Genomic DNA, 57671 nt, shown 5'->3' on the forward strand with positions numbered 1-57671 from the left:
TTTCACTTTTATTTTAACTGATATAATATCTTTTATTGAAGGCATACACTTAGAAATACTTAAAAGATTACTCACCTCAAGTTGTTTAAATAAATCTTTTCTTATTTGAGTTGAAACTACATTGCTTTCCTTTTCTACTCTTTCAGGCTTTTCCTCAATATTATATATATAATCATATATTGCCTTTGAAGAATTGTTTATAATATGCTCCTCATTTTCTTCATTCACTAAAACCTTAAAAGAAATACTTATTGAATCACCAGGCAAAATAGTACCTATATAAAATCCTTTTATGGGATTTACACATCTTATATTTACCTTATTAACAAAAACGCTATTAGAAATGAATCTTAACCCCTTTGGAATTGAATCCTGAAAAAATACATTAGTAACATCAATATCACTTATATTTTTTATGACTATATCATAAGTTAGTACTTCAAACTTTGATATAGTATCCTTATTAACCTTCTTTGTAACAGAAATCAATTCATTAATAACATCAGTTGATACTACATTACTAAATACAGTATTAACTATACTTGGAGATACGGTATCTGGTTTATATCGAAAAGTTACTCTACATTCATTAGAAATTCTCATTTTTTATTCTTCCTTAATCAACTTTTTATCATCATACTCAATAAATATAGTAGTACTTATTAGAACCTTATTCTCACTTATTTTAGCTAAACTCCCATCCTCTATAATATATCTTAGATTTATAATATTCTCGTCACAAACTGGATTAGGAATCACTATAAATGTACTAAAAGACATACTCTTCTCTAATACATACGCATTACTAAATTCATTGCCACATCCTTTTTTCTTCTTAGGTTTAAAATATATGCTAACATCAACATAACCCATTAAAACAAGTTTTTTACCTGTTAAATATTGTCCCTCTATTGAAAGTCCATTTATTGTGTTTATTATCTTTGCAGATATTATCTTTAGATTTCCAACCTTTAAATCTAAAGTATATTCTGAATCTACACCACAAGGTACAACTAAATTTTCATATATATTGAATTGTTTAAAATACCTAGGCAACTCAACTTCTTCACATGCAGTAAACCCATGCTTCATTTCCTTTAAATTCAAAGTACTCATTTTCTCCTCCAAACATACTTACTTTAATAAATTACTATATAAGATTTATATTTTAAAAGGTGATAATTTAAAACGTTATTTATCAAATATATATTTGATAAATAACAACAAAAACTTATATACCAGCTAATAACCAGTATATGATTCATATGACTTTAAGTTACTTTTTAATACAAATTACTACAAATTGAAGTTTTATATATTAATATAAGGTTTTATACTTACAATTACTAAATGCTCATAAAAATTATTAATACTATTTATCTATATCCCTTTTTAAACCCTATAAATTTACTCTTCATAACAAAATAAAAAATTACATAGTCCCACTAATTTATCTTTACATATATTAAGAACTACTCTTCATAAAAAACAAAAGATTACATAATCCTTATAATAAGAATCCTGTAATCTTAATTAAGTACTACCTTTTAAATGTTTTATTTCCTTCTTTAAACTCTCAACTTCACACACTAAAGCATTTACACATTGAGTAAGTTCTCTTATCTGATTTTCATAATCTACGTTACTAGGGTTACTGCTCGTATTGGATGCTCCCGAGGCAGTTCCCCCAGTTGATGATGTTGAACTTGATGAACTTCCACTCCCCTGTGTATTGCTAGTACAATATGGATTTACTATATTTCTATTTTTTCTATTATAATATCTCCCTGGCCCTGTTTGAAAATATTGCTGTTGTGAGTTATAAGTTAAAATAACTTGCCCTATTAGTTCAAACCAGTTTCCTATAGCATTCTGTACATTAAAGGGTAAATTACCCGCCATAACATCTCCTATAACTTCTCCCATTATAATAAATAACTCAGGATTTAAATCTTGAAATCCAAAGGGTATATCCTCACACCCCTCTGTACTATTTGTGTTACCTCCTTGAGTTCCACCTTGCCCACTACTTTGCCCGGCACCTTGGTTATTGGGATTGCTTCCGTTGCCTACATTAAATATACAATTTTTTATAAACTCATTAAAACCATCTAATCCCTTAAAATCCATTAGCACCTCTTTAAATAAATTAGTTTACTTATTATATTATTCACTAAAGCTACTTTATGATAACAATATTAATAAGATACGTTTTAGATACGTTTTAAATAACCCTTTATTTTTAAAATTATTATATATTAATCATAACTATCCTTACACAAAAATAGCAGACTCTTAAGTTATCTATTTTTGCTTATAACTTAAAATCTGCTATTTAAATCTATTTCTTTATGAATTTAAAACTTAAATCTATTTTCTTTTTCTCATCATTCCTAAACCTAAACTACTTAAAGATATAAGGCCTAATGCCAAATACTGCGCGGCTCCAAAATCCCCTGTTTTAGGACTATCTTTTTGCTTCACAAAGCTATTCTCTTTCTTCTTAGATTCCTTCTTAGGAGTTACTTTGGCTACCCCTTCTTCTTTTTTTATTGCCGGATCTACTGTAACAATTATTTTCTTAATAGCTTTACCACCATTACTATCTACTACCTCATAGGTTATTTCATATTTACCTACTTTATTGGTATCTACACTTCCTAATACTTTTATATTTTCCTTAGGAATTATTCCGTCTTCCTTATCCTCTGCCGTCACTAATTCTAAAGCTTCGAACTTGTCCCCTTCTTTTATAGTTACATCCTCTGCTTTAATAATTGGTATACTATTGATTAACTGCATTTTCGGAACTACTGTAACAGTGATTCTCTTTATTGCTTTTGCACCATTACTATCCGTTACCTCGTAGGTTATTTCATACTTCCCTACTTTATTGGTATCTACTTTTCCTAGCACCTTTATGTTTCCACTAGGAATTATTCCGTCTTCCTTATCCTCTGCTGTCACTAGTTTTAGGGCATCAAACTTATCCCCTTCTTTTATAGTTACATCTTCAGCTCTTATATTCGGTATATTATTAAGCTTCTGTGGTATCTTTCTTACTATGTTATAAGATACTTCAAAACGTCTATCACCTATATTATTAACATGCCATTCTATAGCATTATTATTTACTATTTCTTTAATTCCCTCTACAGAACATTTAAAGGACCCTGGCACAATGGAGTACCCCTGTTCTACAGTATCTTTTAAATTATAATTAAAAGATCTAATATCACTACTTACTTCTCTTAAATTCTTCGTTAACTGAGCTAAATCCCCCGCATAGGAAAACTTACTTTCATCAGATGCCATCATCCTAAATAAACTCTCATTTTCCTTTGTGTCCTCTAAAAACTCTCTATAATTAGAGCTTCCAATTTGCTCATTATTCAAAAACATAGAGTATACTTTATATCCCTTATTTTTAATAGAATTAATTCTTTGCTCAATTAAATATCTTAAATCATAAAACTCTGCCTTAGAATTATCATACACTCTTCCTTTTAATAAGGCATTAGTGTTTATATAGCTAGTATCAATAACTTTCTTTTCTGCTCCTGGATAATCTCCTAACTCCTTACTAAGTTTAGAAGTTTCTCTATCATACTCTTCAAAATCAATTTCATCATTATTTAGCTTTTTATTTAATTCATCTATTTTATTTTTAATGACACTACCCGGATAATAATTGGAATGTTCACCATAATAGTTTCCTGTTGCGGAATAATAATAATCCCTTTCAGGTCCAATATTAGGATGTCCATCACCTAATACAATTAATATTTTTTCATCAGCATCAGCTCTTGAATTATTATCTAAATCTTCTTCAGCCTTAGCTAGTCCATCTAATAAAGGAGTAAACCCTCCAGCCTTTATGGAATTCACAGCTTCCATAGCTGCATTTAAATCCTTACCTAATGGGTATATTGTCTTTATGCTTGTCTCACTTTTTATTTCTAAATCATTTTTACCATATATAACAGATGGTCCTTTAAACACTGTTATACCAACTCTATCATAATTTCCATCTACTCCAGAAATAAATTTATTTATAATATTTTTTGCCTGCTGCATGTTCTCATCTTTTTCCTTCATGGAACCCGAAGCATCAATTAAAATTTCAATATCAACCTTCTTTTTCTGAGGAATATCATCAAGATTTTTCTCTACTGTCAGTGTTACCTTTTTTTCCTCTTCCAAATCAGTTTTTCTTACCTGTTCAACTTTTTTCACTGCACTATCCCAATTTTCTTCTGCAAACACAGTGCCACAATTTCCTATCAAACTTCCAATCATTGCAACAACTGCAACAAAACTTATGTATATCTTATTTTTCTTGCTCTTTAATTTCATTCCGTCTCCCCCTTTGTACTGACAAATATTATTATAACATTTTTTTCCATATACGCAAGAACTTTTTTACCATTTTTATGGAAATTTTTGTTTCCCCCTCTCTTTCCACATATTATTCTAAAACAATTTATATATATAGCACCTAAATTTTTTCTTAATTCTATTTGGGTCTATTGACTTTAATCTTATTTATTGCAAATTAACATATTAACTTTGTATAATAAAAGATATATTGAACTATTGTCCAAAATATTTAGTATAAGATATATTTAAATTAAGCTATTTTAGCTTATTATGTTTTAATCATTAAACTTTTTAGTATTTAAGAAACTTATTATACTGTGATAACTTTCAACTTCATAATACTCAAAGCTTTATCATATTTTAATAAGCTCTTTAATGATTAAAAGGGATTAAGATAAAATTTACGTGAAAATAAAATAGCTTGTTATACCTCACAAATAACTAAAAGAAGTGAAAGGAGGATTTAGTGAGTGACCATCTTTACCAAAGTTGCTCTCGCTAAGGATATGCTATGAAAATTTTAATCGCTGATGATGACGAAAGAATTTTACGTTTACTATACGACTACTTGAGTTTTAATAAATACAATGTATTAACAGCTAAGGATGGCGAAGAAGCTCTTACCATCTTTAAACGTGAAACTATAGATTTAGTACTACTTGATGTTATGATGCCTATTTATGATGGATGGATTGTTTGTAAAGAAATTCGTAAAACATCAGACGTTCCTATAATCATGCTTACAGCTAAGGACAGTGATTTAGACGAACTATTTGGCTTTGATATTGGTGCAGATGATTACATATCCAAGCCATTTAACATAACTTTATTGCTCGCTAGAATAAAGAGATTATTTAAAAGTAACTCCAAGGATAATGAACTAAACACATTAAAATATAGGGGCATTGAGATATTTGAAGATAACCACGTTGTAAAAATTGATAATGAAATAATAGACCTTAATCCTAAGGAATTTGACTTATTAGTTTACTTTATAAAAAGCGCCAATATAGTTTTAAGTAGAGATTCACTTCTTAAAAATATTTGGGGTAACGACTACTTTGGAGATACTAGAACTGTTGATACTCATATTAATAGGCTAAGAAACAAACTAGGTCTTTACTCTACCTGCCTAAAAACCGTACGTGGTTTTGGCTATAAGTTAGGTGAAGAATAATGAAATCCATTAGAGTTAAATTATTTATAGGCATAACATTAATACTTAGTATATTTTTTAGCGGCGTTTTAATATATGGTTTAAACTTTAAAAATTATTTTCAAAAGGAAAAGTTTCATGAAATGGAAAGTGTTATTTCATCCATAGAAGAACATTTACCTAATGCCTCCAACGAAGATTTAATAAACTTAGTAGATTCTCTTTCTACTACATACAATGTTCAAATAGATATAAAGGATGCTTTAACAGAGAGGGCTATTTACAGTACTCATAAAATAGGTCGTAATTCTAACATGAATAATGCAGGTATGCTTAAAAATAGATTTGAAATTTTAAAGAATTTGGGAGTTAAAAATAAAATATCTCGTGAACTTCTTCGTGATAAATCTACTGGTATTGATTTTTTAACTTCCTCAAAGGCAATTAAATCCACAGAATATTCTGTTGTAGTGAGAACCCCTATTAGTGTTATGGATGATGCTGTAAAGAAATCTGTAAGTTTTCTTATGCTTATTTTTCTTCCCATAACTATAATAGTTTTATTAGCAGTTGTTTTATTTTCTAAAACTTTTACAAAGCCAATTATAGAAATAACTAAAAAGACCTCTAAAATTAAGGATTTGAATTTTAGTGATGATTTAAATGTATTACGACAAGATGAATTAGGTGTCTTAGCAACTAGTGTAAATGACCTCTCTCATAACATAGAGTTTACTTTAAAAGAATTAAATGAGAAAAACTTAGAGCTTGAAGAAATGATAAAAAGAGAGCAGCTTAATCATCACTTAAGTAAGAAGTTTGTCTCTGATATATCTCATGAACTTAAAAGTCCTATTTCTGTTATATCAGGTTATGCTCAGGCTTTGGAAGCTGGGTTTATGTCATCTAAAGAAGACTCTGACTATTATATAAGTGTTATAAATGAAGAGTCCCAAAGAATGAGTGTAATAGTTAATGATTTACTTGATTTATACAAACTGCAATCAAAAACCTTTACTCTAAATTTAAAGAAAATAAACCTTTGTAATCTTGTAAAAAGCATAATTAAAAAGAATCAACTTATAATAGAAAATGAAAATATTAATCTTATTACTGAACTGGAAGAGGTAAATGTCATAGGCGATAAGGTTAGGTTAGAACAAGCTATTCAAAACTATATTAATAATGCTTTAAGTCACATTGATGATAATAAAATCTTAAAAATATCTATAAGCAAGGATACTACTTCTACTTATATATCAATTTATAATAGCGGTAAAAATATATCCAATGAAGATATGAGTACAATTTGGGAAAGGTTCGTTAGAGTTGATAAAGTACGTAATTATAAAGAAAATAGAGTTGGCCTTGGCTTATCCATTGTTTCTGAAATAGTTAAGCTACATAAGGGTACTTACGGTGTCTCTAATAAGGATAATGGAGTTGAGTTTTGGATCAAATTAGATTTATGTCTATAAATTCTTAACTTCTTTGTTAAAGAAGTATTAGATTCTTGTGACATTCCTGTGACATTACTACATTAAAATTTAGTTATAGAAAAGTTATTAAAACTTAATTTCTTATTTTTACACAATGACTAATACTTATATATTATTACCAACTAAACTAAGCTTGGTAATATTAAAGCATATAAAACCACCCATTTTAGAATAGCTATAAAATAAGTACTTTACGTTATTGCGTGAAAATCAATACTATATTTCTACTATAACTAAATTTTATATTTTATGAGGAGGAATTTCATATGAAAAAATACGCACTAATTTTAGCACTAGCTGGAGCAGTAACAATTGGAGGAACAGCTTTAACTTATGCAAGCGACGCTCCTGTTCCTACAAATACAGAATGTACAAATACTTCTATAGCTAAGAATCATAAGGGAATCAACAAACTAATGAAGGAAGGTTTGTCCTTTGAAGATGCAAAACAAGAGATTCTAAAATATAAATTTGAAAGAGTTGATGCTGCTGTTGAACGTGGTGTTATAACTGCTGAAAGAGGCGAAGAAATCAAAGCTGAAATGAAAGCAAACTCTGATAAATGCACAACACCTGAAGAATTTAAGAATCTTCATGGTGGTTATGGACTAAATAAAGGACTAAAGGGAAAAGGGAAAGGTGACGGTTCTGGAAATGGTTCTGGTAAAATGAGAAGTCAAGGCAAGGGGCAAGGAGCTTGTACTCAAGTTACTGATAACCAATAATACACATTTTAAAGCCTAAAACTTAATTAAAAACAAAGTGGTTGGATATTAAATCTATTCCTACAATATACACATTGAACGTAAAACCATTGTATGAATTGTAGTACTAATCCTTAATACACCAACCACTTCTATATTTTATTAACTTGAAGTCATCTAACTTATGTAATATAACCCTCCTATCAGCCCTCATATACTAAATCAATCAAAATTTTATTTGTTTATTAATATTTATCAAAAAATAAATTAACTTATATTTTATAGATTTTAACGATACCATCTTCAAGTTATATTAACATCATACATGCAATTCTCTTGACTTTTTACATTATTCGATTTTTTATTCAACAACCTTCATGGTGGATCATATTATAGAGTATAGATTTGTTTTATAAAAACGTAAAACCTAAAGTTTTGTAAAACATTCTGCATTTTAATGCTCATTAAGGAGGTGTTTTTAATGTGTGGTAGAGGTATTCTTTTCAATGTAAATGAAAATATTGTTAAATGCGGTTTAGAATCTTCATATATAAGATTTGTCCGTGATCTTAATAGATATCTTCTTGCAAAATATCCTAATTTCTATTTAGGATTGCAACTTTATAGAGATAGATCTATCCCAAATGTATTCCATGTTATAGCTGCATATAGAGATGTACCTGGTATATATGCTGTTGCTCCTATAATTTCTAAACGCATAGGTGATATATATGAATCTGTATGGGGAAACTCTGTACAACGTACAAGCATAGTATCATTTCTTAACTCAAAGAAGATAAATTTATAGTAATATTAAAAAGGGTCATAGCACTAATAAACTCCTAGTTTAATATATTGTATTTATAAATCAACTTACAAATACAATATACTATGAGGTTATTCTTGTTGCTATCACCCTTTTTTAATTCATCATTTTTTCAAGTACTTAATATATATACTATTTTTTATTTTTCTTTTTATTAAATATTAATCCTACTAATGAAGCTGCACCTAAGCCTATATATCCCAATGCCCCAACATCTCCTGTTTTAGGACTTGAAGAGTTAGTATTGTTGTTTGGTTTTGCTTCTTCTGGCTTAGTAGTACCTGGTTTATTTTCATTTGGCTTAGTAGTTGAACTATTAAATGCTATTGGTTGAACTACTGAACCTGAGAATTTAGCTTCTACATTTCCAACCTTAACTTCTTCATTGAATTTATAAGATTGTTCCTTCACAGTTTCATCAATATTTTCCCATTTAATTTTATTTGATTCAGAATCATAAGAACCATTTCCAGTTATATCTGTAGGTAAAGCATTTTTACCTTCTAGATTTTTTATCTTATTTTCTAATTCAAACTTATCATTACAAGTTTGCTCTTGTAATTGTATTTTTTGATCTATTAAGTTTAAGTTCTTTAATTTACTCATACCACTTAATGGACTTATATCACTTATTTTATTATTATCTAAAAATAATCTTTCTAATTGATTTAAGTTACTTAATGCACTTACATCACTTATTTTATTAAAATCTAAAAATAACTCTGTTAACTTAGTTAAATTCTTTAGTGGAGTTAAATCCTCTATTTCATTAACAGCTAAATCTAAAATTCCTAATTCAGTCATATTCTCTAACACTGATATATCCTTTAAATTTGAAGCCTTTAAAGATAACACTAATAATTGATTCATTTTTTTCAAAGCTGAAAAATCACTTATAGGATTATTATCTAATTGTAAACTTAATATACTAGTTAAGCCCTCTAAAGGCTTTATATCAGTTATTTTATTTATTGATAAATCTAAAGCTGTTAAACCAGTTAATTTTTGTAGTACATCTATATTGCTTATTTGATTATCACTTAGGCCTAAAAACCCTAATTGTGACATAGTACTTAAATCTTCAATGTTACTTATATTATTAGAACCTAAAAGTAAAGCTTCTAACTTAGATAAACTTTTTATAACCTCTAAATTACTTATCTTATTTGAACTCAAATCCAAATACTGTAAGCCACTTAAATTTTTCAATGTATCTATATTTTCTATTTTGTTTTTAGATAAATTTAAAAATTTTATATTTTTTAATGATTCTATTGGTGTTATATCACTTATATTATTATTCTGTAAACTCAAAACTTCTAAGTTAGTTAGGACTTTTATTATTGATATATCAGGTGAGCCTATATCGTCTAATTGCAAGTTGCTCAAATTAATACAGTATTGTAAGCCTTCTAAATTGCTTATATCAACACCCTCTATATCTATAGCTTCAATTGATTCTAATTGAGTTTTTGTTATATCGCTATCTGCTTCTTGGGATAAATGTTTGTTTAATTCTTTCTTTAAATTCTGATCTGGAATATTAATTATTTCCTCTGCTTCACTCTTCTCTTGAGTTTCCTCTATTTTATCTTCTGCTTTATTGGCATTTTCTACTTCGTCCATTTTGTCTTGAATAACTTTGTCAACTACATTTTGATTCTCTTCTAACTTAACTTCTTCTTTAATATCAGTATTAATATCCTCTGCGAAAACATTGATTTGTGAAACTTGAAATAACATTGCCGCCGACATTACACCAGCTAATGCTTTTTTACATTTTAACTTTTTGCTATTCATCTTATAGCCTCCTAAAAATAAATAAAAGTATAGATATGATATTAAATTATTAGTACAAATGTACATAGTACACTACCCTATTACATTACATATTCTATCAGTTTTATTTTTACATTTCAACTATATTTTTGTTAATTTTCATAATTTTCTATATAGTCTCTCAATAAATATGCATTTAGATTTATTCATACTTATTTATAAATTTATCAATAAAAAATTCATATTTTATAATTCAACATATGCCTAACTCATAATGATTTGTGCTAATTATATTTATATAGTTTAGACCATATTTACATATAAACTCTGATTAATATTCTATATTTGTACCAATGTTTTTTTCTTTATTTAAACAATTGTAAATTCAAGCATCTTCATCCATGTATGTTTATCTATAATTTGTCACCCAATAAATTAGTATCTAATAATGTTTAATGTTATTTCTGTAAACCATAAAAAACCGTGTATAACTAAGCTTTGATCCTTAAAGCTATACACAGTTTCTTTTAATCATATATTATTCTATTTTTAAATTTCACTTTATAACTTTAAGGTTCCTTTTCTTCTTTCACATATGTCCACGTCTTACCCTCATCCTTTGACTCATATAATGCACTAATACCCCCATTGTAATCTCCATCAGAACCTTGCCCAACAAGCATATTAAGCACTCCATCCTTTTCATAAGGCATACTAGGGAAATCAAATACATCTATACTCTCTCCATTATCTAATTTTACTTCATGTGTTTCATATATAGCCCTTTCAAAACTTAATCCACCATCTCTTGTAACATATAAATCTGCACTAGTCCCTGATGCACCTGATAAAGCCAGAAATCCAAGCTTTTCATTTATAAACTTAACTCCAGCTGCAGCACCACCATCTCCATTAAAGGGATCCTCATTTATAATATTCCAAGTGTTTCCTCCATCTTCAGTATTGTAAAATGAATAAAATGCTGTACCCAAAGCCTTATTAACTACTTTTAACTTATATCCTAAATTCTCATTTAAAAAGAATTGTTCATTACTATTTCTAGCATCTTCCTGTTCTTTCCTCTTATCAAGCTCCTCCTCAGGTAAAGTTTCAGATTTACTCCATTCTTCATCAACCTTTAAATTGTATCTCATTGGAGTTATTGTGTTTTCTTGTCCTAGTACATATAAAGATACGGTATATCCAACTATTTCATTCATCGAACCTAAAAGTTTGCTTTCACCACCATCTTCATTTAGGTTTATAATCCCTTCTGAATTATATCCCCATGACCTTTTTCCGTAATAAAGCAGTCCATATTCATTTTGATTTAAACTATCCACTGCATTTTTAAGCTTAATAGCCCTTACAGTTTTAATTAGTGGTTCTACTAATTTATCCTCATTATAGTTAGCATCTACATATCCTTTTACCCTTAAGAATATTTTATCTGACTTATTTTTGTCATAACTTATTAAGTAACTTTCATCTTTGTTCTTATCATCTTTACCATAAATAAATGTATCAAATGAGGTAATAATTCCATCCTTATCAAATTGAAGATTAAAGGAATCTGACATATACAATTTTTGTGGCAAAGGATATTTCTCATTTATATCATCAAAAATTCCTTGTACTCCACTTTCATATATATTGTTATGTTTAAACTCAACCTTCTTTTCATATCTTATTCTATCTATAAACCAAGCTAGTTTCCCACCATAATTAGTAGCACTTTTATATATTGGTACTCCATAAGCTACAGTTATTGCTAAAATTATAATAACGCAACTTATAATAGCGCCTCTTATCCTACCTGAGTCAAAGAACCTTTCAAGTAGCCCCTCTTTATTTCTTATAACTCTAATTACAGTCCATAGAATAACAATTATAGAGAATGTGACGCATCCTAATAATATATATAGGTTATTATCCATCCTCCCATACTTACATAAGGAAGTTAATTCAATACAGAAAACCCAATAAGTAATTAACAACAATGGATTCGTTATCAAAGATATAAATATATTTTTAAGCTTTTTCACAAAACCTTCCTCCCCTCACTTTCAATGTATAAGCAAAACTACTTATACTCTTACTTTACCATATATTTATATTATTATTACTTAATAATATTTAAACTTATCTTAAATAGTCTCATCTTCCTACTTTGCCTTACTTATAAATTAAATATAATATAATTTAAGCCTATTTAATGGTTCTCATAATGATCTCAACCTTGTAATTGATAACCTTCAACTCTACTTATATAAACTACATTTATAAACTATGAATTCTAACTCCTAATTTCCAATATACTTGTAGAAAACAAATAAAAAGCACCTGAAAAGTTCCCCCTTACTTACAGTACATGGTCCAACTTCATAAGTGCTTTTTTATTAAATTACTATCTATTTTCCATCAAAGCTTTCTTTACTATAACCCTGCACATCAAGATTAAAAATATCTTTATTCATAGCTTCATTAAAGTTTATTTCCTTAAGGCTAAATCCATTTACAGCTTTATCATTTGCATCTAGTTCATCATATTTAAGTACTATTCCAGTCTCATCATCAATTAAAGCTATATACTTTTCTGCCTTTGACCTCTCATCCTTACCATAGCGTAATCCTGAAATCTTAACACACTTTCTACCTAAAAACTCTTCATTACCATCAATGTCCCATTTACTATAATCCTTCATGTAAGTTCCTAATATAGCTTCTGATAAAATACTTTTATCTACGCCTAAAAGAAGTTCCGTACTTCTAGGTAATATTACATTTCCTTCATTATATCTTTGATTAGGCATCAGCTTACTTAAATCAGATTTTTTTACACCCTCATATTCATCTTGACTAACTACTTGAATATCCCTATATGTCTTATTCTTCTCATCAAAATCTCTACACTTTCCATCATTAAATATAGTTTTAATGTCCTTACTCTTGGAATTTATTTCAATTAAACTCATATTACTTTTTACATCTATATTAAATTTAATATCCTCATTATCAAATGAAATACCAAATTGATTTATCTCCCCTTTTACAGTATCAAAAAAATCAATTGAGTTTATTATTTTATAGTGTATAAGTTGTTTTTCATTCATTGATTTTAAGAAATCATTAGTTACCTCTGTTGTTAAGGCTGTATCCTGATTCACAATCTGCTTATCAGTAACATTAAACCTATTTGGATCATTTTCTCTTTTATGTTTCATATTTAAAAATGTAACTGCACCTAATGCAACTCCTATTATTAAAATCACTAATATTAATATTTTATTTATACTGTTTCTTCTCATAATATACACCCACAATTCATGTTATTTTTTCAAAGATAAAGCAACATATTTTTCATGCATTTTCATTTCCTTAAATACCTCTTCAATTTCTTTACTGTACATTTCCTTAGGGAAGTATAACTCAAAGTATTCATTTTTATAAGCTTTTGGAATAGAATATTTTATCTGTATATCCCTTTCTTCTTTCTGCTTTAATAAATCTTCCTTCTGCTCTTTATTTCTTCCAACAGGAACATCTAATATAATATTATTAGTTACAAGTTTACTCTTATAATAAAAAGGTTTTATATCCACCTCTTTATTGCTAGTATTTTCCACTGTTAAATCTATAGTATATATGATTTCTGAGTCCCCTTCACTTTCACTGGAAATACCCTTAGCAGTAATTTCAATATCATCTAACTTAATCACCTCTCCAGTACTATATCCCTTTACATCATACTCTTTAACAATTCCATCATTTATCTTGTAATATCTATATCCTATAAAGATAGCAATAATTATCAATATAAAACTTACTATAACTATTCTTTTATTTCTCATATACTCTCTTCCCCTGAAATAGTATTCTTTATTTTTCCACTATCAATCTTAAAAATCTCATCACAAATCTCCTCTAGTTCTTCACTATTATGATTAGAAAGAAGTATTATCTTACCTTTTTCCTTTAGTCCTAAGATAATCTTATTTAATTTTTCTATAGATTCCTCATCCAATGCATTAGTAGGTTCATCTAATATAATAATCTCTTGATCCTCCATTATAGCCTGGGCAATTCCTAACTTCTGCTTCATTCCCAAGGAATACTTTTTAAATGCTTTTTTATCCTCTGGATCTAACCCTACTGCCTTCAATACCTCTTTAATTTTATTATCATCTATCTTATTATTAATTTCTGATAGATATTTTAAGTTCTTAAATCCTGAATAACCAGCTATAAATCCTGGATTTTCTAAGAGTACACCAACATTCTCAGCGTATACTCCACTTTTCACTATATCATTTCCATTAATAATAATAGAACCTTCTACTTTAATAAACCCACATATAGCCCTAAATAGCATAGTTTTCCCTGAACCATTTTTGCCCTTAAAGCCGTAAATCTTCCCTTTAAATAAGTCTAAATTTATTGAATTAAGAATTATATTCCCATTAATTTGTTTATTAACATTTCTAAGTTTAATGTAAGCTTCTTTCATAATTTCCTCCTTTAAAATATATCTGTTTTGATTATTATCTTGTAACCTATTATAAAAAAACAGCTCCAAGTAATTACTGTAAATACTACCGAATCAAGTATTGTGAAATTATGAGTATATTCAAAGGGGACATGTCTTAAGATTATACTATGCTGTCCAATAAAAAATTTACTTTCCACGAATACTGAAGTTGCATATAAAACTATACTTACTAGAAACGCATATAAAGATTTAATTTTAAAAGATAATGCTGTGAATATAGCACTTACTGCTATGGATGTCATTGAAAATAATATAAAGACCTGTGCTATAAGTTCTATGCTTCCTATTTTGTTATAATGCTCACTCATAATTTTATAAACACCTGAATAATTTAAATTTGCTAAAACACAAGTTATAGCCAATAAAGAACCGTAATAAATAATTATAGCTATACTAGCCCAGATAACCTTTGATATATAAATATACTGTATTTTTCCTACTCTAATAAGTACATACTTTCCATTACATTTCATATCATTAGAAATGTAATCTCCAACTACATACAATATATAAGCATTTATAAGTAACCAAAATATCGGAAATTGAAAACCACTATTTAAGTTTTGATTAACTAAGTTAGTAATATATTCGCATCCCTTATATATATTAAAAACTGTATTTTTGACATCGATAATTTCATACCCTCTTTGTGAAAATATAAAAAGCACATTATACAATATATAAACAAAATAAAATGGTATCATCTTAAAGATAAAAGGTATAAAACTCATTTTAATATCTCTTTTTACTAAACGCTTTATAATACTTATACTGCTTAAGTTTTTCTTCATACCTTTATACACCTGTCCTACCCAAATACTGATCTTTTTCTAAGTTAATATACTTTCCTAATAGATAAAAGAACACTATTCCAAAAATAAAATATAGTGCATTAAAAAATATGCTTCCTATATTAAGCCACTGATTACCTGTAACTGAAATTTGTCTTATTACCGTAACCCCTAGCATATTAAAGAAATCCATAAACAAGATAATTATGATACTAAGGTAAATATATAAATTAGATACTATCACCTTCATCATACAAATGAATAAACCTATAAATAAAAACCCTAAAAATGTAGTGTTCCAAAATACTAATAATACCTTTGGGGTAGTAAGTAATGTCGATAATCCAAGCCATTTACTTGTTGTCCCAAAAATCTTATAAGGTAATCCTAGCTCCGTATTCCATGCATTACTATATGTTCCTATAAATAAACCACTAATGAAATATGTTCCTATAATTAATAAGGTACTTAGGATAAATGCTGAAGTAGCCACATATAAAACCTTCGTATTCCACAATCTAATTCTTGATCCCAAACGTATGGTACTTATCATACCACTAACTTCATCTAAAATAAATGTAATCATAACAGAGTACAATGGTATTATCACAAAAATGTAATTATTAAAATCAACTATACCATCACCTTGAAAGGAGCATATAAAATCAAAATTTGATAATTGAGCCCCTCCACTTTGAAATAAACTTAAATTATCTTGAAAAAATAACATTGGCCTCAATAAAGCTAAAAGAAAAATCACATTACAGAAGAGTAATATCTTTAATTTATGGCAATTAACAATCTTGACCCCTCTTCTAAAAGTTTTCATTTGCACTACCTCCAAAATAAAATGCTATGAAACTAACTGTTAATATAGATAGTAAGGTAATGCTCATAGCTATCAAATCTATATTTGGGCATAAATATAAAAATCTAGATATATTAAACTTATTTAAACCCATGAAAGGAAAAAGGATTCCTATAACTTGTACAACTATAAAAGGTGCTATAACTATAATGAACTTATTTGAAATAATGCTACTTACCCCTAATGCAATACTTGATATTACTCCAGCAGAAATAAAATATATAAATATCCATAGGATTGTATACATTAATAGGTTATTTAAATACATATGGGGAAATAAATTTCCTATTACTAAAACATTAGAGCTTAATCTTTCAGGATTTATAGATGCTTGAGTTGTTATATTGACTAATAAATTAAAAATAAGTGGTATGGCAAATGTAAGTCCTGATATTACAAAATTAACAATAAACTTACTAATTAAATATCTTTTTTTATGATTTCTACTAAATATATTTCTAGAAAATCCGCTTTTTATATCCTCATTGTAGGCGCTACTATATGGTATAGCTACTAGTATAGGCATTATGATAAAAAATATATTAGCTATATCCGTAAGTCTAAACATAATGAAATTATCATATGCTGAAACAAGGCTATTCTTAATGAAATCATTATAAAAATACATATCATTAGCATATGGATTGTTAATGTATCCGTAATCATATTTAATAGTATTAATTAGACAAAATACTATTCCTATAATAATTGATACCATAAATTTCTTATCCATAAATGCTCTTTTGAATTCAACTTTTAACATTATTTACTTTTAGCGAGAAGGCGTATTATGAATTTCACACCCTCACTAAATCCCCCTTTCTTATTATTCATTTTCTATCTGTGATAAAATTTTAAATATGAATATATCTACAAATGCTCATGCTCTATATGGATTGTCTTAATAAACTACTTATTTATATAATTGTCTTAACAAAAATATTGAAAATACGCTTATAGTCCATGGTACTGTTAATCCAGGGTAAATACTTATCCAATTAACTTTTTTATTATAGCTCTACTTAGATGTGTTATGAGGTTATTTTACCATTTTTTTTATTACCTTCAATATTTTATATCATTATGTATCTTTTTTGTAATTTTATTGATTGTTTTGTAGAGAATTTCTTCTTAATTAAAATATGCTCTTATTACTAATTTAAATTTATCTTTATACATCTCATCTCATATATTCTAATAAGCAATATTCATTCTATTTAGAAATAACGCTCATTATAAAGTACATACAAGAATTAGTCCAAATGTAGAATATTAATTAGAACTTATATATTAAAAATACTCAAAAATTATCAAATAAAAAAATCGCAAATTCCCTCTCTTGAAAATGCGATTTTTAAATTTAATATTTATTTTTATTTCTTTCTTATTCAAAATTTAATTATATACTAAGGCTACTCATTACATATTTTAAAAACATACTGTTTTTCAACTTTTAAAGAATATTCTTCAATAGATAGTGCAATCTTAACATACAAATTATGAAGCTCATTATAGATTTCTAAGCTTTTATAAGTCTTGTTTAGAAATCAGCAACCTTTACTCTTCCTTTTACAAAGCTAACAGCTACCCCTATTAAAATACCTAATAATGCTGGCACTACCCAGCCTAAGCCTTGAATATATAAAGGCAGTCCCCCTAATAATTTTGCTCCTAGTTCTATTCCCATACCTTCTAAACCATGCATAACACTTACTATTCCTGTTAGCAAAATAGTTAATGGATATACAAGCTTATTTTCCTTAAAGAACTTATCTAACATAGCAAGTACTATTAACATTATTGCTATTGGATAAATCATATTAAGAAGTGGAACTGATACAGAAAGTATCTTCGTAAGTCCCATATTAGCAAGAGTCATACTTGAAAGAGCTAGTATTCTCACCCAATTTTTATAAGTAATCTTCTTTGTTAAGGTTGCAAAGTACTGACTACAAGAAGTAATAAGTCCAACACTTGTTGTTAAACAGGCAAGGGTAAATAAAACAGCAAGCAATACAGCCCCAGAGTTACCAAATAAGTAAGTTGTAACATTAGTTAAAGTAACTGCTCCATTTGCTGTATCTCCAAATTTTCCACCACTAGCTGCACCTAAATGCGCTAACACAGCATAAATTACAACAAGTAATCCCCCAGCAATGAAACCTGCTTTAATAGAAGTTGATATAACATATTTTTCTTCCTTAACTCCCTTTGATTTAATTGCAAGGGCTATAACTATACCAAAGTTTAAGGCAGCAATGGTGTCCATAGTTAAGTAACCCTCTAAGAAGCCTGTGACAAATGGCGAATCTACATATGCTCCACTTGCCTCACCATAAGCTCCTATTGGATTAAATATTGATCCTATAACAACAACTAAAATCAATAGCAATAATGTTGGTGTTAATACTTTTCCCATACGATCTACTAGCTTTGTTGGTGATAATGAAAGCCAGTATGCTACTGAGAAAAACACTAGTGTAAATAGTAAACGAGCTAAACTTTCTGACATTCCCTGTGGCAAATATGGTGCCACTACCATTTCAAATGGTAAGCTACCTGCCCTTGGAATACCTAAGCATGGCCCTATAGATAAATATATCAAAATAGTGAATATTATTGCGAAAACAGGATGAACCCTTCTTGCTAAATTTTCTAATCCACCTGATTTTGCAACAGCAATAACACCCAGAATTGGAAATCCTACAGCGGTAATCAAAAATGCTCCTAATGCAATCCACACCTTATCTCCTGCCATTTGTCCTAAGAATGGTGGAAATATTAGGTTTCCAGCTCCAAAGAATAACGAAAACAACATAAGTCCTACAAATACTAAATCTTTTTTTGACAATTCTTTCATATGTCTTCCTCCCTATATATTAGCCTAAACCTAATTTGGACAATAAAAAAACCGCCCCTTGATTACTCAAGGGACGGATTATATCCGCGTTACCACCCTAATTCTATAAAAAGTCTATACGTACTCAACTTTTTATAGCACTTTGTTCGTATCTATCAATACGCTTATCCTGTAACGTGGAAAGACTACGTCAACACTTACTCATTTCTTTTCTGTGTTGCTTCTAGGAGATGATTTTCAGTTATAATTCGAACATTGGCTCTCAGCTTATACCAATTCTCTGTAGGACTACCTTACAACTTACTTCTTCTCATTATCGAATTTAGGTTTATTTTTAACTATTGTATACAAGAATTAACAGTATGTCAATAGTAAATTTGCATATTTATTCTTTTTTCAGTAAGCCATACATTTAGGTATTGTAAAGTAAAATTTCACACTATTTTCAGTGCTTACTACACCAAAGTCACTATTATGAACCTCTAAAATCCTCTTCACTATAGATAAACCAAGTCCCGTTCCACCAAACTTCTTATTTCTTGACTTTTCTTTTCTGTAAAATGGATCCCATACTCTATCTGTCTCTTCTTCATTTAATGAAATCCCAAAATTCTCAATGGAAAATACATATTGATTATGCTCATTTAATATTATTTCCACTTCTATATTCCCATTCTCAGGAGTATATTTTATTGCATTAGTTAAAAAATTTGTTACTACTTGATTTACTCTTTTTTCATCTCCAAAGGCTATAATCTCATCAAAATCATTATAAATTATATTTAAATTTTTATCTTGAATCATTAATTTAAGCTTATCTTTTTCCTTTAAGAATATACTTCCTAAATCAAAGGCTTCTTTGTTTAAAACAAAGGTTGGTGATTCTAACTTTGATATTTCTAGCATTTCCCTTACTAATTCATTCATCTTGTTAGTTTCTTCTAAAATATCCTCATAGACATCATCACCATACATTCCACCTTTAACACAATTTATAGTACCTTGAATTATAGTAATAGGGGTCTTTAATTCATGAGATATATTAGCTATAAGTTCTTTACGCTTCTCCTCTTGAACATTCTTTATATCCATTTCACCCTTAAGCTTTTCATTGCTTTCTTGCAAATCATTTAAACTTTTCTCTAAGTTGCTAGATATTGAGTTAAGTGAGTCTCCAAGTATTCCAATCTCATCTTCTGTCTTTACATCATATTTGTATTGGAAATCACATTCTGATATTTTCTTAGCAATATTACTCATCTCTACTAAAGGTTTAGTCATATATCTTGAATAAACCAATGAAACAACAATCACTATTAAAAATGCCAACAAAAATATCATAAAATAATAACTGTTCATATTACCCAGGACATCATTAACTTCTGCTAAGGGAGCCATTGCCATTAAGTATCCACCATAAAACTTTTCACTTAAAACCATCATTTCATCTACACTATTTAATACAGTTGTCTTAGTTACATATTTGTTATTCACCATTATATTTTGTCTTGTTTCTAAACCTAAGTAAAAATCTGCATTAGCAATAACGCTATAGGAACTGTCCTCTGGTACAAAGTCTTCAGCTCTACCACTGACATAGCTTTGTTGATCTATAGGAATTGTTAAAACAGATGGCACCTTACTTTCAGGCTCTTGAAAAGAAGTATTTTCCCTAGGAACTATGCTGTAGTAGGGTTCTATTTCCTTGCCATTTACCACTAAATTATAGGTTACTATATAGCCATATGCGTCCTTAACTCCTGTAACCTCAATAGAGTCACCTTTGTTTATTTTTATGTTTGGGAATTGATTCCCTAATACTATATTGAATTTTTTACCTGTAGATTTATCCTTAATAAGAACTTGCTTTTGACCCATATACATTTCTAAGGAATATCCATTAGTTATATCTGGATTTCTAAAAAATAATGCTATGTTCTCTCTTCTCTTCACCTCATTCATGAACCTCATAATTTCTTCACTAGTTGAACCCTTAAGAATAAACTCTTTAAACTCTGCTATGCTTTTCTCTAGAGTATCTTCCTTTTTACTCAAATAATACTTTTCAAAATACACAGCTTGAAATATTAATTGTGAGCCTATAACAAAAATTAAAATTATTAAATTCATTAAGAAAAACTTAGATGCTATGCTTTTTTTCACAAACTTATTCAACATCAAATTTATACCCAGCTCCAAAAACTGTTTTTATACAGTACGACTTATGTTGTAAATTCTTCCTAAGCTTTTTTATTTGAGCATCAACTACTCTTGTATTTCCAAAGTAATCATAGCCCCATTTGACTTCTAAGATTTTCTCTCTAGATATAACAATATTCTTATTCTCCATAAGATATTGTAAAATTTCAAATTGTTTAGGCTCTAATTCAACTTTTTCATCATCTATATATACTTCCATTTTAAGTTTATCAAGCTTTACTCCATTATAGTTTAATAGGTCTTCTTTTATATGTTCTTTAATTACTGTCATTGAATCTATTCTATTTAAAAGAACCTTAGCCTTTGCTATTAATATTTCTAAGCTAAAAGGCTTAATTATATAGTCATCTACCTTAAGTTCATATCCCATTAAAACATCTTCGTCATCTCCTCTTGCAGTGACCATGATAACAGGGACATTAGACTTTTTTCTTATTCTTCTAATCACAGTGAATCCATCTAACTTTGGTAGCATTACATCTAAAATTACTAAATCAATATCATCGTTAAACTTCTCTACAGCTTCCATACCATCAGAAACACTAATTACCCCAAAGCCATTAAACTTAAAGTAATCACTAACCATTTTATTAATTTTTTCCTCATCTTCTACTATTAATACACTTTTGTTTTCCATAAAAAACCCCCGATGTATTCTATTTCAGACTGTAGTTTACTTTATCATTGCAAGTTTAACTTCTTAATGCCTTTGCTGGTTCTGTTTTTATAAGTCTCAAGTTTATTACATTTGATAAAACCATAGCTAAAACTAAATTTATTCCTACTAATATTACAAAGGACATGATATTCAACTCTAATCCATATCCAAATTGTTTCTTATAAACCTCCTGTAATACAAATATAAATGCACCGGATAATCCTGTTGAAAGCATTGCAAAGTATAAACTTTCCTTAAAGATTATGCTATTTATATTTTTCATTTTGTATCCTAAGGCTCCAAGAAGACCTACTTCTGTATATCTTTCTATAGAAACCTTATATAACATAACTGCACTTATAGCCATTCCAACCACTAAGATTATATAGGATAAGGCTGTATATAACTTAATCAATTTTACAAATGAATTTTGGAATGAATCTACTTCCTCTGCTCTTGTTAAAACCTCAATTCCTAAGTCTCTTAATTCCTTATCTACCCTTGATATTTCCTCAAAGTTTTTCACCTCAAAGGCAACTGCTGTCGGTTTATCCTTATGGATATTAGTATTATCATAAATTCCTTTTTCAACATTACTGCTAACTACAAAATCCTGATATTGTGAATTAGTTAATCCACAAACTATTAACTTTTCTTCCTTTATTGTACCATCTTTATCCTTATACTGAAGCACTATTTCCTTCCCTAAAAGAGCTTTTGTATCACTAGATAATCTATTTGCCATATTCATAGCAATAACTATCTCCTTCTTATTACCCTTAGGCATATCCCCATATACTAAGCTTTCCTTAGAAAGAGCAGTAGGGACCTTATATTCCACCTCAAGACTCTTATCTCCACTTTTTAGTGTTATATTTTCTAAATCATATTGAAAATATACATTTTCAACATCCTCTTTTGCTTTTAAGATATTTAATATTTCTTCATGAGTTTTCTTTATTTCTTTATTTATAGGCGCTTGTCCTGAATTATAGAAAAAGTTCTTTGTCTTAAACTCCTCTATAATTCTTCCGGTAATCTTTTTAGAAGACAATGAACCAACAAAAGCAGAGGAACCAAAGGCTATTATAATTGCTGCAATCATGAACTTAAAGAAATGAATCCTAAAATTCTTCATGCTTAACTTAGTTGAAATCTTCTTTGATAGCTTAGGTTTTACATAGGTCTTATCTTCAATGCCATTCTTAGATTCAAGCTTTTCTGCAAGAACTTTCATTGCCAAGCTTTCATTAGATAGTAACTCCTCTTCATCAGCTCTTATTTCATCATTTCCCCTCTCTATTGCAGACTTTTTTATAGCTATTCCGTACTCCTCAAGTTCTATAATTTCATCTGCATAATGAGCAACTTCTTCATCATGAGTTATTATAATAACTGTCTTTTCCTTAGAGATTTCCTTTAAAATTTCCATAATTACCTTAGTAGCTTCTCCATCTAAAGCTCCTGTAGGTTCATCTGCTAATATTATTTTAGGGTCATTTATTAATGCTCTAGCAATTGCAACTCTTTGCTTTTGACCTCCACTCATGGTCTCAACACTTTGATCTTTTTTATCTGCAATACCTAGTGACCTTAGTATTTCTAAGGCCATCTTTCTCTTTTCACATTCTGTTATTTCATTTTTCAAATTTATACCCATAAGTACATTTTCTAAAGCTGTATATCCCTTTAGTAAATTATAATTCTGAAAAACAAATCCTATATTATTAAATCTATATTCGCAAAGTTCATCCATGGATAAATCCTTAAGTCTTACCCCTTCAGCCTTTATCTCACCTTCATAATCACTATCAAAGCCTGCTATTAAATTTAATAATGTTGTTTTTCCTGAACCACTCGGTCCGAAGAAACATGTTAACTTATTTTCTTTAAATATATAATTAACCTCATTATAAATCTTTGTATCTCCAAAACTTTTATTTAATCTTTTTAAAGCAATCATTATCTATCACCTGTCATTAAGTTATTTGTAGTTTTTATATTTGAACTTATAACTGCTGATATTACCCCCATTACTAGCCCTAAGATTAAAACTATTACTAATCCTAAGATTGTTGTATTAGAGCCTGATACAGTCATATCTAGCATTGATTTTGACATACTATTTATCAAAGGTAATGCCACTACAAACACTACTGCTGATACTATTGAAATAAGCACATACTCCATAATATTAAGGTTCATTATACTTCCCTTTGAGTATCCGTTTATCTTTAAAATAGCAAATTCTTTCTTTCTTAAATATCCATTTATTATAGTAACAGCTAAAGAAACTACTATAGCTATAGCTGCTATTATTATGGTAAGAGAACCTGACTGCTCCTTTGTTGTATTATTTATCTTTAATATATCCTTTACCATTTCAAACATTCCGATTGGAGTTAATCCATCCTTTTCTAATTCCTTAACTATAGGCATTATATCTTTAACTTCCTTAACTCTAATTCTAAATGAGATATTGCTTGTGCTAGAGTTCGTTTGCTTTTTTATTTCCTTTGCTACCTCTAAACTATATATAAATGAATCTTCTAATTCACTTTCATATTTACCGCCCTTAGGAGAGCTTATTGAAAACTTTGAGTCTATTACCCCAACTATTGTTAAATCATTTGCCTTTGCTTTTACTTCCTTTGGCTCTCCTGATGACCAATCAAAGGCATTACCATTTATTGAAATTACCTTTCCAAGAGCCTCCTCTGGCTTTAACTTTAACTTTTCAAGAAACATCTTGGTCACTGCTACTTCCCTACCCTCAAGTTTTGGTATTCTTCCAGCAACTACCTCATTAAGAACTGGTACATTATTACTAGTTTCAACAGTGTACTCCTTATTCTCCATTTTAACAGTCATGTTATCTACAATTGCTAAGGGTGCTATGAATTCTACTCTATCATCATTCTTTAGCCTTTCAAAAGCCTTTGATACATCTTGTTTCACATCTACTGAACCCTTCTTATCATCCTTGTCATCCGTACTGCTTCCACCTACCATACTAGTTACAAGATCTATATCTCTTAAGGTATTACCCCTTTCTTCTATAAGCTTATTTAAGATATTTTGCTGCTCATTTACAACAGTTCCACTTACATTAAGAAGTAAGAAGTAAGAAGCTAACATAAGTACAAGAGATGTTAATGTGAACTTCATAAATAAGCCCTTAAAATTTCTAGCCCCTTGTATAGCAGCTCTCCCTAATGATAGTTTAGGCTTAACCATACTACTCTTTTTACTAACCTCAGTTATAGTCTTAGAATCTGATATTTGACTTATTACCCCACCCTTTAATAAAAAACAATTACTGTCCTCTGATACTAATGATTTATCATGAGTAACTACTATTACGGTTTTTTCCTTTGCAATCTTTCTTAAGGTTTCCATTATTAAATTGGAGGTCTTTTTATCTAATGCTCCTGTTGGCTCATCTGCAATTATTATTTCAGGATCCTTTACTAAAGCTCTAGCAATAGCAACTCTTTGCTTTTGCCCACCTGATAGTGTAGAAACACTTCTCGCTGATAACTTATCAATGGATAATTTTCTTAATATAGTTGTTACCTTCTTATCCATTTCTTCCTTACTTAAATTTTCAAGTTCTAAAACAACTTTTATGTTATCCTCTACAGACAAATGCTCTATAAGTTGAAAGTTCTGCCATATAAATCCTACTGAGTTATAGTAATATGAATCTAATTCTTTACTATTAAAATCCTTAAGCTCCTTCCCCCTATAAAAAACCTCTCCATCATATTCTTTATCCATTCCACTTATTATCTTTAATAAAGTAGACTTTCCACTTCCAGAAGGACCCACTATAAAATTTAGTCCACCTTTAACTTCCATGTTCAAGTTTTTAAGTACTACTGAATCATTAAATTTCTTATTAATATTCTTTAAAACTAACATATAATATTCTCCTTCCCCTACTTGTTAAGGTTATTATTACATTCAGTTATGATTAGGAAATGGTTATTTTATGACTTTTTTAAGACTTTTAAAAAAACGTTCCTCGATTACTCAAGAAACGTTTTTTATTTATTATAAAATTTTATACTATAATCCACAGCCCATGCTTATTAGTGCATCTCTAAATAGTTGCTCTGCGTCTATACTATTCAAGTCCTCAACTACCCTAATAGATCCCGATAACTTATAGTTAATTATTACTCCATAAGTTATATCTTTCTCTAAACTAGTTTTAGTTGAAAATTTTTCATTATCATATTTTAATGGAATCATATCACCAGTAGTAGGATTAATTAAAACTACTTCGCTTTTACTATCTATTCCTATTAAGTTAATGGAAAATTCCTCTTGATTTACCGCAATAGTTACTAGTTTATCTAAATACTCGCCCTTTAATTCCCTGGAAATAACATTTTTATCTGTTGTTTCAAAAGAATACATAGATGCATCCACCTTATGATTATTATCTCTTATCTCACTATTATTTAGTTTATTATTACTTAAAAGATTGTTATTTACAACAATATCATTTTTACCTTCATTCTTACTTATAAAGTTGACCACAATCCCTCCAAGAATTAATCCTATAATAAATACAGATAAAATATAGATTATTGATTTGTTCTTCTTCATTCGTCTATACCCCACTCCTTATATAAGTGAGAATAAATCATTTAATGCTTCACTCATAGTAGGGTGAGTAAATATATTATCTCTTAAAAATGTATAATCTTCATTAGATTTCATAGCAAGACTAACTATATTTATTAACTCACTTGATTCAGCACTTAATAAGGTACAACCTAATATTTTATTAGTTTTATCATCTACTACAGCTTTCATCACACCTTCAGTTTCACCTATTACTTTAGCTCTTGGAATCGCAGCCACCTGTAACTTTGCAATCTTAACCTCATAGCCTCTTTCTAAAGCTTCACTCTCACTTAATCCAACCCTAGATAAACTTGGTTCAATAAATACTGAGTAAGGTACAGCCCCTCTATCATCAGTTGTTCTCTTACCCTCACCAAACAAATTATCCTTAATAATTCTAAAGTCATCTAAAGAAATATACGTAAATTGAGGTCCTCCATTTACATCTCCAATAGCCCAGATGTTATCTGCACTTGTCTTTAATTTATTATCAACACGTATTGCTCCTCTTTCAGTAACCTCTACACCTGCTGCTTCTAAGTTTAGTCCATCTGTATTTGGTTTTCTTCCAGTTGCAATTAAAACAGCATCACCACTTATTTTATTTTCTGAATTACTTAAAGTATCTAAATAAGTTACTTCAACTCCATTACACTTTTCCTCAAAGGACTTTACTTGTGAATTTAATACAAATGAAACACCTTTCTTTTCTAATATTTCCTTAACATTAGCTGATATTTCTTCGTCCTCTCTATTAGCAATTCTATTTCCTGTTTCTATTACAGTTACCTTAGAACCAAAACTTGCATATATAGATGAAAACTCAAGTCCAATATATCCTCCACCTACTATTACCAAGTGTCTAGGTAACTTTTTCAACTCCATTATAGTCGTACTTGTATATATTTTTTTACTGTCTTTTATTCCTGGTATATTAGGTATTACCGTAGATGAACCAGTGTTAATAAATATATTTTCACCTTCTACAGTTAATTTACCATCCTTAGTATCAACCTCAACCTCTTTATTTGAAATAAAAGAAGCCTTTCCGGTATATATATGAACATTTTCATTACTATCTAACATATCATAATTCTTTGCCCTTAAAGCTTCAATTAACTTTTGTTTTTCTTCTATAGCATTTTTATATTCTTCAGCTTTTTCACTAAATGTCTTTAAGTTTTTATATAAAGACACTTTAGCTTTATGAACTAATGTCTTTGTTGGGATACAGCCAACATTTATACATGTTCCACCATACATCTTATCTGATTTTTCTATTAAAGCTACCCTTTTACCTTGCTTACCTAAAAAGCCTGCTAGTGTTTTTCCACCCTTACCAAATCCAATTATTATAGAATCATATTTTTTCATAATCATTATCTCCTATATAACTATTAATATTAAGTGCCCTCTTAATTTACTTACTACTATTCTTTACTTTAATTCATTTTATATAATTAATACTATTTAGACAATTAGGCACTTTCAGGTTACTGCTTAGTCACTTTTCAGTTACCTATAGGTTTCTAGTTGAACCTTACACTAGATAAAAACTCCTTAGTTCTGTCCTCCTTAGGATTTAATAAAACATCTTCAGGTTTTCCTTCTTCAACTACTATCCCTTTATCCATAAACACAATCTTATCTGCTATTTCTCTAGCAAAAGGTAATTCATGAGTAACAATAATCATAGTAGTATTATCCCTACTTAATTCTTTAATTACATTAAGAACCTCTAAAACCATTTCAGGATCCAATGCTGAAGTAGGTTCATCAAATAATATAACCTCTGGTTCTAATGCTATTGCTCTTGCTATAGCAGCTCTTTGTTTCTGACCACCAGATAAGTTCTTAGGATATACATCCTTTTTCATCTCCATATTTACCTTCTTAAGTATTTCTAATGATATTTCTTCACTTTGCTTCCTATCTAATTTCTTTACGGAAACTAATCCTTCCATAACATTTTCTAATACAGTTTTATTATTAAACAAATTAAAATTTTGAAATACCATAGCAGATTTTAACCTTAAATTTTTCACATCACTACTAGTATAATTCTCTGCATCTATTTTAAAATCATCTATGCTTATTACACCCTTTGTAGGAACTTCTAAATAATTTAAACATCTTAAAAAAGTAGATTTTCCTGAACCTGAAGGTCCTATAATTACTATAACCTCACCTTTTTTAACTTCTAAATCTATGCTCTTTAGTACCTCAAGATCTCCATAATTCTTTTTTATACCTTCAACTCTAATCATAGAACCCCTCCTAATATACCGATAGTTTCTTTTCTATTATCTTTTGTAAATAGTTAAATATCTCTATTAGAATCCAATAGACAATAGCTACAGCTATGTAACTCTCAAAGAACCTATAGTTAGTAGATGCAACCATTTGTGCTTTTGCTAACATTTCTGCAACTCCAATTGTAAATGCTAGTGAAGAACCCTTTACTATATCTATATATATATTTCCAATTGAAGGTATGGATATTCTAATAACCTGTGGTAATATTACTCTCTTTATAGATTGTATGTTAGTCATTCCTATAGATAAACAAGCCTCTATTTGCCCCTTATCCATGGCATTAAATGATCCTCTTAACACCTCAGAAATATATGCGGATGCATTTAATCCTAAAGCTATGTAAGTTGAAGTAAAACCACTCATACCCTTAAGTATTGGGAAGATCTGAGGAAGTCCAAAATATAATAAAAATAACTGCACTAATAATGGTGTTCCCCTAAAGAAAGACACATATATGGATAGCATATTGCTCAAAATAGGAATATTTAAATATCTCACTATTGAGATAATTATACCTACACTCAATCCTATAAGCATTGATATTATTGATAATAAAAGAGTTACTTTTATACCTGATAAAATTTCTCTAGATAACCTATTAAAAAAGCTATTACTACTTTTAACCGTAACATCTGTATTAAGCCACTTATTAGAGATTTGCTTTAATGTACCGTCTTCCTCCATGGCATTTAAAACTTCATTTATCTCCTTTACAAGCTTTGCATTATGCGTTGTTTTCTTAAAAACAAAAGCATTTGCTACCTTTTCAAAAGGTTCACCAACTAATTGTAGGGGTAGCTCTTTTTCATTTATATTAATTAATGCTGATATTTTATCTATAACAACGGCATCTATTCTTCCAATTATTAAATCATTAAATGCTGAATCTGTACTTTGATATGTAATAATATTAGCTCCACTATTCTTGTTCTTTAACAACTCTTCATAGTTACTTCCTAAGTCAACTCCGACGTTTTTACCTTTTAAATCATCAATGGATTTTAATTCATCATTTCCTGCCTTAACTACTATTTGCGCTCCACTTTCCACATATGGATCTGCGAAATAATACTTTTCCTTTCTCTCATCTGTTATGGTTATTTGATTAGATATTACATCTATCTTATCTGAATCAAGCATTCCAAAAAGTCCACTAAATGAAGCGTTTTTATGCTCAATGTTATATCCTAATCTCTTACCTATCTCACTCCAAACATCTACCTCAAATCCTTTAACCTCATTCCCTTCCATGAAAGTAAAAGGATAGTAAGTTCCCGATGAACCTACTCTAACTGAATTATTATTGGTTTCGGTAGTATCCGCAAAAACCCCCACATTCATAGTTAAAAACATTAACACTATTGCAGTTAACATAATTCTTCCCATCTTCTTCATCCCTTTATCACCTCTCTAATTTTAACTATACATAATAATACTAATTTTAAATTTATTATTTAGCAATTAGGCACTTTTTTGTAACTGCATTTAATATAATTAAATATATTTATTTATATTATTATATTTTCGACAATTTAGCAACTTAACTGAGATTACAATTATAAGTTCATACATTATATTCTTCTTGATTTCTTATCCTATATCTTTTACTCTTGTATGATAATAATACTAATTTCCACAATAAAAAAGCTGTTACATCAAGTAACTTACAAACAATATATAAATTATTACATATATTGTAGTATTTAACCTTAATGTAACAGCTCTATTATAATTTACTCATTTACTTAGCATTACTTCTATATGGAAATTTTTATATAGAAGTTACATATTAAATGTCAGTATAAAGAAATAGCATACTGGATATATTATTCTATTAAACTCTCTATATTATTACCACTTAGAACAAGAATATCTCCACTTCTTATTAAAGTTGATCCTTTGGGTACTAATATGTTACTTTCTCGTTTTATCATAACAATAAGTATATCCTCCGGGATATTTGCATCAATAATAGTTTTATTTACCCATTTATTATCTTCTGTTATGTTAACCTCTAGTAAAGCATTATTAATTTCTCCAGCATAATCATTAAATGTTTTCAATACAGAACTCTTATCTTCATTGTCAACTAAATTTAATAAGTTAGCTACTTTAGGTATAAGTGTCCCTTGTATTGAAACAGAAAATAATGCTATAAAAAATATTATATGAAATATATCATTTTCTATATTGACTCCATAGGTCACTGCAAGTATTGCGAAAACAACTGATGCAGCTCCCCTAAGCCCAACCCACGATATAAATATTTTCTCTTTTATTGTAAATTTAAATGGACTAAGTATTATAAATGTGGATAATGGCCTTGCAACTAATATCATAAATACAGATATAGCTACTGCAGTGCCTGTAACATATGTTAGTCTTGACGGGAAGGATAAAAGTCCTAACATAAAGAATAAAACCATTTGCATAATCCACGAAATTCCATCAAAGAAATGAAATATACTCTTCTTACGAGGTATTTTACTATTTCCTATTATTATACCTGCAATATATACACTCAAATATCCATTTCCACCCAAAAATTCACTTAATGCATATGAAAGTATTGCAACTGCCATTACGAATATTGTATAAAAGCCTTCAATCTCAAAATTTGAATATCTAAGCACATATACCGTAAGCTTTGCAAGTAAAAAACCTATAATTAATCCAAATGCAATCTGTGTAACTATCATAGAAACTACTGTAAATAAACTTAATTCACTAGGATTCTTCATTATAACTAACACTATAATAGTCATCATATAAGCTATTGGATCATTACTTCCACTTTCAACTTCCAAAAATGATGCCAAGGATCCTTTTAAGTTTAGCTTTTGTGCCCTTAAAATTGCAAAAACTGATGCTGCGTCAGTAGAAGAAACTATAGCTCCTATTAAAAGTCCTTCTAATACAGTGGTCTTTATTACTAAATTACAAAATAAACCTGTAAGTGCTGCCGTAATTATTACTCCTAAGGATGACATCAATATAGACGGAACTGCTACCGGTCTTGCCATCTTCCAGTTTGTACCGAACCCTCCATAAAACATAATAAATACTAATCCTATAGAACATAACTGATTAGTTAATGTATAATTATCAAAGTAAATCCCAACAAGTCCATCTGATCCAAATAGCATTCCAAGTACAATGAATATTAGAAGAATTGGTACTCCAAATTTGTATAACACCTTAGTTGAAGTTATACAAATAATTAATACTAAACCACTAATTATCATTAATTCAGTCATATAATTCCCCCTTTTCTATATTAATTTATAAAAAAATATATAATATATTTACATTATCAATATTACGTTTACTAACTTTTAATTTATCTTATTATTTTAGTACTATTACCTCCATAATCTATATCTCAATAAGTAAAATTTATATCTTTCAAACTATCAATAGGTATTTCTTATCAATCAAAATATTTTTATAGAGTAAATTAATACTATTATTAATTTACTCTTATCCATCACTAATATTATTGATTAAAATTACATATATCTTTTACTTGTCGAGAATTTTGATTTATATCTTATGTTTATAAATACTACTTTACACTTAAATAAAAATATACTCACTTATTATTATACAATACTTACAGTAATATTTTTACTGCAAAATAATATTAATATTACTATTTTTAAAATATTTTGTTAATTATCATTTTAGTTGTTTTATTAAAAAGCATTAATCAACTTGAATTAACCCTATAAAAACGTCATTTGTTTATTATATTTCTATCCGTAACTATTATGAATAAAATTATTTTTCTTTTATCTATATATTAACATAATCCTCTCAGTTATATTTTTTCTATATTTGTTATAAAAAATAAAGAGTACACCTCATGCACTCCTTACTTTTACTCAATTATTATTTCCATGTTACTGGATAATCTAAATATTGTGGTAGTTTTGTATTTCTATTACCCTTAGCTGCATTAATTTGTCCTTGTGTCAGAAAAACTGCTTCTCTTAAATCTGCATTACTGAAATTTGTCTCTCTTGTATCCGCACCTAAAAAACCTGTTCCATCAAATGTAAACTTAATCCCTTTCATAAGTTGAGATATAACCTTTAATAGATTTTCAATGCTCTTCTTGTAAATATTACAGCCTCTCATTATTTAAATTCTCATTTGAATTTATACTTGCTCTATTGATATCTTTTCACAATCTTCTAATTTACTAAAAACCTTTTTTGATATTATTACTATTATTCCCCCAGCTAAAAATGCTCCAAAAATTATTAATGAAATATCATTCTTTAAAACCTCAAAAACATACCCATAGAATACTTGTCCAATAGGTTGAGCACACATACCTATAGCTAAACAAATTGATATTACCTTACCAATTAAATTTCCTGGTGTTTCACCTTGTATAAAGGTTATCATTTGAATGCTAAATACAGTGGATATAGTCATAATAAAAAAGCAACAAACAGTAATAACAACATATGAAATATTCACTGGCATTTCAAACATAAGAGTTAATCCCATAGGAATTAGCGCTAGTATATCCCAAAATAAAATTCTATAACTAGTAGATATTTTTAAATTTTTAAATAATAATCCTATTAGAATACCACCACATAATCCCCCTAAGGCGATTACCCCTTGAGTTATGCCATAAGCTTGACTAGACATATTCAAAGTAGTTGTAATAATAACTGGTATTCCTATTATTATCATCGAGGTTAGAAACAAATTGAAAAGCGAAATTATAATAATAGTTTTAAAAAGCACTGGCTTTTCTTTAATAATAAAACTTACACTTGTCTTTATATCATCTTTTACTATAGCAATCATACTTGATTTGCTCTCATTCTTCACATAAGGTATTTTCATAATCATTTCCATAATTACAGCTAAAATAAAACATACTATGCTCGCTATTAATATTGGTAGTAATCCATATACCCCGTATAAAAGCCCACCTATTATTGGCCCAATTAAATTCGCTAAAGCACTAACCTGATTAATAATTGCATTTCCCTTTAGTAAGTTTTCTTTATCTACTAAAAAAGGTAAACTAGCTTGAACTGATGGCTGGTATGCTCCCTGTATTCCATATAAAATCATTAAAGTTATAATTATTAAAAAAACTAAGTTTGTCTTTCCAATAAAAATCGTAAAAGTCACCATCACTAAGGCTGTAACAAAATCTAATGCCACCATAATATATTTTTTATTAACTCTATCTGCTATAATTCCACCAAATGGAGTTAAGATAATCATAGGAATGAAAGAGCACGCTGATACTAATCCAAATAATGCAGCTGATCCAGTCTCCTCTAAGAGATATAATGGTAAAGCAAATCTTAAAATTGCATTTCCAAAAAGAGAAATTATCTGCCCTATCACCATTATCATAAAGTTTTTGTTTAAAAGTTTTGTGTTATTTCCCATATTGTCCCCCTTATAAATATTACATACATTCGTTTGGTATGTATAGCTTTAAAATTAAACTGCCGACATGGCAGTTACTTTTTACTATCTTCAATTATACTACGATACATTTCCATTACATCATAGAACTCTTCATTTAATATAGGTAGTCCTACCCCTATTAACATTTCTTTTAAAAATTCAAATTTACTTTTAAATTCCTCTTTGCTTACAAAGAATATTGACGGATTCATCCACACATTCATTAGTATAAGAAAACTCTCCGCAAGTTCCTTTGGATTTTTAGTATTTATAGAGCCATCTTCTACACCTTCTCTTATTAAAGGTTCTATAAGAAGTGGAACAATTTCCTCTACAACATCAAAAATCTGTTGAGTTAAAATCCTTGGGTTCTTCATTAAATTAGGCGCTGCTTTAACTAACTTTTCTTGTGCTGGATTTTTTAATGACTTAAGTAATGCTCTTTTTAACTTTTCTAATCCATTTAAACTAGTATCTTTACTTAAATCTAAAGCATCTTCACCTGAACCCGCAAAGATTCTAGGTATTACAGCCTCTAGTATTTCTTCCTTTGATTTAAAATGGTGATAAATTGCACCCTTACTTAAATCCCCTAGCTCATCTACAATATCCTGAATAGTTGTATTATCATAGCCCTTTTTTAAAAAAAGCTCCATAGAAGTATCTAAAATACGATTTATTGTAATCTCTGGATTTTTATTTCTTGCCATATTATCCTCCGTTACATACTTTCGTTCGGTATGTATCCATAGTACTATTGATTTCTTTTTTAGTCAATAGTACTATGGATTTTTGTACTTCTTTTTGCCTAATAAAATATATATTTACTAATCTATATAAGATCTTTAGTTGCAGGACTTCCTATTAGTCGTCCCTTATAATCAAATCTTGAGCCATGACATGGACAATCCCATGTTAATTCATCTGCATTCCAATTAAGTTGACATCCTAAATGGCTACATTTTGTTGATACAACAAATTCCCTTCCTTCATTATTTTTATAAACTCCAACCTTTTCTCCATTATATTCAACAATTCCTGCATGACCATTTTTAATATGTTCTATTTTACTGCTAGGTATATATATTTTTTGTGCAATAAAGTTTTTAGCCGTTTCGCTAATATCTTTAGCAATATTATTTATTGATAATGATAAATCAAATCTTTTAGGAGAAAATATATCTGAAAAATCATTTTTATTTTCTAATATCATATCTGATATTATCATGGCTGACACCATTGAACTTGTCATTCCCCATTTATTAAATCCCGTGGCAACATATGTATTAGGTGTTTCATCAGAATATTTTCCTATGTAAGGTATACCGTCTATAGTCATACAGTCTTGAGCTGACCAATAGTATTTTTCCTTTGCTTTTGGATACAACTTCTTAGCAGCTTCTCTTAACTTATTATAATTTCCACCCTCTTCATTCTCTCCAGTTCTTTGCTTTACGCCTCCTAACAATAATAAATCCTTATAATTTCTAAAAGAGTAACCATCATTATTAGCATCTATATACATTCCATCAATATCCCTTACATTTTCTAAGGCTATAACATGTGCTCTTTCTTGATGCATCCTTAAAAAATAATATCCTGGTGTATTCATTATTGGATAATGTGTTGCAACTACTATATGGTTCGCCATTATATTTCCATTGTTTGTAATTACTAAATTTTCTTTAATTTCTATTGCTCTAGTATTTTCATAAATAATTAGATCCTTTGCAATATCCTTTAAAAATTTAAGAGGATTAAATTGTGCTTGATTACTAAACCTAATAGCACCCTTTATTTCAAATGGAAGCTTAATCTTCTCTACAAATTCAGCATTAATGCCAATTTTATTAGCCGCTCTTACCTCCTCTTTAATACTCTCTATGTCATTCAAAGAATATATATATGCTGATTTTTCTTCAAAATCACACTCTATTTTTCTTTCTTCAATAATTTCTTTATATTTTTTTATAGCAAGTTCATTTGCTTTTGCATATTGTCTAGCCTTTTCTTCCCCAAATTCTGATATTAATTTATGATAAATTAAACCATGTTGAGATGTTATCTTTGCAGTAGTATTCTTTGTATTACCACTAGCTACCTCAGCTGCATCAATTAAAATTACATCTTTCCCCTTTTGTTTTAACATATATGCTGTTAATATACCTGTTATTCCTGCACCAATAATTAAAATATCAGTTTTTATATTTTTACTTAAAACTTCCCTTTTTCTAATTCTACAACTTTCACTCCATACTGATTCCATAAAATCACCTCTTGCCTTTAGTATCTCATTTCTCTGACTATACTATACAAGGTTAATTTCAAAGGTTTTCATTGTACCTTATACATTTTACTTATACTTTAAAAATTATATTTTTACTTATAAAAAATAGCCTTAACCAAGTACCCCCTACGGCTAAGACTATAATCTGATTATATAATTCCTTCTTCTTAAATCATATGAGTAAGTTTAATCTACAAAATTAAAAATTTCCTTATTAACAAAATTACCCTTATATCTTCAACCTCTTTATAAACTACTCCTATTAGCTTATCATTGTTTACGGTATCAAAGTACCTTTCTAAATCAATATCCACTGGTATTTTAAATTTGTATGTTATGTTTCTTATCAAATATAAATAAAATTCTAAATACACTTAAAAAAGGCTGTAGTTTAAACTACAGCCTTCAAAATTCTAAAATTATCTTCTATTTTGATCTTTCTTAGCTCTTCTACAAGATACACATCTTGTTGGCTCATTTTCAAATCCTTTTTCTTTGTAGAATTCTTGTTCTCCTACTGAAAATACGAATTCACTTCCACAATCTCTACATACTAATGTTTTATCTGACATAAATATTCCTCCTAAAATTAAAGATTCTAAATTGATATAATAATCTCTAATGTTCGAGAAACTATTTACCTAAATGAAACTTTTTTTGTTAGCAAATTTGTACTTTGCTACTATTTTATAATAACATAGTCTTTAGTTAATTGCAACCTTTTTAATTCTATTTTACATACAACGCTAATTTTCATAATATTTTCTATAAGTTTTATCCTCTGTAAGTCAGAATATTTATCACATTGATTTATATTCTTGTAGTTACCATAATTACTTTATGAGCCCCGTAATTCTCATGAAATTCCACCTACCAAATCAAGGATTTACGATATCCCTTAAGATTTAGACTTTCACTTATATTATACAATCCTATATAGTTTTTTATATTTTAAATTAATATCTTTTAAATAAACTGAATTTTGATAAATTCTATTTATCTTCTCATTCATAATTACTTTTTCTTTACTGGAATCCAAATTTCACTATAATAATTTTCATCTAAAATTCCATCTTTATAGTTAACTGGATCATTATACATTTCTATATTATACCCCGCAGCAATTTCGTAATCTCTACAGTTTGGTAACCACTCTGAAAATATTTTCTTATTGGTCTCTTGAATTGCTGATGGACCTGGGCCATAACAAGGGAAAATAGCCCAAGTAAACTTAGGAATTGTTTTAACCACATATCCCTCTATCTCTTCTTTATCCCCAGAATAATCCCCTGCAATAAGATACTCAAATTCGTTTCCACTCATTTCCTCATCAATATTAACACCATACTTTCCACATACCTCTTTTAATGTTCCTTGTGAAATGTGCTCATTCCAGAATGATGGTATGTCCACGAATGCTGATTCATATTTAAATATCTTAGATACCCCTCCAATCTTAAATGCATCCTTCTCAACTATTTTATAATCCATAATATATCCCCCTTCTAAGGAAAATCTAATTTTAAGAGCAACGAATGACTTTATCATTGCACCCTCTTTACGAACTGCGGATGGTGTAACCCCATGAAATCTTGTAAAAGCTTTAGTAAAACTGTCTGGTGAATCATATCCATACTTTATTGCAATATCTATTATTTTTTCATTAGTAGATAAAATCTCGCTACCAGCAAGTGCAAGCCTTCTTTTCTTAATGTAGTCACTTAGTGAATATCCACATAACATTCCAAATCCCTTTTGAAAATAAAAAGTAGAAACATTCACCTTATCCGCAATTTCCTTAATTGATAAATCCTCAGTAATATTTTCTTCAATATAAATAATAGCTTTACTAATACTCTCAATCCATTCCATAATTTTTCCCCTCCTTGCAATTCATTAATCTAATTTTACCATTATCAAAGGTTAAAATTCCGACTTTTTAAGCTTTCTTTTGTCTTAATTAATTATCTATATAAAATAATTAAATTCATCAAAGACTATTTCCTTCAATATAAAATAAACCCTATATAGCTTGTACTTAAGTTTTGTATAAACTACATAGGGTTATGTAACTTTCTCAAAGATAATAATTATATTACCAAAGAGATTTTTGTATAAATCACATAAGATTATCTGAGTGTTTACTTATTTACTTCCATACTCTCTTCATATTAAACATCTCTTGTATATATCCATATAATGATACTGGAGAGATTAGCAGTTGATATCCTAATAAAAACACAATAAATGCTAAATAATGTTTTCTTATTTTTAAGTTTAATAAATCAAAAACCTTTTTCTTTTGATATAAAAACAATATCGTAAAACTTGCTATAGTAACCGGTAATACTAATATGAGCATAGGTCCAACTATATAATAATATCCGAATAACGCTAATATACATCCTGGAATAAAGAATACTGTATATGAAAAATCCATATATGGTATTAATAAATCAATCCCTGTCAAGACCTTATAATATTTATTCGGTTGATGCCAAGGCTTGATAGCTCTCAAACCTTCAATCATACCTCTAGCCCATCTCGAACGTTGACGTATAAAATGTGTTAATCCAATAGGTGCTTCTGTAAAGGCTATTGCTAAAGGTTCAAAGTATACCTTGTAATTCTTTGAAAGCATATTCCACGTAAGCACAATATCTTCTCCTATAGCATCAGACCAACCCCCAATAGATTTTACTATGTCAGTTTTATATATACTGAATGCACCTTGTGCAACTAATGTACCTTGAAACATACCTTGCATCCTCTTTATTGAGGATATGCTTAAGAAATAATCCCATTCCTGTAACTTTGATAGTAAGTTATCTCTACTGTTTCTAACTAATACACTTCCAGCAACAGCAGCTATTTCAATAGGAGCACTATTCATTCTAGCCACAAGCCTTCTAATCGCTTGCTTATGTAATAAGGTATCTGCATCCAAGGTCAAAACATATTCAGTCTTAGTAAATTTAATGCCCTTATTTAGCGCATTAAACTTTCCTGGATTTGCCTCATCTATACAAATTACATCTATCCCTAACCCACCTTTTGCTCTATATACTTCTTTCACCGTATTATCATTAGAATTGTTATTTATTACAATTACTTTGATTTTACCTCTATAGTCCTGTTCCTTAATATATCTTAAAGTCTCATATATACCAGCTTCCTCATTATATGCAGCAACTAACACTGTTACCTCATCAATAGGACTCTCATCCTTTACCCTAGGCTGTTTATCAAATAATATACTAGAAACTAAAAAAGCATTCATAAACCCAGGTACATAAGCTATCCCCCCTATTATGAATACTGCTATAAATAAATTAGTAACATCTTTTAATTCTTTTATCCACGGTAATGATAAGTATATAGATAATAAAGTTCATGCTATTGATATTGCCAAAACCATATTAAACTTTGCATTAATAGTAATATACCCTTTTTCTTTTTTATGTTCTTGCTCTTCTAAAACCCTTTGTTTTTCTAATTCCTTTATCTCTTCTATACCATTTATTGTTTCTCTCTCTTTTACAGATTCCATAGGTAAGCCCCCTCAAACCTTCATCTTTAAAGTTAACTTTTCTATAAATTATACAATAGTGGACATAGGAATTAAACCGGTATATTATGCTAAACTTACCTTTGAATTATCCATATCACATCATAACTTTCTTGACCTATTCTGCTCATGGCTTATTTTATTACAACCTTTATTTTATAAAATCTACTATTATATCAGACTAACTAAAACTAAATATAACTCTGCTACATATAAAAAAGACACCACTACGTGATGTCTAAACCTCTATACTATTCTAACTTGAAATCCCCACTTTTACATTCAACTTCAAATTTATTGCTAGCTGAATTATTTTCATTCTTATAATCACCATCAAATTTCTTTCCATCTATATTACAGCTTCCAAAACTCATATCTATATTATACGAATAATCATTTTTAGGTAATGCTGTTTTTATAGTTGTATCACCAAAATTATTCTTTATAACATTGCTTCCCCTAAATGTACCATCTAAATTGATATCACCAGACTTTGCTACAACTAGAAGTTCATTTGAATCTATCTTTACTCCCTTAATTCCTCCGAAATCTGACTCCGATATAAATTTATCAGTAACGACATTATTTAAGCTTACCTCTCCTGACTTAGCATTAGTTTTCATAAGTTCTGTCTCTACATTTTCTAATACTATATCTCCAAAATCTGATTTTGATATAAAGTCCTTAGCTTTTATATTTTTCCCTTTTACCTTACCACTTTTAGCTTCAATTTCTATTGAATCACTAGTTAAATTCTCTATATTAACATTACCAAAATCACAGCTTAAATTAGTCTTTTTTGAATTTATTTCATTAAGCTTAATGCTTCCACTTGAGCTACTTATATTTAAATTATTAAATTCTGCATCCTGTGGAACATAAACCTTAACTATACTATCTGAAGCTGATAAATTTAAATTTATATTAAACCTTAAACCTGATTTACCTTCATCTGTAACTATTAGTTTTTCATTCTCAACCTTAAATTCTATATCATTTACATCTCCAAAGTAGTTTAATTCTATGGCATACTTATCTGATTTAATTACTTCTATATCACTAAAACTAAGATTCAAATCCATATCTGTAAACTTATCTAAATCTCTATTCACTTGTACTTTTTCACTATTCCCTATGGTAAGCTTCCCATCTTTCCATAGTATATCCTTATTACCACCACTAACAAATCCAATTATAGATAGAATCAGACCTGATACAATTAATAGACCTGCTAACCTTACCAACTTCTTTTTTCTGTACATTAGCTTCTCCCCCTCTTATTTACTTTATCTAGAAATACTCTCATTACTCCATTTGTAAATAATCTTATCCTTGGTACTAAAGTTCTTATACCTTCAAATGCTAATATACCTATACCAATCAAAACAATTCCTATTCCCATATAAAATATAGCTGTTGCAGTTCCTTGAAATACTACCATTATGCCTGCTACTAAAATAGCTATTCCCGAAATACCAAATGCTGCTGCAACTACTACAAAACTCATTACTAGTGCAAATATAACTATTCCTAAAGCAAATAATATAGCTAATGCTGCAATTCCTAATGGTAATGCTATTGGAGCTGCAAATACTGCAAGAATAGTTAGTATAACCTTATTCTTTCCTACACCCTTTTTATCCTTTACAAAATCATCATTGAATGCATAGTCAGATAATATTTGAGAAGAAATAGTTGAAGGATTTCCTAATTCCCTTATAACCTCTTCCTCTGGTTTATCAGCATCTGCAAAATAATCTTCGTAATAAGCTATTATATTTCTAACTTCATCCCTAGGTAATCTTCTTATCCTGTGTTCCAATTCTCTAATGAAATTTTCTTTTCTCATCTTAAATCCCCCTGCCTAATAGAACTTTATCTACATTATCTTTATACTCATCCCATTCCCTTAAATACTCACTTAAAACTGCTTTGCCCTTTTCTGTTATTTTATAATATCGCCTATTTCTTCCTTGATAGGCTTGATCGTAAGTTGTCAAACATTCATCCTTTTGTAATCTTCTTAAAACAGGATACAATGTTGATTCTGATATGGACATTATTTGCCTTACATTTTGTGTGAGAACATATCCATATGTATCCTCTCTTGATAGAACCGATAAAACACATGCATCTAACAAAGCTGCCCCTAGTTGAAAAGCCATAATTACACCTCGATTTTCCTCTGTATAATATTTTATTATGTATAATACTATATGATGTATAGTATTGTTTGTCAACTAATTCCATGAATATTTTTAGTTAAAATCATTCTCAAAGTTATCCATATATTCTTTTAAAGTAACATGTTATATATCTTTATAACTAATTTTTATATACCCCTAAAATCACTTCTTATTTCTACTCATAATTGAAATGCTTTACACTTACATAGCTAATATGTGATATCCTTTATAAAATAAAAATAGATAGAAATCCATAAAAGAATCTCTATCTATACTTAAGCCTTTAATCTAAAACTAAAGAAACATCTTACTATAACATAAAAATAAAAAATAGCCCTATAACCATTTACAGAACTATTTTTTATTAACCCACCTTGCAATTGGAAGTTACATTTTTTATTTTTAAAATTTTAATTTCTACAATATAAGCTTAAATTTTAAAAATTACTATTAATTCCTATAGTATTAATGATTATTAATATTTCTTTTAAAAGTATAGTAGGTTCCTAAAAAATAAGCTATATAGATAATTAGTAACAAAGTAACCGCTAATACAATATTAGCTATAAAAACTTTATCGCCTACATAAAAGGCTATCTGTGTCTCTATAATTTTAAAGTAATTACATACAAATACTACAACTCCTACTATAGCTATAGAAATAGGTACTATAAAGTAAATGGATATTTGTTTTAATACTATTTTGTTAATATTACATTCTTCAACTCCTAACTTCCTTAGGACGTTGAATCTTTCTTTATGCTCAATTGAATCTGCTAATTGCTGAAGTGCTAAAACTGTTAAACTAATCATAAGTAGAACTACACCTAAATATATCCCTAATATCCTCATGCCTAAAGTTGCATTTAATATTTCACTAGTTTCTACTGATTTTATATTTACCCCTATTATTTCTTTAGAATAATCAGTATTGCCTTTATTATACTTTTTAATTATATCCTTATTGTTTTCAGCATACCAATTTGGAAGGATGTCATTTTCAAATTCTATACCTTCTTCATACCTTAAATCCTGCTTCAAATTTGCTATTAAATTTGATGTAGCTAATGTTAGATTATTACAAACTTCATCTGGAGCTACAATTAGAGTATCTGTAAATAAGTTAAATATTCCTTCACCTAAACTTTCTTTATAAAAACTATTTGAGCTTAGTTTTAACTCTTTACCCCCTATATCAATCTTACCATTCTCTTTTATAAAATTATCTATCTGACTTTGATCTATAGCTTTTACCCAATGAGTTGTAAATTCATCCTTTTCTAATGTAATTTCTTTATATCCTAACATTGAACGAGCCTTATTAAACTGACTCAATTTAACCACATTTAAAGGTCTGCTCCATTTATCTGTTATATTAAAATCTTCTGGTTTTATAAAGTAATTATCAACTACACAATATTCTTCTAAGTTATCATCTTTATTTAAGTAGCTAATAATCTCTTCATAGTTATATGATGGAATTTCATCTATGCTTTCATATCTTCGTTTTTCATCAATATTATAATTGGTGGATATATCAATATCGTAAGGAGCTCTATAATCTAAATACCCAAGGCTCCATTGTGACATTATTAAAGTTAAAATAAAGCTAACAGCAGCTCCAAAGAATGCTATAGATATTGTTGCCATTAATATAGGTGCTGTTTTAAGCTTTGATACTATGGTTCCAATCAAAAATAAATTTGTACCTTCATACTTAAAGGTAGTCCATCTTTCTTTAACACAAATTACTATATAAGCTAAAGAATAAAATAGAGCATATGTTGCTAAAATAAAGCTTACTAGCGCTATGAAGGTAAGCATAACTTCATTGCCCATTGACGCAACTTTATTTGTACTTTCATTAGCAATTTTCATAAGTGATGCTGTACAGTATCCACAAATACTATATAAAGTAACTGCTAAAATGAAGATTACTCCATATACCTTACCACTTCTTTTAAATTGAAACTCTGATTTCTTTTCTGCATTAAGCATATTAATAAGCTTTAATTTTCTAAGTACTCTTATATTATTTACACCAATAATACAAAACATAGATAAAAAGAATATAAAAGTTATTACAACTGTATCTATATATAATTTAAAATTAAAACTTACTTCTTGCTTTGCAGTTAATAATATTAATGCTGTAACTACTTGAGAAAATAATGTTCCAATTATTATTCCTAAGAAAATAGCCATACTTCCAATTACTAATGTTTCTATAAAAAACATCAACGCAACATTTTTCTGCTCTGTTCCTAGCAATATATATGTTGCAAATTCTCTCTGTCTTCTTTTCACTACATATCTATTTACATACCCAACTAATATGGTTAATAAGGCAGTTATTACATATGTTGTATATTCCATTATACGCTTTAACATTTCAAAGTTATATGAATCCTCTGTTATTAGTTCATAGCTAGAGCTTGATAATGACATAAAGGCGTAAAATAAACTTACACATAAGGTAATTGTTATGAAATATATGGCATAATCTTTAATAGATTTTTTCGCATTAGTTATTGCTAGTTTAGCGTACATCCCTAAGGTCACCACCTAACAATGCCACAACATCTAATATTTTATTAAAGAATTGGCGTCTTGTATATTCACCTTTCACTAACTCTGTGAATATCTTTCCGTCTTTTATAAACAATATTCTATTACAATAACTAGCTGTAAAGGAGTCATGCGTTACCATCAAAATAGTTGTAGTTAAGTCTTTATTTAAATTTGATATCATCTCTATTAACATTTGAGCAGATTTTGAATCTAATGATCCTGTTGGTTCATCTGCTAATATAAGCTTAGGATTAGTTACTAATGCTCTTGCACAAGCTGTTCTTTGCTTTTGTCCACCTGAAACTTCATATGGATATTTTGAAAGCAAGTCTTCTATGCCCAATTTCTTAGCCACAGTTAATACTTTATTATCTATGTCACTTTTCTTTGTCTTATTTATTGTAAGTGCTAATGCTATATTTTCATGAATGGTCAATGTATCTAGTAAATTAAAATCTTGAAATATAAAACCCAGATTTTCTCTTCTAAACTTAGCTATACTCTTTGAATCTATTTCTGTAATATCCTTGCCATCTAAATAAATATTTCCTGAACTTACATCATCAATTGTAGCTACTAAATTTAATAATGTAGTCTTACCAGAGCCAGATGGTCCCATTACCCCTACAAATTCACCTTTTTCCACAGTAAAGCTTATATCATCAATAGCCTTAACTATATTTCCCTTGTTTCCATAATATTTTTCAACGCTCTTAATCTTTAATACTTCATTCATCCTTATCACCTCATAAATATTTTATCTTATACACACCTTACTAGATTCGATTTAATATTACTTTTAGGTGACAATGTTGTAACATTAATATCTTCATCTATACACCCAGTTATATATTACATGTTTCTTTTTAACTTTCTTCCTTGATTATTCTCTTCAAAAACAACCTTCATTATCTTATATTTGTTTTCTGAAGATTTAACCCTCTTATTTCAAGGGTTAAGCTAATTGTAAAAACAACTTCAATAATAACCATCACAATTGATAATACAAAGCCATTAAATATGCATCCAATAATTAAGCTTAAAATAGGTATAAGGCATGCTGCAACAAAATAACTCTTGGATTTATAAAGCCAACTATAAGGTAATAAATGTGCTCTGAATATAAATTGAATTTTATCTATCAATTACTACTTTCCCTTGTGAATCTAATAATGGTGTCATTCCATTCATGCCAGTTCCAACAGTAGTCAAATAATTAACTCCTGTTGTAGTATCTACGACAATATACACTGCACCCAATCCCAAGAATTCTTCCTCTTTAATAACGAATCGTTTTTTCTTCTTTTCTTGTCCAAACATCTTATCACCTCCTTCAAAGTCCTATCTTCATTTTAACCTATATGGACTCTCTCATCATTATATTACCATATAATCAAATTAATGTAATCAAGCAGATTTGTGATCTCTTTTATTAGAATTCTTCACAAAGATTACACTTTAACCCACTCACATAATTTATCTTTCCATTTTAATATATTGTGATGGTATTTTGGATTCTATTGAAACTCCATTGCGTGTATTTTGAATCCCTTCATTACTTGAAAAATGCTTCTGATAATTTATAAATACAAGCTTGCTTATAATTCTAGTGTTTTCACATATAAAAACAACCTTAGGAAACTTATATGGAATCCTAAGGTTATAAAGTATTTTTATCTGTAACGTAACACTTGCTTTCTTTTTTCGTATCCATGAGTTACATTGTTTTTTCTATAATTGATTAATACTTGGATTACAAGGGTTTGCCCATGCTATATTATTGTCGATAGCTCTAAACATTCTGTAAGCTATAGGTTTAAATCCGCATTTAGGCCAAAATGTTGAAGAAGCAAGATTTGTTACTCTCCAGTCTATAATTATGTTGTCATATTCTTTTTCCTTCATAAGCTTATAACCTTCATTCATTAAGCTTTTACCGATACCACTTCCCATTTCAGAAGTATACGTACCTGCAATGCTTAGCTCTGCCCCATTATCAGGTGTCATCAAATCTGAATCAATAGTCCCATATACTTGGAATCCTACTTCCTTTGAATCCTTTGTTGCAATAAGAACTGTTGAATCTTCATCCTGTACTATACCCTCATATCCTGATTTTATTCGTGTCACAAACTCAGGTAATACAAGTTCAAAAGTTGGTGCTGAACCTTGATAATATTGAATTATTTTTGACATTCTGCCCATAGCTTCACTATCAGCTTCATTGGCAAGTCTAATATCTATATCTGCTACACTTTCAAAAGGCTTGTAATCTTCCATATTCATTACTGCATGTACTTGTTGAATAGAAAAGCTTAAGTTCATGAAAGCATCAAAGTATTCTTGATTTCCAAGTGGTACTAAAGTATATTGATTGAAACAACCTTGTTCAAGCCAAAGAGCTGAAACCTCTGCATAAAGCTTTCTTATAAGTTCAGATGATTGATCTTTTCTAATTGCTATTCCCTCATATGGAACCCATGCACATCTACCTCTTCGAGTATCATTCTCTATTTCTGCTATTAGATAACCTACTAATTCCTCATTAGAAAATGCCCCTATACCCACTATTTTACTATCATCGAATAATTCCTCAAACATCTCTGTAACATACTTTACATTAAGACAGCTGTTTTTCAAAAATGGATATACCTTACTCTCAAGGCTTTGTCTTTCTATTAGCAAGTTAGTCATTGCAGGTATGTGATCAGTCGTAATTGATTTGAATTTACATTTGTTCATTGCTACACCCCCAGTTAAGTTTACATTTCATAATAGAGTTCAGTATGAAAAGAAATGATTATATATGCACTACACCATTGGCAAATATCAGTATTATTTTTCCTTAATCACACTTTCTATTATGAATATTGTAACTTTTATTATAAATATTTACAATATAATTATTAAATGTATTTTAGATGCTTTATTTCCATATACAAAAATAACCTTAACCAATCTATATTGATGGTTAAGGCTATACACTATTTTTATATGTAACTTCTATTTTATTTTTTCCTAAGAATATTAAGCGTGAATTTTTTCTATTTTAATCTTAATAAACTCCTATCTTTATTTATTTCTCTATTTCTTCAAATTTTGAATTTACTAAAACTATATCAACTCTTCTATTATTATTTCTACCGCTTTCAGTATCGTTTGTATCTACAGGTCTATATTCCCCATACCCTACAGAACAAATTTTTTCTGGTGAAATATATCCATTTTTCACAAAGAAGTTTAAAACTGTAGTTGCTCTTGCACTAGATAAATCCCAATTAGAAGAAAATAACTCTTTATGTATAGGTATGTTATCTGTATGTCCTTCTATTCTAGCATAACTGCAAGTTCCCTTTAGACTTTCTCCTATTTCATATAATTTATTATATGATTCCTCTTTTAATATATCCGAGCCAGAATCAAATAAAATTCCATCTTTAAAAGAAATAACTAATCCTTTTTCATATTCAGTTGCTACGATTTCATCTTTGTTTTCATTTTGTGAAGCTATGTTGTTTATTTTTTCCTTTAAATCTTTAAACTCATCTTTTTCTTCTTCTTTTGGTGATCCACTTTGCTCTGTTATATCTGAAAAAAATGAATTTCCTCCCATAGCACCAGACATTGATCGAACTATCTTTTCATATTTAACTTTATCTAAATTGCTCATTGAATACATTACTACGAAAAATATCATTAATAAAGTTATTAAGTCCGAATAGGTTAATAACCATCTTTCATTATTTTCTTTCTTCGGTTTTTTTCTTGGTTTCATAACAATCACCTATAATGCTTTTTAGCCTTTCTTCCAATTCATAAGAATTTACGCTTTCAATTAAACACATACTTCCTTCTAAACAAAGTTGTTTATTTTTTAGATTAATACTATTTATTAATTTTATTTTACTTGCAATAGGTAGCCATAAAAGGTTTGCTGAAGCTACACCATATAATGTAGCAACGAAAGCAACGGCAATCTTAGGACCCAATGTGTCTGGATCATCTAAGTTTCCTAATACATGTACTAAACCCATTACCGTTCCTATGATCCCCATCGTTGGACCAAATCCTCCTGCTGCTTCAAAAATACTAGCTTGATTTTCTGCTAATTCTTCTTCTGCATAATAATAATTTTCTAATATATTTTTAGCAACATTTTCTTTAAATCCATCTACAAATAATTGCAAACCCTTTCGAGTCATAGAATCCAATTCTTTATTCGTTTCAAGCTCTTTTTCTATGAAAGTAAAATTTTCTTTTCTTAACTTAATCGAAATTTCTTTATAATAAGCAATAGTTTTTTCATAAATATCAAATTCATTTTTCTTCTTAAAAGCAAAAACTTTTATTAAAGTTTTTGGTATAGTTTTTAACTCTTTTAATGAAAATGATAATCCTACTGCTCCTATAGTTCCTCCAAAAACTATCATTAATGCCGTTGGAGTAAATAAAGCTGTGAGGTGTCCTCCTTCTAGAACGAACCCTCCCCCTAAAGCAAACAATCCTATTAAAAGCATAAGTATTTCTAACATTATAATCACCGCTTTCGTATATCTTGTGCACTGCTTGTACACTAACTTAATTTATATATTCTACTATTTGAAAAAGCTTATAACATTCTACTCATTTATGGGGACACAATATACACCTCCACTAGCTATCTTGAAGGACTTACTAGCTTGTTTATTATCATATATTACCATAAAGATTAAAGCGTATCTACTATTTTTTTACAAAATTCGAAATTTTTCTACCAAGCAATTATTAGAGTATTTTATAATGATATTTGAAGTATTTATCAGTTATTAATAGATTATATATTTACTAAATTAAAGTTACTAAATTTGGATACTATAGACGAAATAAATTCTACTTATCTTCTCTAGTAAATCTTATTTCTTTTTCCATTATATTTAATTTGAATTTAATATAATGTTTACTTTTTTATCACAATACTTTGCTAAACTAATACTATAACAAAATATTTTTTTAACAAAGGGGTCTTATATTATGAGCGGAAAATTAATTTTAGCTATCGTTGCAATAACATTAGCTCTAGTATTTTATACTACCGGTGTGTTTGGAGAAAGAAGATCTAAGTGTTTAACTAAAAAGCATGTCATTATATTTTGGCTAGGTCTAATATGTGACACTATCGGTACCCTAACTATGAGTAGCATTGCTAAATCTAATGTAGTAGCTATTTCAGCAGCAAGTGAAAATTTGCATGGAATTACAGGCCTTTTAGCCATTCTTTTAATGGTATTCCATGCTGTTTGGGCTACTTGGGTATTATATAAAAACGATAAAAAGCGAAAAGAAGCTTTCCACAAATTCAGTATTACTGTATGGTTAATATGGTTAGTACCATATATAGTAGGTATGTTTATAGGAATGGCTGGTTAATAAATTATATATTAATTTAAAGGGGATGTCTTTTGGACAACCCCCTTTGTATTTTAAAACTATTTATTAAAATTAAATATTATCTTTTATATAGTTTACACACATATCTGCTTTAAGTGGTTTACTAAATAAATATCCTTGATATAAACCATCTCCCATCTCGTCTAAAACAGTTTTCTGCTCCTCTGTTTCTACAAACTCATTAATTACTGTTATACCCGTTGATTCACATAGTTTATATACAGAGCTTACTATACTTTTAGACTCTTCATTTTTATCTATATCCCTTATTAGACTTCCATCTATTTTTATACAATCTATATTGTACTTCTTTATATATAATAAAGGATTATATCCAACTCCAAAGTCATCTATTGCTAGTCTTACACCATATTCGGTTAGCTTAGTTAACTGTTTTTTAGTTACATCATCTTCCCCTATTGCAAAGCTTTCTGTTATCTCAACTTTAATATTATTTGGATCAACATTATAAAGCTTTATAATATCTTTTATGTAACTTGCAAAGGTATCGTCTGTTAATTGCTTTGTGGATACATTTATAGACATATCTATCTTCTTTTCTAATTCTTTATCCCATATTGAAAGCCGCTCAATTGCTTCTTTTGCAATCCATTTTCCTAAAGGATAAATTAATCCTACTTCCTCTGCAATTAATATTATAATATTTGGTGGTATATTTCCAAACTCTTCCTGCCTCCACCTTAAAAGAGCTTCCACTCCAACAACTTTTTTTCCCTTACTTATCTGTGGTTGATACTCTAAATATAGTTCACCTTCATTCTTTTTTCTGCCAGTCAGTATATCTTTAAGCTCCTCTCCTAAAAATATACTTATCTCCCCCATACTATCAATTCCACTAGATAAGTTTTGCTTTTCTAGCTCTCCAGAAAAAATCTTATTTTTAAGTTGCTCATAAGCCTCTTGTTTTTCTCTCTTGCTTATATTATCAGATATTTTAACAAAAGGAGTATATATCATAATCCCCACAATAATATTAATGACTTGTAGTATAAGCCCTGAAAATCCACCTGTTAGCTTATAAGCATTAAATAAAATCGGATGTGTCCAGCTCATATTAGTATTTACAATTTGAACTAGTCCTAATTCAAACGCTACTTGAGCTATTGCATATAAAACTATCGGCGTTAAAGTTAATGGAACTATATATATAGGATTAAATAGTATTGGTAGACCATATGTAATAATTTCATTAATATTAAATATGCTTGGTATTATTGATATAACTGATATCTTCTTGCTGTATTTATTTGTACTATATAAAACTATTGCTATTATTAAGCATATGGTACTTCCAGCTCCACCCATGTTAGTAAATGTATCTACATACAATCTGTTAAAGGATTGGTCATGTATTATTAAATCCCCACCATGTCCACCTATTACCCATAAGGCATTTTTTATGAATATATATTTTATATCATTTAAAAAGTTATTAGCTCCATGTATGGTTATGTTTTCAATGCCGTTTATCTTACTAAAATAAAATGTATCAATTAAGAAGGCTACACAAATTACTATAACTATAGTTAAAACTAAAGGAAATATAGCTAAAATAGACTGTCTTACAGCCCTTTCATAACTATTAATTAAGTTCTTTCTACTATCTAGCATATAATAATATATTTTAATATAAATTTCGCTAAATATTATACTAACTACTATAGCTAACAAAGTCCAATTTGATGCTATAATTACATTGCTTCCAGTCTTCATAACACTATCCATAGTGAAAATACTAGTAAAAGTAATTGCTGAAACTAACCCTATAAACCCAACCATACTTGAACTTACACTATTACCCATATACTTTATATCTTGATTTTCGTATACACGTATTTTAGCTAGTTCGCTACAAATTGATATTACAATTAGAGCCTTTGATAGCATATACAAGCTGTTATATATATTGCTAAAAATATTCTTCCAATTATCATTTATAATTACCTTCATTATGTTCATAAATGTATCACTATTTATATTAAGTATTATTATAAATATACAATTTATTAAAATGATAGGTTGAACTTTCAAAAGCCCTCGCCTTATTGATTTTATATATATACTATTATAAATTTTATAAAGAAATGTACTCATAATGGTTTTCTCCTTCAAACCCCTTATTAATATATTCCTATAAGTTATTCCTTTTACCTCTGTATAGTTCATAATCTTATGTTTTTTAAATATATTAAATTTGTCATATTATTATCTCTATTTAAAGTCATTGTCCTCAATTTATTACCTTGATATACTTTTCTATATATTGAATGAATATGCTCAATTTGTTGTAATCTAACTACTATTTTAGAATAAAACTTTAGCCTTTTTATAGATATTTTATCTATTACTTCATGTGAATATAATATAGTATTTTTATTATATTCACAATAGTTAAACTCTTTTTTCCTGACGTCGAATGAGTAAGTTCGCCTAGCCAAATCAAAGATTTGGAGGCTTACTTATGGTATGGTTATCCGTAACTACTTCAAGTGAGGTTTTTCCATTTTATCTCCCTAGGACTATTGATGATATTTCATAATAGTTAGGGTCTGATATTGAATATGCTAGAATTAAACATAAAAAACATTGTTGTTATTTTAAAACATAATCTCTTCATTGCTAAGTTAATTATAAAGATTAATTTTTGGGGAACTCATATAAAAGTTCATGGCAAAGAGAAAAATCACCTATCTCGCTAAAAATAGTATGCCTTACTCTTAATTAAATTTATTTAATTCATTTAATAGCCCTAAAACAAAATAAATGTCCTAAGGATTGCTTAGTGTTGCCGCACTAAGCTTTTCTTATTTATAAGATATCAAATTTTTGTTGCTTAAAGTTATATGTTTCAAAATCAGCATTTACAATATAAAAATTGTTGTATGAACTAACATCATTTTTTGTATATTCAGCAAGCTGTTCTCCAAGTTCACTTGCCATTTATTTCAACCTCATTAACATCAAATTTGAATTTGTAAGTTCCGGTATATTCAAATCATTTTTTTCCATAAGAAATCAGAATGCATGGAGCCTGAAGAATAAATCCCTTACCTTTATTTTCAAGTATAGTTTCAGCTATGTTCTTTTCATTTTGATTAAATTCTTGTTGCTCTGATAATGTCAAGCCTTTATTAGTTCTGAAAGTTTTACTATCGTTGTTATCCAAGATGCTATAATAACCTTTATGTTCTACAAAAGCATCAAATTTACTTTCGTATTCACTATCCATTGGATTGATAAATTTAACAGCATCATTCATCCTTACGCCAATATCTTTTAGTCCAATTTGTTGCATATATTGTGGAATCTTTATTCCTGTTCTATAATCCCTACCACCATTATTATATTCGTAACTCCACATTTTTTGAAATAATAACGATTGATTCATATCACGATAATCAATATCACTACTATAAAATCCAGCATCTTCAATTGGTCTATCTCCCTCAAAGCAAATTACCCATCCATCATCAACTACAGCTTCTGTCATCTTTTTTAATATATTCATAGGTTGTGGTATATGGCGTAATACTGCTTGTGAAATAGCTAAATCATATTTTTTCATAGGCACATATTCGTTCAAATCTGCACATATCAATTCAACATCAAAACAATATGATGATAAATGTTTTTCTGCAAAATTCAATAATTCCTTACTTTTATCTATACCAGTATACGTACTCCCCTTAGGTAAAAGAGGCATTAGTAAATCGCACAAATAGCCATATCCACACCCAAAGTCAACTATATTAATTGGCTTAGTTATTCTCCAAACCTTATCAATTAAAAATTCAATATAATCAGAATTACACCAATCTTTACGAACGTTAATTAGAAATTGTAATTCCTCATCCCAGTTATGACCCATAGCCTTGTTCTCCCTTACAAATTAGAATTGCTCTCGCTTTACTTAACACATATTTTATCTTTAGTGATAGATAGTATTAAACATCCCAACCTCTCACTAAATCTATATCCTTTATTTTTATCATCTAACAAGAAGTTACTTACCTTTGTATAAATATTGCTATCTAATCACTTTCAATATTCTCAATATATTTTCTTTGCATCTTTTGGTAATAAGTGCACATCTTTTAAAAACTTTAAGCTATTCATTGCTTGACTTTCCTCATATTTAATATTCATTTTACATGCTATATCTTTGGCTATATCATTAAATAAATCACACATAATAAAAACTGATTTCCAAATACATTTCACTTCTCCTGAAGGGTATGTCTTCAAGAATGTATTCCACATATGGTTCTCTAACCACCTATACATATATTTTCCTTATTTCCCAATACTAACAGTAAAGTTTGTGTCAAATCCTATTTTCCACTCCATTAAACGAATTAATTGTGGGCGAACAACATAATTTATCATATCCATTACATATGGTATTTCTTCACGCCATAATCCCTTTGCTACATTATTAAGACACCACCAAAAATCATTACATGTATCAAAAAAATTATGTTCTGTTGGCTTCTTCACCCAATAATCCATATCTGTTGCTTCAGGCATGTCAAGCAAACACTTTTCTTTATCAAGTAATATCTTGCAAAGTCTGTCACCTTCAATATTTTTTAGCGCATGGGATAATGTGCTTACAGTTAAATCAAGACGATTTCCGTCAGTAAATTGAATAAGCCATACATAACAATTATCAACATCATTTTCATAATAAGAATTCTCTTCAGGATATTGCATATATAATCGTTCACCAAATTGGTCAATCCAATCTTTTTGTTTACGAAATGATTTTGTTTCTTCAACAACGCATTCAATATCATAGTCCTGAAAAATATCTTTTATAGCATTAGGATTTGTTCTTGAGCCACTCATATAAACTGCACGAATTCTTTTATCATTTTTTGCTACATCCAATATTAAATTAAGCATTTCTTGTTCTGTTCTCATACTATAACTTTCCTCTCTTATAAATTTACCGTTTATTTATAACTTATTATAACATATTTTGTAAATAAAATTTTGCTTATGATACGCTATTTTACTCTATAAAAACAGCCTTAGGCAAGTTAAATCAAAGCCTAAGACTATAAAATTTTTATATGTAACTCCTACACCATCTTACGAAACTATCAAAATTATTTATTACTCCATTTACTCCCCTATTATTATCATACATAATCATAGTATAATATTTAAATTAATAGGTAGAAATTAGCTGCTATACATCATAATAATTTTTTTCGAAAATTTGTAACGAAATACACTTTTTATAGTCTTATATATGAAAGGCGGTGAAAATGTGACAGATTTTGAAGAAGTGTACTCTGAATATTTCACGGATGTATATAGATATGTGCTAAGTCTTTGTAAAAATGAAAGTATTGCAGATGATATAACACAAGAAACCTTTTTTAAAGCATTAAAAAATATTGATGGGTTCAAGGGTAATTGTAAGATGATCGTTTGGCTATGCCAAATTGCTAAAAACTCATATTTTTCATATTTTAAAAAAGAGCAAAATAATTTTGAAAGACTTAAAGATAACGTGAATATTTTTGACATTGATTTTGAACAGATATTATTTGACGATGAAAGTGCATTTGAAATTCATAAACTACTCCATAATCTAGAAGAACCATATAAAGAAGTATTTACTTTGCGTTTTTTTGGTGATTTATCATTTTTAAAAATAGCTGAATTATTTGGTAAAACTGAAAGTTGGGCAAGAGTTACTTATCATCGTGCGAGAATAAAGTTAAAGGAGAAATTAATATGAAACTATCATGCGAAGTTATTAGAGATTTGCTACCATTGTATTACGATAAAGTTTGTAGTAAAGAAAGTTCTTTGTTAATAGAAGAGCATTTGGCAGATTGTAATCAATGCCTAGATGAATTAGAAAAACTTAAAACATGCTTAGAAAAACCAACTATTTCGGAGGAGAATATACAAGTAATGAAAAATATTTCAACAAAATGGAAAAAAGATAAGATGATTGCATTTTCAAAAGGTTCAATGTTTGTTTCAGCTTTAGCAGCTATTATTTGTTTTGTTGCCTATAATGTTATTGGTTCAGAAGTTTTGCCAGATGGAACATTGGTTGAGCCATTCGCACTAATACCAATTGTATATATATTTATTTTAATGTTTATCATTTCACTAATATGCTACTTTATATTTTTAAAGAAACATAAAATTAACAATAAATAAAACGAGCATAATTGAAAACAAGTAAATTTATAGTATTGGAGGACTTATAGTAACAGTTAGTCCTTCAATACTTTTTAAGCAAAAACCTCATTTACTTGTGGTACGGTTCTCCGCTATTTATTCTGTATGCTCTATATATTTGTTCTAGCAGCATTACTCTGAATAGTTGATGTGGGAAGGTCATTTTTGAGAAGCATAGTTTATAGTTTGCTCTTTTTAGTACGCTTTCTGCTATTCCTAGGCTTCCTCCTATAACAAAGGCTATGTTAGAGTTTCCTCTTACTCCTAAGTCATCTATCATTGTCGCTAGTTCTTCTGAGGTTATTTGTTTTCCTTTTAGATCAAGGGCTATTACATACATATTGTCTTTAATATGTTTTAATATTTGCTCTCCTTCTTTCTCCTTTATTGCTATTTCTTCTTTTTCTGAAGCATTATCTGGAGTTTTTTCATCTGCTAATTCTACTATGTTTAGTTTGCAATATCTTGTTAACCTTTTTGAGTATTCATCTATTGCTAGTTTTAAATATTTTTCTTTTATTTTTCCTACTGTAATTAATGTTATATTCATCTTTTATTATTTATATCAAAAGGCTTAACTTGCCTTTTTAATTCCTCCTTAAATTAATTAAAGCAGAAACACTCAAGGTATTTCTGCTTATTAGTTTAATTATTTACCACAACATTTTTTGTATTTCTTTCCACTTCCACATGGACATGGATCATTTCTTCC

52 protein-coding genes, 1 pseudogene and 1 other annotated feature (2 of these 54 running past the window's edge) are annotated in these 57671 nt (G+C 28.7%); of the genes and pseudogenes, 7 read left to right on the forward strand and 46 right to left on the reverse strand.

The window, feature by feature from the left end; genetic code table 11:
* From BUA48_RS09990 to BUA48_RS10005, 4 genes are all read right to left on the reverse strand, one after another.
* Nucleotides 1–603 carry the 5' portion of a DUF11 domain-containing protein gene (locus tag BUA48_RS09990; protein ID WP_072831918.1) on the reverse strand. The gene continues 294 nt to the left of window position 1, outside the view, so only the first 603 of its 897 coding nucleotides appear in the window; its start codon is at nt 601–603; its stop codon lies beyond the left edge, outside the window.
* A 3-nt stretch (nt 604–606) separates the two neighbouring features.
* Nucleotides 607–1116 (reverse strand): hypothetical protein, encoded by a 510-nt coding sequence (locus BUA48_RS09995; RefSeq protein WP_072831919.1) that lies wholly within the window; start codon nt 1114–1116, stop codon nt 607–609.
* Nucleotides 1117–1533: 417 nt separating this feature from the next.
* Nucleotides 1534–2130 (reverse strand): hypothetical protein, encoded by a 597-nt coding sequence (locus tag BUA48_RS10000; protein WP_072831920.1) that lies wholly within the window; start codon nt 2128–2130, stop codon nt 1534–1536.
* A gap of 240 nt (nt 2131–2370) precedes the next feature.
* Nucleotides 2371–4356, reverse strand: a complete 1986-nt coding sequence (locus BUA48_RS10005) for an immunoglobulin-like domain-containing protein (protein WP_072831921.1) — start codon at nt 4354–4356, stop codon at nt 2371–2373.
* Between the two features lie 535 nt (nt 4357–4891).
* Here BUA48_RS10005 and BUA48_RS10010 point away from each other — a divergent pair.
* From BUA48_RS10010 to BUA48_RS10025, 4 genes are all read left to right on the forward strand, one after another.
* Nucleotides 4892–5557, forward strand: coding sequence for a response regulator transcription factor (locus tag BUA48_RS10010; RefSeq protein ID WP_072831922.1), 666 nt, complete (start codon nt 4892–4894; stop codon nt 5555–5557).
* Complete coding sequence (locus tag BUA48_RS10015) at nt 5557–7014, forward strand: sensor histidine kinase (protein WP_072831923.1); 1458 nt, start codon at nt 5557–5559, stop codon at nt 7012–7014. Before BUA48_RS10010 ends, BUA48_RS10015 begins: the two co-directional genes overlap by 1 nt.
* 287 nt (nt 7015–7301) lie before the next feature.
* Nucleotides 7302–7760 carry a hypothetical protein gene (locus BUA48_RS10020; protein WP_072831924.1) on the forward strand — a complete coding sequence of 153 codons (459 nt, stop codon included), beginning with the start codon at nt 7302–7304 and terminating at the stop codon, nt 7758–7760.
* 460 nt (nt 7761–8220) lie between these two features.
* Nucleotides 8221–8547: a hypothetical protein gene (locus tag BUA48_RS10025; protein ID WP_072831925.1), complete on the forward strand. Its 327-nt coding sequence runs from the start codon at nt 8221–8223 to the stop codon at nt 8545–8547.
* Between the two features lie 150 nt (nt 8548–8697).
* Here BUA48_RS10025 and BUA48_RS10030 read toward each other — a convergent pair whose 3' ends face one another.
* From BUA48_RS10030 to BUA48_RS10200, 36 genes are all read right to left on the reverse strand, one after another.
* Nucleotides 8698–10365: a leucine-rich repeat domain-containing protein gene (locus BUA48_RS10030; RefSeq protein ID WP_072831926.1), complete on the reverse strand. Its 1668-nt coding sequence runs from the start codon at nt 10363–10365 to the stop codon at nt 8698–8700.
* Nucleotides 10366–10913: 548 nt separating this feature from the next.
* Nucleotides 10914–12389 (reverse strand): WD40/YVTN/BNR-like repeat-containing protein, encoded by a 1476-nt coding sequence (locus BUA48_RS10035; protein WP_072831927.1) that lies wholly within the window; start codon nt 12387–12389, stop codon nt 10914–10916.
* A 366-nt stretch (nt 12390–12755) separates the two neighbouring features.
* A complete protein-coding gene (locus BUA48_RS10040; RefSeq protein WP_072831928.1) occupies nt 12756–13652 on the reverse strand; it encodes a hypothetical protein in 897 nt (298 codons plus the stop codon).
* A gap of 21 nt (nt 13653–13673) precedes the next feature.
* Complete coding sequence (locus BUA48_RS10045) at nt 13674–14195, reverse strand: DUF4352 domain-containing protein (protein WP_072831929.1); 522 nt, start codon at nt 14193–14195, stop codon at nt 13674–13676.
* The gene (locus BUA48_RS10050) at nt 14192–14851 is read right to left on the reverse strand and encodes an ABC transporter ATP-binding protein (protein ID WP_072831930.1); all 660 of its coding nucleotides are present in this window, start codon (nt 14849–14851) and stop codon (nt 14192–14194) included. The genes BUA48_RS10045 and BUA48_RS10050 overlap by 4 nt, the downstream gene beginning before the upstream one ends.
* 11 nt (nt 14852–14862) lie before the next feature.
* Nucleotides 14863–15684, reverse strand: a complete 822-nt coding sequence (locus BUA48_RS10055; RefSeq protein WP_072831931.1) for a hypothetical protein — start codon at nt 15682–15684, stop codon at nt 14863–14865.
* 4 nt (nt 15685–15688) lie between these two features.
* Nucleotides 15689–16513: a hypothetical protein gene (locus tag BUA48_RS10060; RefSeq protein ID WP_072831932.1), complete on the reverse strand. Its 825-nt coding sequence runs from the start codon at nt 16511–16513 to the stop codon at nt 15689–15691.
* On the reverse strand, nt 16500–17285 hold the full coding sequence (locus BUA48_RS10065) for a hypothetical protein (protein WP_072831933.1): 786 nt from the start codon (nt 17283–17285) through the stop codon (nt 16500–16502). Before BUA48_RS10065 ends, BUA48_RS10060 begins: the two co-directional genes overlap by 14 nt.
* Before the next feature lie 807 nt (nt 17286–18092).
* Nucleotides 18093–19412 (reverse strand): branched-chain amino acid transport system II carrier protein, encoded by a 1320-nt coding sequence (brnQ, locus tag BUA48_RS10070; protein ID WP_072831934.1) that lies wholly within the window; start codon nt 19410–19412, stop codon nt 18093–18095.
* A 66-nt stretch (nt 19413–19478) separates the two neighbouring features.
* Nucleotides 19479–19738, reverse strand: a binding site (T-box leader).
* A gap of 70 nt (nt 19739–19808) precedes the next feature.
* On the reverse strand, nt 19809–21590 hold the full coding sequence (locus tag BUA48_RS10075; protein ID WP_072831935.1) for a sensor histidine kinase: 1782 nt from the start codon (nt 21588–21590) through the stop codon (nt 19809–19811).
* The gene (locus BUA48_RS10080) at nt 21580–22269 is read right to left on the reverse strand and encodes a response regulator transcription factor (RefSeq protein ID WP_072831936.1); all 690 of its coding nucleotides are present in this window, start codon (nt 22267–22269) and stop codon (nt 21580–21582) included. Before BUA48_RS10080 ends, BUA48_RS10075 begins: the two co-directional genes overlap by 11 nt.
* A 55-nt stretch (nt 22270–22324) precedes the next feature.
* Nucleotides 22325–24253 carry an ABC transporter ATP-binding protein/permease gene (locus tag BUA48_RS10085; protein ID WP_072831937.1) on the reverse strand — a complete coding sequence of 643 codons (1929 nt, stop codon included), beginning with the start codon at nt 24251–24253 and terminating at the stop codon, nt 22325–22327.
* Complete coding sequence (locus tag BUA48_RS10090; RefSeq protein ID WP_072831938.1) at nt 24253–26214, reverse strand: ABC transporter ATP-binding protein/permease; 1962 nt, start codon at nt 26212–26214, stop codon at nt 24253–24255. The genes BUA48_RS10085 and BUA48_RS10090 overlap by 1 nt, the downstream gene beginning before the upstream one ends.
* A 147-nt stretch (nt 26215–26361) precedes the next feature.
* Nucleotides 26362–26907: a hypothetical protein gene (locus BUA48_RS10095; protein ID WP_072831939.1), complete on the reverse strand. Its 546-nt coding sequence runs from the start codon at nt 26905–26907 to the stop codon at nt 26362–26364.
* 18 nt (nt 26908–26925) lie between these two features.
* A complete protein-coding gene (locus BUA48_RS10100) occupies nt 26926–28302 on the reverse strand; it encodes an FAD-dependent oxidoreductase (RefSeq protein WP_072831940.1) in 1377 nt (458 codons plus the stop codon).
* A 155-nt stretch (nt 28303–28457) separates the two neighbouring features.
* Nucleotides 28458–29195 carry an amino acid ABC transporter ATP-binding protein gene (locus BUA48_RS10105; RefSeq protein ID WP_072831941.1) on the reverse strand — a complete coding sequence of 246 codons (738 nt, stop codon included), beginning with the start codon at nt 29193–29195 and terminating at the stop codon, nt 28458–28460.
* A 10-nt stretch (nt 29196–29205) separates the two neighbouring features.
* Nucleotides 29206–30639, reverse strand: a complete 1434-nt coding sequence (locus tag BUA48_RS10110; RefSeq protein ID WP_072831942.1) for an ABC transporter permease subunit — start codon at nt 30637–30639, stop codon at nt 29206–29208.
* A gap of 431 nt (nt 30640–31070) precedes the next feature.
* Nucleotides 31071–32501: a potassium/proton antiporter gene (locus tag BUA48_RS10115; RefSeq protein WP_072831943.1), complete on the reverse strand. Its 1431-nt coding sequence runs from the start codon at nt 32499–32501 to the stop codon at nt 31071–31073.
* Nucleotides 32502–33135: 634 nt separating this feature from the next.
* On the reverse strand, nt 33136–33384 hold the full coding sequence (locus BUA48_RS10120; protein WP_072831944.1) for a pentapeptide repeat-containing protein: 249 nt from the start codon (nt 33382–33384) through the stop codon (nt 33136–33138).
* Nucleotides 33385–33405: 21 nt separating this feature from the next.
* Nucleotides 33406–34671 (reverse strand): MFS transporter, encoded by a 1266-nt coding sequence (locus BUA48_RS10125; RefSeq protein ID WP_072831945.1) that lies wholly within the window; start codon nt 34669–34671, stop codon nt 33406–33408.
* A gap of 74 nt (nt 34672–34745) precedes the next feature.
* Nucleotides 34746–35402: a TetR/AcrR family transcriptional regulator gene (locus BUA48_RS10130; protein WP_072831946.1), complete on the reverse strand. Its 657-nt coding sequence runs from the start codon at nt 35400–35402 to the stop codon at nt 34746–34748.
* Between the two features lie 122 nt (nt 35403–35524).
* The gene (locus BUA48_RS10135) at nt 35525–36958 is read right to left on the reverse strand and encodes an FAD-dependent oxidoreductase (protein ID WP_072831947.1); all 1434 of its coding nucleotides are present in this window, start codon (nt 36956–36958) and stop codon (nt 35525–35527) included.
* Nucleotides 36959–37398: 440 nt separating this feature from the next.
* Nucleotides 37399–37551, reverse strand: coding sequence for a zinc-ribbon domain-containing protein (locus BUA48_RS10140; protein ID WP_072831948.1), 153 nt, complete (start codon nt 37549–37551; stop codon nt 37399–37401).
* Between the two features lie 442 nt (nt 37552–37993).
* On the reverse strand, nt 37994–38851 hold the full coding sequence (locus BUA48_RS10145) for an AraC family transcriptional regulator (RefSeq protein WP_072831949.1): 858 nt from the start codon (nt 38849–38851) through the stop codon (nt 37994–37996).
* Between the two features lie 277 nt (nt 38852–39128).
* Nucleotides 39129–40259, reverse strand: coding sequence for a glycosyltransferase family 2 protein (locus BUA48_RS10150; protein ID WP_242944334.1), 1131 nt, complete (start codon nt 40257–40259; stop codon nt 39129–39131).
* A 111-nt stretch (nt 40260–40370) separates the two neighbouring features.
* The gene (locus tag BUA48_RS15825) at nt 40371–40529 is read right to left on the reverse strand and encodes a hypothetical protein (protein ID WP_242944335.1); all 159 of its coding nucleotides are present in this window, start codon (nt 40527–40529) and stop codon (nt 40371–40373) included.
* A gap of 269 nt (nt 40530–40798) precedes the next feature.
* Nucleotides 40799–41809, reverse strand: coding sequence for a DUF4097 family beta strand repeat-containing protein (locus BUA48_RS10155; protein ID WP_072831950.1), 1011 nt, complete (start codon nt 41807–41809; stop codon nt 40799–40801).
* The gene (locus BUA48_RS10160) at nt 41809–42396 is read right to left on the reverse strand and encodes a DUF1700 domain-containing protein (protein ID WP_072831951.1); all 588 of its coding nucleotides are present in this window, start codon (nt 42394–42396) and stop codon (nt 41809–41811) included. The genes BUA48_RS10155 and BUA48_RS10160 overlap by 1 nt, the downstream gene beginning before the upstream one ends.
* 1 nt (nt 42397) lies before the next feature.
* Nucleotides 42398–42712, reverse strand: a complete 315-nt coding sequence (locus tag BUA48_RS10165; RefSeq protein ID WP_072831952.1) for a PadR family transcriptional regulator — start codon at nt 42710–42712, stop codon at nt 42398–42400.
* 486 nt (nt 42713–43198) lie between these two features.
* Entirely contained in the window at nt 43199–45283 is a 2085-nt protein-coding gene (locus BUA48_RS10170; protein WP_072831953.1) for an FtsX-like permease family protein, read from the reverse strand.
* The gene (locus tag BUA48_RS10175; RefSeq protein ID WP_072831954.1) at nt 45273–46040 is read right to left on the reverse strand and encodes an ABC transporter ATP-binding protein; all 768 of its coding nucleotides are present in this window, start codon (nt 46038–46040) and stop codon (nt 45273–45275) included. The genes BUA48_RS10170 and BUA48_RS10175 overlap by 11 nt, the downstream gene beginning before the upstream one ends.
* Nucleotides 46041–46212: 172 nt before the next feature.
* Nucleotides 46213–46449, reverse strand: a complete 237-nt coding sequence (locus BUA48_RS10180; RefSeq protein WP_072831955.1) for a DUF7010 family protein — start codon at nt 46447–46449, stop codon at nt 46213–46215.
* Nucleotides 46439–46624 carry a DUF6440 family protein gene (locus BUA48_RS10185; RefSeq protein ID WP_072831956.1) on the reverse strand — a complete coding sequence of 62 codons (186 nt, stop codon included), beginning with the start codon at nt 46622–46624 and terminating at the stop codon, nt 46439–46441. Before BUA48_RS10185 ends, BUA48_RS10180 begins: the two co-directional genes overlap by 11 nt.
* A gap of 411 nt (nt 46625–47035) precedes the next feature.
* The gene (locus BUA48_RS10190) at nt 47036–48046 is read right to left on the reverse strand and encodes a GNAT family N-acetyltransferase (protein WP_072831957.1); all 1011 of its coding nucleotides are present in this window, start codon (nt 48044–48046) and stop codon (nt 47036–47038) included.
* Between the two features lie 334 nt (nt 48047–48380).
* Nucleotides 48381–49079: an OmpA/MotB family protein gene (locus tag BUA48_RS10195; protein ID WP_072831958.1), complete on the reverse strand. Its 699-nt coding sequence runs from the start codon at nt 49077–49079 to the stop codon at nt 48381–48383.
* Nucleotides 49045–49836, reverse strand: coding sequence for a motility protein A (locus BUA48_RS10200; RefSeq protein WP_242944336.1), 792 nt, complete (start codon nt 49834–49836; stop codon nt 49045–49047). Before BUA48_RS10200 ends, BUA48_RS10195 begins: the two co-directional genes overlap by 35 nt.
* A gap of 478 nt (nt 49837–50314) precedes the next feature.
* On the opposite strand from BUA48_RS10200, the gene BUA48_RS10205 reads away from it, so the two are divergent.
* Complete coding sequence (locus tag BUA48_RS10205; RefSeq protein WP_072831959.1) at nt 50315–50710, forward strand: HsmA family protein; 396 nt, start codon at nt 50315–50317, stop codon at nt 50708–50710.
* 72 nt (nt 50711–50782) lie between these two features.
* On the opposite strand, the gene BUA48_RS10210 is transcribed toward BUA48_RS10205, so the two are convergent.
* From BUA48_RS10210 to BUA48_RS10220, 4 genes and pseudogenes are all read right to left on the reverse strand, one after another.
* Nucleotides 50783–52846: an EAL domain-containing protein gene (locus BUA48_RS10210; protein WP_072831960.1), complete on the reverse strand. Its 2064-nt coding sequence runs from the start codon at nt 52844–52846 to the stop codon at nt 50783–50785.
* A gap of 714 nt (nt 52847–53560) precedes the next feature.
* On the reverse strand, nt 53561–53692 hold the full coding sequence (locus BUA48_RS15925) for a hypothetical protein (RefSeq protein ID WP_278336839.1): 132 nt from the start codon (nt 53690–53692) through the stop codon (nt 53561–53563).
* A gap of 55 nt (nt 53693–53747) precedes the next feature.
* Nucleotides 53748–54620 (reverse strand): class I SAM-dependent methyltransferase, encoded by an 873-nt coding sequence (locus BUA48_RS10215; protein ID WP_072831961.1) that lies wholly within the window; start codon nt 54618–54620, stop codon nt 53748–53750.
* A gap of 182 nt (nt 54621–54802) precedes the next feature.
* A pseudogene (locus tag BUA48_RS10220) lies at nt 54803–55675 on the reverse strand (aminoglycoside 6-adenylyltransferase).
* A 352-nt stretch (nt 55676–56027) separates the two neighbouring features.
* Between BUA48_RS10220 and BUA48_RS10225 the strand changes: the two are divergent.
* Entirely contained in the window at nt 56028–56504 is a 477-nt protein-coding gene (locus tag BUA48_RS10225) for an RNA polymerase sigma factor (RefSeq protein WP_072831962.1), read from the forward strand.
* Nucleotides 56501–56938 carry a DUF3955 domain-containing protein gene (locus BUA48_RS10230; RefSeq protein ID WP_072831963.1) on the forward strand — a complete coding sequence of 146 codons (438 nt, stop codon included), beginning with the start codon at nt 56501–56503 and terminating at the stop codon, nt 56936–56938. Before BUA48_RS10225 ends, BUA48_RS10230 begins: the two co-directional genes overlap by 4 nt.
* 91 nt (nt 56939–57029) lie before the next feature.
* Here the strand turns inward: BUA48_RS10230 and rlmH are convergent, their stop codons facing one another.
* The gene (gene rlmH, locus BUA48_RS10235) at nt 57030–57509 is read right to left on the reverse strand and encodes a 23S rRNA (pseudouridine(1915)-N(3))-methyltransferase RlmH (RefSeq protein WP_072831964.1); all 480 of its coding nucleotides are present in this window, start codon (nt 57507–57509) and stop codon (nt 57030–57032) included.
* Nucleotides 57510–57608: 99 nt separating this feature from the next.
* Nucleotides 57609–57671: the 3' end of an SEC-C metal-binding domain-containing protein gene (locus tag BUA48_RS10240; protein WP_072831965.1), read on the reverse strand. It continues 435 nt past the right edge of the window; only the last 63 of its 498 coding nucleotides appear in the window; its start codon lies beyond the right edge, outside the window — the gene reads right to left on this strand; it ends in the stop codon at nt 57609–57611.

The sequence above is a fragment of the Clostridium collagenovorans DSM 3089 genome (assembly GCF_900130005.1).
GTDB lineage: Bacteria > Bacillota > Clostridia > Clostridiales > Clostridiaceae > Clostridium_D > Clostridium_D collagenovorans.

What these genes read in the sequence shown, in the direction of transcription:
- BUA48_RS09995 (WP_072831919.1), bottom strand. Translation starts at nt 1,116, where the DNA reads ATGAGTACTTTGAATTTAAAGGAAATGAAGCATGGGTTTACTGCATGT.
- BUA48_RS10000 (WP_072831920.1), bottom strand. Translation starts at nt 2,130, where the DNA reads ATGGATTTTAAGGGATTAGATGGTTTTAATGAGTTTATAAAAAATTGT.
- BUA48_RS10005 (WP_072831921.1), bottom strand. Translation starts at nt 4,356, where the DNA reads ATGAAATTAAAGAGCAAGAAAAATAAGATATACATAAGTTTTGTTGCA.
- BUA48_RS10010 (WP_072831922.1), top strand. Translation starts at nt 4,892, where the DNA reads ATGAAAATTTTAATCGCTGATGATGACGAAAGAATTTTACGTTTACTA.
- BUA48_RS10015 (WP_072831923.1), top strand. Translation starts at nt 5,557, where the DNA reads ATGAAATCCATTAGAGTTAAATTATTTATAGGCATAACATTAATACTT.
- BUA48_RS10020 (WP_072831924.1), top strand. Translation starts at nt 7,302, where the DNA reads ATGAAAAAATACGCACTAATTTTAGCACTAGCTGGAGCAGTAACAATT.
- BUA48_RS10025 (WP_072831925.1), top strand. Translation starts at nt 8,221, where the DNA reads ATGTGTGGTAGAGGTATTCTTTTCAATGTAAATGAAAATATTGTTAAA.
- BUA48_RS10030 (WP_072831926.1), bottom strand. Translation starts at nt 10,365, where the DNA reads ATGAATAGCAAAAAGTTAAAATGTAAAAAAGCATTAGCTGGTGTAATG.
- BUA48_RS10040 (WP_072831928.1), bottom strand. Translation starts at nt 13,652, where the DNA reads ATGAGAAGAAACAGTATAAATAAAATATTAATATTAGTGATTTTAATA.
- BUA48_RS10045 (WP_072831929.1), bottom strand. Translation starts at nt 14,195, where the DNA reads ATGAGAAATAAAAGAATAGTTATAGTAAGTTTTATATTGATAATTATT.
- BUA48_RS10050 (WP_072831930.1), bottom strand. Translation starts at nt 14,851, where the DNA reads ATGAAAGAAGCTTACATTAAACTTAGAAATGTTAATAAACAAATTAAT.
- BUA48_RS10055 (WP_072831931.1), bottom strand. Translation starts at nt 15,684, where the DNA reads ATGAAGAAAAACTTAAGCAGTATAAGTATTATAAAGCGTTTAGTAAAA.
- BUA48_RS10060 (WP_072831932.1), bottom strand. Translation starts at nt 16,513, where the DNA reads ATGAAAACTTTTAGAAGAGGGGTCAAGATTGTTAATTGCCATAAATTA.
- BUA48_RS10065 (WP_072831933.1), bottom strand. Translation starts at nt 17,285, where the DNA reads ATGGATAAGAAATTTATGGTATCAATTATTATAGGAATAGTATTTTGT.
- brnQ (WP_072831934.1), bottom strand. Translation starts at nt 19,412, where the DNA reads ATGAAAGAATTGTCAAAAAAAGATTTAGTATTTGTAGGACTTATGTTG.
- BUA48_RS10075 (WP_072831935.1), bottom strand. Translation starts at nt 21,590, where the DNA reads ATGTTGAATAAGTTTGTGAAAAAAAGCATAGCATCTAAGTTTTTCTTA.
- BUA48_RS10080 (WP_072831936.1), bottom strand. Translation starts at nt 22,269, where the DNA reads ATGGAAAACAAAAGTGTATTAATAGTAGAAGATGAGGAAAAAATTAAT.
- BUA48_RS10085 (WP_072831937.1), bottom strand. Translation starts at nt 24,253, where the DNA reads ATGATTGCTTTAAAAAGATTAAATAAAAGTTTTGGAGATACAAAGATT.
- BUA48_RS10090 (WP_072831938.1), bottom strand. Translation starts at nt 26,214, where the DNA reads ATGTTAGTTTTAAAGAATATTAATAAGAAATTTAATGATTCAGTAGTA.
- BUA48_RS10095 (WP_072831939.1), bottom strand. Translation starts at nt 26,907, where the DNA reads ATGAAGAAGAACAAATCAATAATCTATATTTTATCTGTATTTATTATA.
- BUA48_RS10100 (WP_072831940.1), bottom strand. Translation starts at nt 28,302, where the DNA reads ATGAAAAAATATGATTCTATAATAATTGGATTTGGTAAGGGTGGAAAA.
- BUA48_RS10105 (WP_072831941.1), bottom strand. Translation starts at nt 29,195, where the DNA reads ATGATTAGAGTTGAAGGTATAAAAAAGAATTATGGAGATCTTGAGGTA.
- BUA48_RS10110 (WP_072831942.1), bottom strand. Translation starts at nt 30,639, where the DNA reads ATGAAGAAGATGGGAAGAATTATGTTAACTGCAATAGTGTTAATGTTT.
- BUA48_RS10115 (WP_072831943.1), bottom strand. Translation starts at nt 32,501, where the DNA reads ATGACTGAATTAATGATAATTAGTGGTTTAGTATTAATTATTTGTATA.
- BUA48_RS10120 (WP_072831944.1), bottom strand. Translation starts at nt 33,384, where the DNA reads ATGAGAGGCTGTAATATTTACAAGAAGAGCATTGAAAATCTATTAAAG.
- BUA48_RS10125 (WP_072831945.1), bottom strand. Translation starts at nt 34,671, where the DNA reads ATGGGAAATAACACAAAACTTTTAAACAAAAACTTTATGATAATGGTG.
- BUA48_RS10130 (WP_072831946.1), bottom strand. Translation starts at nt 35,402, where the DNA reads ATGGCAAGAAATAAAAATCCAGAGATTACAATAAATCGTATTTTAGAT.
- BUA48_RS10135 (WP_072831947.1), bottom strand. Translation starts at nt 36,958, where the DNA reads ATGGAATCAGTATGGAGTGAAAGTTGTAGAATTAGAAAAAGGGAAGTT.
- BUA48_RS10140 (WP_072831948.1), bottom strand. Translation starts at nt 37,551, where the DNA reads ATGTCAGATAAAACATTAGTATGTAGAGATTGTGGAAGTGAATTCGTA.
- BUA48_RS10145 (WP_072831949.1), bottom strand. Translation starts at nt 38,851, where the DNA reads ATGGAATGGATTGAGAGTATTAGTAAAGCTATTATTTATATTGAAGAA.
- BUA48_RS10150 (WP_242944334.1), bottom strand. Translation starts at nt 40,259, where the DNA reads ATGAATGCTTTTTTAGTTTCTAGTATATTATTTGATAAACAGCCTAGG.
- BUA48_RS15825 (WP_242944335.1), bottom strand. Translation starts at nt 40,529, where the DNA reads ATGGAATCTGTAAAAGAGAGAGAAACAATAAATGGTATAGAAGAGATA.
- BUA48_RS10155 (WP_072831950.1), bottom strand. Translation starts at nt 41,809, where the DNA reads ATGTACAGAAAAAAGAAGTTGGTAAGGTTAGCAGGTCTATTAATTGTA.
- BUA48_RS10160 (WP_072831951.1), bottom strand. Translation starts at nt 42,396, where the DNA reads ATGAGAAAAGAAAATTTCATTAGAGAATTGGAACACAGGATAAGAAGA.
- BUA48_RS10165 (WP_072831952.1), bottom strand. Translation starts at nt 42,712, where the DNA reads ATGGCTTTTCAACTAGGGGCAGCTTTGTTAGATGCATGTGTTTTATCG.
- BUA48_RS10170 (WP_072831953.1), bottom strand. Translation starts at nt 45,283, where the DNA reads ATGTACGCTAAACTAGCAATAACTAATGCGAAAAAATCTATTAAAGAT.
- BUA48_RS10175 (WP_072831954.1), bottom strand. Translation starts at nt 46,040, where the DNA reads ATGAATGAAGTATTAAAGATTAAGAGCGTTGAAAAATATTATGGAAAC.
- BUA48_RS10185 (WP_072831956.1), bottom strand. Translation starts at nt 46,624, where the DNA reads ATGTTTGGACAAGAAAAGAAGAAAAAACGATTCGTTATTAAAGAGGAA.
- BUA48_RS10190 (WP_072831957.1), bottom strand. Translation starts at nt 48,046, where the DNA reads ATGAACAAATGTAAATTCAAATCAATTACGACTGATCACATACCTGCA.
- BUA48_RS10195 (WP_072831958.1), bottom strand. Translation starts at nt 49,079, where the DNA reads ATGAAACCAAGAAAAAAACCGAAGAAAGAAAATAATGAAAGATGGTTA.
- BUA48_RS10200 (WP_242944336.1), bottom strand. Translation starts at nt 49,836, where the DNA reads ATGTTAGAAATACTTATGCTTTTAATAGGATTGTTTGCTTTAGGGGGA.
- BUA48_RS10205 (WP_072831959.1), top strand. Translation starts at nt 50,315, where the DNA reads ATGAGCGGAAAATTAATTTTAGCTATCGTTGCAATAACATTAGCTCTA.
- BUA48_RS10210 (WP_072831960.1), bottom strand. Translation starts at nt 52,846, where the DNA reads ATGAGTACATTTCTTTATAAAATTTATAATAGTATATATATAAAATCA.
- BUA48_RS15925 (WP_278336839.1), bottom strand. Translation starts at nt 53,692, where the DNA reads ATGGCAAGTGAACTTGGAGAACAGCTTGCTGAATATACAAAAAATGAT.
- BUA48_RS10215 (WP_072831961.1), bottom strand. Translation starts at nt 54,620, where the DNA reads ATGGGTCATAACTGGGATGAGGAATTACAATTTCTAATTAACGTTCGT.
- BUA48_RS10230 (WP_072831963.1), top strand. Translation starts at nt 56,501, where the DNA reads ATGAAACTATCATGCGAAGTTATTAGAGATTTGCTACCATTGTATTAC.
- rlmH (WP_072831964.1), bottom strand. Translation starts at nt 57,509, where the DNA reads ATGAATATAACATTAATTACAGTAGGAAAAATAAAAGAAAAATATTTA.